39 protein-coding genes and 1 pseudogene are annotated in these 47,639 nt (G+C 70.3%); 20 read left to right on the top strand and 20 right to left on the bottom strand.

Going from position 1 to position 47,639, the window contains the following annotated elements:
• Positions 1–122: 122 nt before the first annotated feature.
• The 3 genes from OO57_RS23850 to OO57_RS39745 form a co-directional block, all read right to left on the bottom strand.
• Entirely contained in the window at positions 123–3,899 is a 3,777-nt protein-coding gene (locus OO57_RS23850; protein ID WP_033254674.1) for an AAA family ATPase, read from the bottom strand.
• A gap of 173 nt (positions 3,900–4,072) precedes the next feature.
• Positions 4,073–4,774 (bottom strand): hypothetical protein, encoded by a 702-nt coding sequence (locus OO57_RS44045; protein ID WP_158715198.1) that lies wholly within the window; start codon positions 4,772–4,774, stop codon positions 4,073–4,075.
• The gene (locus OO57_RS39745) at positions 4,767–6,623 is read right to left on the bottom strand and encodes a DEAD/DEAH box helicase (RefSeq protein ID WP_051778161.1); all 1,857 of its coding nucleotides are present in this window, start codon (positions 6,621–6,623) and stop codon (positions 4,767–4,769) included. Before OO57_RS39745 ends, OO57_RS44045 begins: the two co-directional genes overlap by 8 nt.
• Positions 6,624–7,470: 847 nt before the next feature.
• On the opposite strand from OO57_RS39745, the gene OO57_RS23865 reads away from it, so the two are divergent.
• A complete protein-coding gene (locus OO57_RS23865) occupies positions 7,471–8,439 on the top strand; it encodes a nucleotide kinase domain-containing protein (RefSeq protein ID WP_234337473.1) in 969 nt (322 codons plus the stop codon).
• Between the two features lie 58 nt (positions 8,440–8,497).
• Here the strand turns inward: OO57_RS23865 and OO57_RS23870 are convergent, their stop codons facing one another.
• Genes OO57_RS23870 through OO57_RS23885 form a run of 4 tightly spaced genes read right to left on the bottom strand, consistent with a single transcriptional unit; the run spans position 8,498 to position 10,918 of the window.
• The gene (locus OO57_RS23870) at positions 8,498–9,337 is read right to left on the bottom strand and encodes a hypothetical protein (protein WP_234337474.1); all 840 of its coding nucleotides are present in this window, start codon (positions 9,335–9,337) and stop codon (positions 8,498–8,500) included.
• 29 nt (positions 9,338–9,366) lie between these two features.
• Positions 9,367–10,281 carry an ImmA/IrrE family metallo-endopeptidase gene (locus tag OO57_RS23875; protein WP_051778163.1) on the bottom strand — a complete coding sequence of 305 codons (915 nt, stop codon included), beginning with the start codon at positions 10,279–10,281 and terminating at the stop codon, positions 9,367–9,369.
• Positions 10,278–10,685 carry a helix-turn-helix domain-containing protein gene (locus OO57_RS23880; protein WP_051778164.1) on the bottom strand — a complete coding sequence of 136 codons (408 nt, stop codon included), beginning with the start codon at positions 10,683–10,685 and terminating at the stop codon, positions 10,278–10,280. The genes OO57_RS23875 and OO57_RS23880 overlap by 4 nt, the downstream gene beginning before the upstream one ends.
• On the bottom strand, positions 10,682–10,918 hold the full coding sequence (locus OO57_RS23885; protein WP_234337475.1) for a phosphopantetheine-binding protein: 237 nt from the start codon (positions 10,916–10,918) through the stop codon (positions 10,682–10,684). The genes OO57_RS23880 and OO57_RS23885 overlap by 4 nt, the downstream gene beginning before the upstream one ends.
• A gap of 153 nt (positions 10,919–11,071) precedes the next feature.
• Here OO57_RS23885 and OO57_RS23890 point away from each other — a divergent pair, with 153 nt between their 5' ends.
• A complete protein-coding gene (locus tag OO57_RS23890) occupies positions 11,072–11,950 on the top strand; it encodes a nucleoside triphosphate pyrophosphohydrolase family protein (protein ID WP_033254676.1) in 879 nt (292 codons plus the stop codon).
• Positions 11,951–12,051: 101 nt separating this feature from the next.
• Here the strand turns inward: OO57_RS23890 and OO57_RS44860 are convergent, their stop codons facing one another.
• A complete protein-coding gene (locus tag OO57_RS44860) occupies positions 12,052–12,915 on the bottom strand; it encodes a hypothetical protein (RefSeq protein WP_051778165.1) in 864 nt (287 codons plus the stop codon).
• A 316-nt stretch (positions 12,916–13,231) separates the two neighbouring features.
• Between OO57_RS44860 and OO57_RS44865 the strand changes: the two genes are divergently transcribed.
• The 3 genes from OO57_RS44865 (at position 13,232) to OO57_RS23910 (ending at position 17,903) form a co-directional block, all read left to right on the top strand.
• Positions 13,232–13,486: a helix-turn-helix transcriptional regulator gene (locus tag OO57_RS44865; protein ID WP_033254677.1), complete on the top strand. Its 255-nt coding sequence runs from the start codon at positions 13,232–13,234 to the stop codon at positions 13,484–13,486.
• 164 nt (positions 13,487–13,650) lie between these two features.
• Complete coding sequence (locus tag OO57_RS23905; protein WP_063737630.1) at positions 13,651–14,667, top strand: DUF6083 domain-containing protein; 1,017 nt, start codon at positions 13,651–13,653, stop codon at positions 14,665–14,667.
• A gap of 5 nt (positions 14,668–14,672) precedes the next feature.
• Positions 14,673–17,903, top strand: a complete 3,231-nt coding sequence (locus OO57_RS23910) for a DEAD/DEAH box helicase (RefSeq protein ID WP_234337476.1) — start codon at positions 14,673–14,675, stop codon at positions 17,901–17,903.
• Positions 17,904–17,915: 12 nt separating this feature from the next.
• On the opposite strand, the gene OO57_RS23915 is transcribed toward OO57_RS23910, so the two are convergent.
• Positions 17,916–18,497 carry a DUF4328 domain-containing protein gene (locus OO57_RS23915; RefSeq protein WP_051778166.1) on the bottom strand — a complete coding sequence of 194 codons (582 nt, stop codon included), beginning with the start codon at positions 18,495–18,497 and terminating at the stop codon, positions 17,916–17,918.
• Between the two features lie 231 nt (positions 18,498–18,728).
• On the opposite strand from OO57_RS23915, the gene OO57_RS23920 reads away from it, so the two are divergent.
• From OO57_RS23920 to OO57_RS23925, 3 genes are all read left to right on the top strand, one after another.
• Entirely contained in the window at positions 18,729–19,757 is a 1,029-nt protein-coding gene (locus OO57_RS23920; protein ID WP_033254678.1) for an AAA family ATPase, read from the top strand.
• Positions 19,751–19,897 carry a hypothetical protein gene (locus OO57_RS44050; protein ID WP_158715199.1) on the top strand — a complete coding sequence of 49 codons (147 nt, stop codon included), beginning with the start codon at positions 19,751–19,753 and terminating at the stop codon, positions 19,895–19,897. Before OO57_RS23920 ends, OO57_RS44050 begins: the two co-directional genes overlap by 7 nt.
• Positions 19,898–20,197: 300 nt before the next feature.
• Positions 20,198–20,425: a hypothetical protein gene (locus tag OO57_RS23925; RefSeq protein ID WP_158715200.1), complete on the top strand. Its 228-nt coding sequence runs from the start codon at positions 20,198–20,200 to the stop codon at positions 20,423–20,425.
• Between the two features lie 45 nt (positions 20,426–20,470).
• On the opposite strand, the gene OO57_RS23930 is transcribed toward OO57_RS23925, so the two are convergent.
• The 9 genes from OO57_RS23930 to OO57_RS39755 all read right to left on the bottom strand — a co-directional run bounded on the left by OO57_RS23930 (position 20,471) and on the right by OO57_RS39755 (position 29,345).
• Entirely contained in the window at positions 20,471–21,043 is a 573-nt protein-coding gene (locus tag OO57_RS23930) for a transposase (protein WP_033254705.1), read from the bottom strand.
• Positions 21,044–21,093: 50 nt separating this feature from the next.
• Positions 21,094–21,447, bottom strand: a complete 354-nt coding sequence (locus OO57_RS38585; RefSeq protein WP_418909908.1) for a helix-turn-helix domain-containing protein — start codon at positions 21,445–21,447, stop codon at positions 21,094–21,096.
• A gap of 225 nt (positions 21,448–21,672) precedes the next feature.
• The gene (locus OO57_RS23940; protein WP_158715201.1) at positions 21,673–24,210 is read right to left on the bottom strand and encodes an FtsX-like permease family protein; all 2,538 of its coding nucleotides are present in this window, start codon (positions 24,208–24,210) and stop codon (positions 21,673–21,675) included.
• Complete coding sequence (locus OO57_RS23945) at positions 24,207–24,917, bottom strand: ABC transporter ATP-binding protein (RefSeq protein WP_033254681.1); 711 nt, start codon at positions 24,915–24,917, stop codon at positions 24,207–24,209. The genes OO57_RS23940 and OO57_RS23945 overlap by 4 nt, the downstream gene beginning before the upstream one ends.
• Before the next feature lie 77 nt (positions 24,918–24,994).
• Positions 24,995–25,378 carry a peptidase inhibitor family I36 protein gene (locus OO57_RS23950; protein WP_081973909.1) on the bottom strand — a complete coding sequence of 128 codons (384 nt, stop codon included), beginning with the start codon at positions 25,376–25,378 and terminating at the stop codon, positions 24,995–24,997.
• A gap of 417 nt (positions 25,379–25,795) precedes the next feature.
• Positions 25,796–26,698, bottom strand: a complete 903-nt coding sequence (locus tag OO57_RS23955) for an IS3 family transposase (protein WP_033254706.1) — start codon at positions 26,696–26,698, stop codon at positions 25,796–25,798.
• 5 nt (positions 26,699–26,703) lie between these two features.
• Complete coding sequence (locus OO57_RS23960) at positions 26,704–27,009, bottom strand: transposase (RefSeq protein ID WP_033254683.1); 306 nt, start codon at positions 27,007–27,009, stop codon at positions 26,704–26,706.
• Positions 27,010–27,048: 39 nt separating this feature from the next.
• The gene (locus tag OO57_RS23965; RefSeq protein WP_234337478.1) at positions 27,049–27,570 is read right to left on the bottom strand and encodes a transposase; all 522 of its coding nucleotides are present in this window, start codon (positions 27,568–27,570) and stop codon (positions 27,049–27,051) included.
• Positions 27,571–27,740: 170 nt separating this feature from the next.
• On the bottom strand, positions 27,741–29,345 hold the full coding sequence (locus tag OO57_RS39755) for a PIN domain-containing protein (protein WP_158715204.1): 1,605 nt from the start codon (positions 29,343–29,345) through the stop codon (positions 27,741–27,743).
• 541 nt (positions 29,346–29,886) lie between these two features.
• Here OO57_RS39755 and OO57_RS40440 point away from each other — a divergent pair.
• From OO57_RS40440 to OO57_RS24015, 9 genes are all read left to right on the top strand, one after another.
• The gene (locus OO57_RS40440) at positions 29,887–30,510 is read left to right on the top strand and encodes a DNA-binding protein (protein ID WP_234337479.1); all 624 of its coding nucleotides are present in this window, start codon (positions 29,887–29,889) and stop codon (positions 30,508–30,510) included.
• A 5-nt stretch (positions 30,511–30,515) separates the two neighbouring features.
• Entirely contained in the window at positions 30,516–32,849 is a 2,334-nt protein-coding gene (locus OO57_RS23980) for a hypothetical protein (RefSeq protein ID WP_033254685.1), read from the top strand.
• Complete coding sequence (locus tag OO57_RS23985) at positions 32,846–33,544, top strand: hypothetical protein (protein WP_033254686.1); 699 nt, start codon at positions 32,846–32,848, stop codon at positions 33,542–33,544. The genes OO57_RS23980 and OO57_RS23985 overlap by 4 nt, the downstream gene beginning before the upstream one ends.
• 118 nt (positions 33,545–33,662) lie before the next feature.
• Entirely contained in the window at positions 33,663–36,014 is a 2,352-nt protein-coding gene (locus OO57_RS23990; RefSeq protein ID WP_051778168.1) for a DEAD/DEAH box helicase, read from the top strand.
• 69 nt (positions 36,015–36,083) lie between these two features.
• Positions 36,084–36,338 carry a hypothetical protein gene (locus OO57_RS23995; protein WP_033254687.1) on the top strand — a complete coding sequence of 85 codons (255 nt, stop codon included), beginning with the start codon at positions 36,084–36,086 and terminating at the stop codon, positions 36,336–36,338.
• 73 nt (positions 36,339–36,411) lie between these two features.
• Positions 36,412–37,134, top strand: a complete 723-nt coding sequence (locus OO57_RS24000) for a hypothetical protein (protein WP_033254688.1) — start codon at positions 36,412–36,414, stop codon at positions 37,132–37,134.
• Between the two features lie 50 nt (positions 37,135–37,184).
• Entirely contained in the window at positions 37,185–37,703 is a 519-nt protein-coding gene (locus OO57_RS24005; protein ID WP_033254689.1) for a hypothetical protein, read from the top strand.
• A 74-nt stretch (positions 37,704–37,777) separates the two neighbouring features.
• Entirely contained in the window at positions 37,778–38,896 is a 1,119-nt protein-coding gene (locus tag OO57_RS24010; protein ID WP_033254690.1) for a hypothetical protein, read from the top strand.
• Positions 38,893–39,879, top strand: a complete 987-nt coding sequence (locus tag OO57_RS24015; RefSeq protein ID WP_033254691.1) for a hypothetical protein — start codon at positions 38,893–38,895, stop codon at positions 39,877–39,879. The genes OO57_RS24010 and OO57_RS24015 overlap by 4 nt, the downstream gene beginning before the upstream one ends.
• Positions 39,880–40,014: 135 nt before the next feature.
• On the opposite strand, the gene OO57_RS46900 is transcribed toward OO57_RS24015, so the two are convergent.
• Positions 40,015–41,097, bottom strand: coding sequence for a hypothetical protein (locus tag OO57_RS46900; protein WP_033254692.1), 1,083 nt, complete (start codon positions 41,095–41,097; stop codon positions 40,015–40,017).
• A 183-nt stretch (positions 41,098–41,280) separates the two neighbouring features.
• Between OO57_RS46900 and OO57_RS42840 the strand changes: the two genes are divergently transcribed.
• Positions 41,281–41,673, top strand: coding sequence for a hypothetical protein (locus OO57_RS42840; RefSeq protein ID WP_158715205.1), 393 nt, complete (start codon positions 41,281–41,283; stop codon positions 41,671–41,673).
• Between the two features lie 556 nt (positions 41,674–42,229).
• Here the strand turns inward: OO57_RS42840 and OO57_RS24030 are convergent.
• Positions 42,230–42,751 carry a hypothetical protein gene (locus tag OO57_RS24030; protein WP_033254694.1) on the bottom strand — a complete coding sequence of 174 codons (522 nt, stop codon included), beginning with the start codon at positions 42,749–42,751 and terminating at the stop codon, positions 42,230–42,232.
• A 1,856-nt stretch (positions 42,752–44,607) separates the two neighbouring features.
• Between OO57_RS24030 and OO57_RS47410 the strand changes: the two are divergent.
• Both OO57_RS47410 and OO57_RS47415 read left to right on the top strand, forming a co-directional pair.
• A pseudogene (locus OO57_RS47410) lies at positions 44,608–46,107 on the top strand (DNRLRE domain-containing protein); the annotation flags it as partial.
• A gap of 1,333 nt (positions 46,108–47,440) precedes the next feature.
• Positions 47,441–47,639 (top strand): LamG-like jellyroll fold domain-containing protein (locus OO57_RS47415; protein WP_418909909.1); only part of this gene is annotated, 199 nt, incomplete at its 3' end.

Raw genomic sequence — 47,639 nt, forward strand, 5'->3', positions numbered from 1 at the left:
TCACTGTGCCGCCCGCCGCGTTCAGAGCAGGAGCGGCCCCGCTGCGCGGCGACGGGCGCCACTCCATGTCCGCTGCCACGTGGCACGGTGGAAGGGAGGAGCCGTCGCCTTGCGGATTGGACTCAGCGTCCAGGGGCTGTCCTGCGGGTGACAGCGCGCGGCCTGATGGCAGCCTGGGGCCGGTAGACCGCCTTGAACCTTGCTTCCCACTCGGGCTCGTTGACACCGTTCAGGTCGTCGGTGACCAGCAGGATCCCCCCAGGACCGCCCGCAGGTGCGGGCAGGATGCCCAGGCGGGCGTACCACTGCTCCTTGCTGCGCCACTTCGCCGCGTAGGCAGGGTCGTTGAGCATGCCCAGGTGTTCCCAGTAGATGGGACGCGCGGAATCGTCGGTGAAGATCGTGAAGTCGGGCAGGCGCCAACTGCCGTCGGCGGCGAACAGCGGCTTCTCGTACTCCCAGCGGCCGCGCGCATGGCGGTCGAGGAGGTTGGCGATGATGACCTCGTTCTTGCTCTGCACCGCAAGCCCGAAATGGGTGAGGTGGATCAGGTTCGCATCGTAGAGGCCGAGCGCTGAGCCTTGGCGGTCCTTCACCACTGTCGGCCGGGGAGGGGTGATGAGGTCGGTGAGTCGGCGGGCGGTGTCGGACGCGGTGGGTGCGCCGAGTTCGAGGAGCGCGTCCAACGGCCCCTCGTGGCAGATGACCACACGCTCGCTCTGGCGGGTGAGGGCGGTGTACAGCAGCTCACGGGAGATGCCCTGTAGCCCGGCAGACAGCATGAGGATGACGGTCGCGAATTCGCTGCCCTGGCTCTTGTGGACGGTCATCGCCCACGCCAGCTCCAGCCCCGGGCCGTCCTCCGATCCTCGGTAGCTGAACCTCCAGCCGAGCTGGGAAGAGAACTCGACCTGGGTCTCCCACGGAGGTTTCTTCATCGATTTCGACTTCAACTGGCCTGTGACGATGCCGAGTTCTCCGTTGGCGACGTAACGGCTGCGGCTCTTCGGCGGCGGGGAAGCGCCGTTGTAGGCATCGAGCGTGCGGTTGGTGGTGTTGACGACCTTGTCGCCGTAGACGATCTGCTCGGGGCCGAGCGGCTTGGGCACCCACCGGTTGTACCGGGTGGTTGCCAGGACGAGGTCGTGCTGGCGGTAGAGGTCTTTGAGGTGCCGGTTGAGGCCTACGGTGCCGTGAGGGCGGCCGCGCACCGGGGACAGGACCTGCCAGATGTCGCAGCCGGTCGGCGCCGACGCGAATTCGGGCCACACGCGGCCGTCCTTGCCCGTTCGGGTGGACGCGCCGTAGGACTGCGCGAACGTGAGCGCATCGCTCACCCCGAACTCCTCACCCAGCACGTCCTCCAGAACTTGGGAGGCGGAGCGTCCGGCCCATGGCACCGCTCGCACCGAGGCCATCGGTCGGCCGGAGCGCAGGTGCTCCCAGATGGTGTGGTCGTCCTCGGTGCGTTGGTCGCCGCTGTACCAGTGGGCCAGCGCCAGGTCGTCGCGGTCGTTGCCGCGCTGGCGGTGCAGCACCGTCAGTTCGGCCCAGTGGGCGGCGGTGCGGGGCCAGGACGGCCGGTCGGGGCGCAGGAAGCGTTCGATGTCGACGAAGGGCCTGCCGGCGCCGATGGGAGGCAGTTGGCGGGGGTCGCCGACCAGGATGAGCCGGTCGGTGATGTCGACTGCGTCCAGGAGCGCGGCGAGCATGTCCTCGGTCAGCATGGACGCCTCGTCCACGACGACGGTGCCGTAGCGCTTACGGGGCCCGTCGGGAATCGTCAGGTAGCGGCCATGGGTGTCGAAACGGCGGCTGGGGGTGAGGAACTGCGCAAGCGTCTGGGCGTCCTCGCCGGTCTTGCTGTGCAGCTGGACACGGGCTTTGCCTGTCGGGGCGAGCAGCAGGAGCCCGCCTTCGCGAATCTCACGGCGGCTGGTAAGCGCCCGAATCAGCGTGGTCTTGCCGGTCCCGGCCCGACCGTTGAGCACCGTCAGCCTACTGGTGTACATCACGCGGAACACTGCGTGCTTCTCCTGGCGGCCCCGCTCCTCCAACGCAGCATCGGCTCCGGCAGAGGGGGCCGCGGCAGCCAGGACCTGGTCGAGGGACGACTCGAGGTCGGCAGGCGCGGCGTGCACCGGGCCGCTACGGATGGCGTTGAGGTGGGCGCGGATGAAATCCCGGCGGGCGGCGGCGCTGTCGAGCTTGTACGCCGCACTGCCGTCGGCCAGCTCGACGCGCCGCAACTGCAGCCACCGGGAGGTGTCACTGTCCGGCTGCTCCAGGTCCCGGGGGAGCATGCCCAGCGCCCCCAACGTGTCCGCGGCGGTGTCGAAGGCCACCGCCAGGCGGGGCATCAACGACTCCAGGCGCTCTTGCATCTGCTCGAGCGGCAAGACGGTGTGCCCCTCGTCCTGGGCACGGGCCAAGACGGTAGTCATCGCGGCGTCGATACGGCGCGGGTCGTTGGCGTCCTCGAAAGGCGAGGTCACCGGAAGCGGGTGCCGCTCCGTGACCTGCCGATCGGGGAAGCACCCGCGGTCCACGGTCTCAAAGGCGATCGGTTCGCCGTCGTCGACGGTGCACGTCACCAGGTCGTACGGGTTGGCCAGCAGCGCATCGACAGGGATGTCGATGGACGTCTGCCCGGTCATGACGCGCTCGGCCGCTTCGGGGCTCACATCAAAGCGGCTCAGCAGCCGAAGGGCCTGCCGCTCCTGGGACGACTTGGCAGCCCACATCGCCACCGGTGTCGACGTCACCAGCCCGGCGAGGCTTTTCTCGCCGCCGCGGCGCTCCAGCAACTGTTCGAGCGTCGGCCACGGATCGACGCCCTCACCCAGGGCCGAGGTGATCGCATGGGCGGCGAACGTGGGGTGGGAGACATTGAGCCGGTCCAAGACGGCCGGCAGGCCCGGGGCCACGCCGCGGCGCCTCCACGCCAGGCGCAGCTGCTCGTCCAGCCACTCCAGCGAGGCGCGGGGGAGGGAGACGGACGGGTCCTTGAGGTCGATGGCAGCCCGCGCCGCACGGCGCAGTTCCAGCAGGGCCGCGACCGCGGCGTCGGCAGAGACGTGCTCGGTGCTGTAAGAGAAGTTCCGGCCGACCTCGGGAGCCGCCGCCAGGGCCGTACTGACATCGGTGCCGCCGGCGGCGAGCCGGGCCAGCGCCTGGACGGGCAGCAGGATGCCCCCGATGCCTTCCGGGCGAAGGCTGTGCCGCAGGACGGTCTCCCACTGGTGGTTGGGAAAGACCTTCTCATCGGAGCCGGGCCAGCGCCCAGGCGCAGTCCGGCCGGTGACCACCGCGGCACCCACCAGCATGCGCCGCGGCTGCTGCTCGAACGGCGAATGCTTGAGATACAGGAACACCAGCGACCGATCGGGCTGCACCAGCCGGAAGAACTCCTCGATCACCGCCTGCTGGTTGTCACCGTGCAGGACCCACGGCAGCTTGGCACCGCCCAGCATGGCCAGGGCCCGTTCCTCGTCCTCCATCCGGAACCCGTCCAGCGGCCGCTCCTGCAGGACCGCCGCGACGTTGTCCCGGTGCAGCCAGAAGTACGGAATACCGTGGACGGAGTACGCCGGAACGTGCACCCGCGATGTGCCCAGGCCCCGCAGCACCGGGAACCCGCTGTAGGGATGGGTCCGCTCGAACCAGTAGTCCCGGCTGCTCATGAACGCGCCCCGCTCGGTGACGCACGGGGGAAGGGCGCCTTGCACGGTGTCCCAGTCGGCTCCCGCCTGGGCGGCCTCCTGCTGTCCCTTGCGCTTGGTGCCGATGTTCTCCAGCATCACGCAGGAGGTGTTGCCCAGCGGATCGTCGCAGACCCGGCCACTCCAGCCCGAATCGTGCCACGGCACACGAACCGACAGATGCTGGACAAACGCCATCGATGTTTCTCCCCAGGCCCCAGGACACTCTCGCGTGCAGCAGCGTAGAGGCTACGGTTCGTGAGCGCGTCGCCTCCCCTTGTGGACTGCCGCGGGTGCGGGAGCCCAGCCGCTGCGTCTCGGGCGCAGCCCGCCGGATGCTGTCTTCGATATGGCGGCCTGGGGATATGTGATCACCCTGCCGCGGTTTTCTGTGCGGCAGGGTCTGAACCGTTGGAGCCGGGCGACAGCAGTCGTTCGAGCGCGGCTTTGACCTCGGCTGCGTCCGCTGCGTCCAGTTTCTTCACCAGAGCCTGCGCGATCTCCTCTGGATTGGAGCGGGGGATGGTCAGCATCTCCTTGCGCCATCCAGCCAGGACACTCGCCCGGTGAGGGGTCAGTTCGCCAGCTTTGACCTGGGCCAGCAGATCGGGGCGCTCGCGTTCGAGCCGGCGGATCGCGCCTTCCCGGGAGTTGCCGTGCGCCGCAGGCCTGCGGGGAGCCGGAGCCGCTACGATCGCCTGATCGCCGCCGTCCGGCCCTGCATCAGGGAAGTCCCTGACAATGTCAGGGACTTTTCCCGGTCGGCCTGTTCGAAGACGGGGAGTGAGACGGTGAAACTCCACCAGGAGGTCCGTACGGTCTCCGATGATCAGTTCGACGAGGTCTAAGGTCGCACCTAACCCCTTCAAGGGGAGGGTTTGTACGAATGTCTCGAACTCGGTGTCGGTGTAGGTGACATGGTCCCCTAGCTGGGTGACGAAGTCCTTCCACCCGCCGGTCACCAGTAGGTCCTCGAGGAGTTTGGGAACCGTCCCCAGGGAGTTGCGGCCCGACCGCAGAGACGATCCGAGTGAAGCCACCGTCTGCCCGCGCTCCCTGCGCTCGTCAGCCACGGTATCCCTGCCCGGCCAGCTCGAAACGCTCGGACTCTGCCGCGATGGCTTCCTCCAGCTTGGCCTCCATGAGGGCCAGCACCGCCATGCTGCACTCCTCCCGCTTGACGCCGAACTGGCTGAGCAGCCGGGTATTGAGCGCCCGCTTGTTCTGCCCGATTCGCTCCTTGGTGAGGTCTCCCGCTGCACGCGCCTGCATCATCGCTAGCCTTCCCACCAGGGTGTCGACACGTTTTCCAAGGAGCCGCTTCTTTCTGAACCGGGGAGGCTGCTGCTCATGTACTGCCGGAGGCGGCGGGGGAGCGGTCGAGGCGTGCAGTTCGGCGACCTGGCGGGCATAGGTGATCGGGATGCCCTTGCCGCGGCACATCTGCTCGCCGTGCAGGAACAGCGGCGACGGCATCGGCACACCGCGCCGCTCGGACTGGTAGAACTCGGGGACATCGACCTCGACGGCAGGTTCGAACGACAGCGCCATCTGCCCGCTCTCCCGCGCATCCGCAGCCAGCTTTTCCGCGCACGCCAACGGATCCTCGCGCCCCTCGGTGCCCTCCCAGGGGAGGTCGTCGATCGGGGCGGGCTGCGGGGGAACCAGCGGCCCGGCCAGGCGCTCCTCGCCGCCATCGGCCGCATCCTCCGGATCCAGTCGGGTCAGATCCCGCAGCTCGAGTTCGACCCGCGCCGCATGGTCCATGAAAACGCGCACAGCCGGAATGATGATGTGCGCATCGAGCCCGTCAGCGGGGCACACCGCGCGGTCGCGCACGAAGCGGCCCATGAACTGCCGGAAGAACAGCGGGGTCTTCCAACGTGACAGGTAGCAGCCCACCATCAAGCGGGGGATGTCCACCCCCTCCGAAACCATGCGGATCGCAACGATCCACTCCCGGGACCCGTCCACGCGAAACGCATCGATCTTGCCGACAGCCTCATCATCCGTACTCACCACGACAGTTGGCATCTGCCCGCTCAGATCGGCCAGGATCCGCGCGATCTCCCGAGCCTTGTCCTCGGTGTCCGTCACCACCAGGCCGCCGGCGTCGGGCACATCGATACGCCGCTCCGTCAACAGCTCGTGTGCACGGGCCAAAAGACCCCGGGTCCACGGCTGCTCCGTATCGAAGACATGGTCGAACATCTTGCCGAGCTTGGCCCCCTTGCCATGGTCCTTCAGTGACTTGGTGGTCTCGCTCCCCACCTCCAGGTAGCGCAACTGCGCGTCGTAGGAGTGGAACTCCACCGCCCGGCAGACCCCGTCCGCGACCGCCTCGCCGTACTCGTAGGCGAAGTCCACCGCCACCCGCTGGGCGGAGGGGTCGCAGGGGTCCGGCTCGTAGGTGCACCAGGGGATGGAGCACTCGTCCGATCGCCACGGCGTGCCGGTCAGCATGAGGATGTGCCGGGCATCCGCCAGCGCTTTCTGTGTCCCTGAGCCCCAGGAACGGCTGTCGCCCAGGTGGTGCACTTCGTCCAGGACCGCGATGGTCGGAGTGCTGCTGACGGCCCGCCGCGCGTGCTCCGCCCCGGCGCCCTTCATCTGGGCGTAGGTGGCCACGAAGCCGTCGAAGTCGGAGTCGTTGTAGTCCGAGTCGTCGGCCACGGGCACCAAATGCAGTCCGAACACCGCGGCGACCTCGGCCCACTGCTGGCGCAGCGAGTCACTGGGGACGTAGACCGCGATGCGGTACACCACCCCCATCTCCTTGAGCTTCGCTGCGCAGTGCAGCGCGAAGATGGTTTTCCCTGCTCCCGGTGTCAGCATGGCCAGCCACTCGCGTTTGGACTTGCGGTCTGCCATGTACTGGTCGAATGCTTCCCGCTGACAGCTGCGCAGCTCGGGCCAGACCACAGACGGCACACCTTCCTATCGAAGCGAGTGAGACCCGGGGCGCCCCGCGAAGCCTCCGCGTTGTGAAGTCCGCTTCTGCAGGGATGCGGTGCGGCGGGGCCGGGGAGGCGGGTGGAGTTCGGGCCGTGTGCCTACAGCCTGCCGGGAGAAGAGCCCTGTCTCCACGGATGGCGGCAAACGCCACCCCATCGAGCGAGTGCCGGCCCCTAGTGCTGCCATGCGATGGTCCTAACCGCGCAGCGTCGCGCGCTGCATCGGGGCGGGACGGCGCCCTGGGGCAGGCGGTGGCTGGGAGGTCTCCTGGAGGTCGGGCCGACAGTTCCAGGGCAGGGCATCTGGAGGCGCCCGGACTCATCCCGGACGGATCACAGGGAAGTTCCTGGAGGCGGAAGGGGAGGGCCGCGCGTGGGGCGCGAGAAACTCGGAGCCCGGCAGCCTGTTCTCGGAGGTCGATGATATTTCCCGAATTGGATTCCTTTAGGTGTGAAGGATGGTGGCTGAGCGCCCGGGGCGGCCCAGGGGCGTGTGGGTAAATTTTTTACGAGTGGACATCCTTTATCGCCAGGGCGTGCCGTGATATCCTCCCAGGAGGAATTGGCGGTGCTTTCGGTGGGCTGCGAAAATCTGTCGCCGACTCGCACCGGGGGAGGAGGGTCCTTGCCGGGAATTCGTGGATTCGATGTGCGTGCGGGCCGCCTCCCGCTGATTCCTGGCTGTCCGGGATTTTGATTTATGATTGATTACGTGTCAAGGAGTGACCCCAGCTATGGCCAGTTCTCCGCGCTTGGTTCCGGAATCCGGAGGCGATGTGTTGGTCGTCGCGGGCAGGAAGCTCCGCCCTACCGAGGTGTTCGACACCTACTGGAGGTTCGCGGAGCGCCGCCAGGCGGTGTACGAGGCCAGGGTGGCGGGCGCGCCGCAGCCGTGGACCGAGGATGCAGTCCTCTCCCAGTACCGTTTCACCAACTGCTTCCGTGCTGCGGACCGGGTGAGCCAGTACCTGATCAGGGAGGTCAGCTACCGGGGTGAGCAGCGGTGGGACGAGGTGTTCTTCCGCTCCATGCTCTTCAAGCTGTTCAACAAGATTTCCACCTGGGAGTTGCTGGAGAGTTCCCTCGGAGAAGTGCCCTCCTGGAGCGGCTATGATTTCCAGGTATACGACCGGGTGCTGTCGAAGGAGTTTTCGACCGGGGGCCGCCTGTACTCGGCGGCCTACATCACCCCGCCTCCGGCACTCGGCGAGGAGCGCAAGCATGCCAATCATCTCCGACTTCTGGAGATGATGATGGAGACGGGGGCGCCCAAGGAGGTGGCGGAGGCTTCGACGCTGAGGGAGGCGTATGAGGTCCTGCTCGGGTACCCGGCAATCGGGCCGTTTCTGGCATACCAGTACGTCATCGACCTCAACTATGCGGAGAGCATGGGGTTCGATGAGATGGACTTCGTGGTGCCCGGGCCCGGCGCCCGGGACGGAATCCGCAAGTGCTTCGGTCCTGCTGCTCACGGGATCGAGGAAGAGGTCATCCGGTACATGGCGGATTCGCAGGAGCACCATTTCGAGCGGCTCGAGCTGCAGCCGGTCAGGCTGGGCGGTTCGCGCCGGCTCCAGCTGATCGACTGTCAGAACCTCTTCTGCGAGGTGGACAAGTACGCGCGTGTCGTGCATCCGGACGTTGCGGGTATCAGCGGGCGCAGCCGGATCAAGCAGTCGTACCGGGTGGACCCGGCGCCGTTGAAGACGTGGTTCCCCCCGAAGTGGGGGCTGAACGGTGAAGAAGGAGCGCGCTCGAGTGCTGCGGAGCTCGTCTACGCCTGAATGCAGGCAGAGCCGGGCGGGGCCGCCGGACCGGATCGGTTCGGCGGCCCCCGTGTGTTCAGTTCGCGAGGTCGAACATGGCGTCTTTCTGGGCTGCGTGTTGGAGGAGGGAGACCTGGTCGGCGGGGCAGTCCAGACGGGCGACGCCTGCGACGACCGTCAGCGATCCGGGAGTCAGCCCGGCCTGCTGGGCCACCCACGCGTTCAGGCGGCCCAGCGCGAGGTAGTTGCCGTATGCGCGGTCGAACATGTAGTGGCTGCGGTAGTAGGCCAGGGTGTGGACGGTGCGGGTGCGGCTTTCGAGCTGGAACGACACGTGGCTCAGGCAGGGGAAGTCCAGGGTCTGCGTATCGCTGCCGGCAACTCTGATGGGGAGGTCGGCGAGGTGGGCGTCGTCGGCTGCCGGGCTGTGGGAGGCGTCGTCGATGTGCGCGGTGCCGGCCTCGTACAGGCCGTTCCACTGAGCGGATCCGCTGTAGCGGCGCAGCCGGTCGATGAGGAGGCCGAGTTGGTCCACGGGGGTGCCGGTGGAGTCCTTGCCGGGGTAGCACACGAGCCGTCCGAAGTAGGTGCCGTGGATGTTGCGGCGGGCGGCTTTGCGCAGGCGGCTGTACAGCGCGCGGTAGCGCCGTACCAGGTCGTCGTGGTCTTTGCTGACGGCTGCGAGTGCGGTCGGGAAGAGGGTGTTGACCACCGTCTCCAGCGGGTAGAGGGGGCTGCCCTTGCGTGCGGCGCGCAGTCGTTCGAGTTCGCTGCGTACCCGCGGGTCCTCGCTTCGCGGGTCGGTGATGCGTACGACGGTGTGGTAGGCCCGCTTGTCGGGGAGGTCGGCCAGCCGTGAGGCTGCGCGCAGCCAGGCGGTGGAGATGTCGGGTGCGTCGACCATGAAGTGCTGCACGGCAAAACTCCTGTCGTCCGGCGGGTCGGTCAGCCTTGGTCCCAGTAGTAGTCGCACCCCGACCGCGGAGGGGTGGGGTGCACGGTGATGCTCAGTTCTTCGCAGGTGGGGTGCGCGGTGGCGGTCAAAGTGGTGGTGGGTGGGAGGTTGGGGGACAGCCACAGGGCCCGTCCGGCCAGGGGGCCTCCCTCCCAGGGCAGGGCTGCGTCGTTGTGGGGGTCCTCTGTGGTGAACCCGGGCGGGATGCGGTTCCAGGTCGCGGGGAATCCGAGAAGGAGCATGTCGCCTGCGGCTGCGTGGAGATGGGCTTGGTGTGCGTGCGGGGCCAGGAGGTGGATGTGGGTGCCAGGGCCGGGGGGAAGGCCGTGGGACAGGTGGTGCTTGATGGCGGCTGGTGTCGTCTTGAGCCACTGGCCGGCTGTTTTGCGGGTGATGAACTTTAGCCGGATGAGGTGGCGGACGGTTGTTGCGTAGGGCGTGCCCAGCCATCGGGCGATCCGGTAGGCGTGTTCGGGGGCGGTGGGGGTGCGGATGCCGCTGAGGTCCAGTGCCGCGCGGACGGCGGGCAGCGGCATCAAGAACCAGGAGGCGAAGACCTCTGCGGCTTTCTCGTGCTCCGGCCAGCCCTCTCCCCATGCTTGTGGAGAGGGGACTTCGTGGTCGAGGGTGGTCCCGTGCCCGAGGACGTGGTGGCCCAGTTCGTGGGCCAGTGTGTGCCGGGCCTCGACTTCGTCGAGCCCGGCGTTGAGCATGCAGGCGGGTCCGCCGTCGTCGGCCGCTACGTAGAGGCCGAGAAGAGGCCCTGTGGGCCGCACAAGGACTTCGACGCCGAAGTCCTTGGACGAGGAGAAGACATCGACGTAGCGGTTGCGTTGGACCTTGAGGTCTTCGTGGGCGTGTTTGGCGGCGATCATCGCGATGCCGTGGGCCTGGTCCCAGCTCACGCGTTGCCTGCTTCTCCTTCTGGCCTTCCTGTGCTGTCGGTTTCGGCGGCACGTCGGGCCTTGAGATAGTGGATGAACCGGGCAACCTCGATGCGGTCGTCCTCGGTGAGAGGCTCGTGGGTGTGGGGCAGTCCCGCGAGGGCGTGTTCGCCGGCATCGGCGTTGTTGTCCTCGTCGAGGAGGTAGGACACCGACAGACGGAACAGCTTGGCCAGCTTCTTCAGCTCCAGGCCGTCGACCCGGCGGGTGCCGCGCTCGATGTCGCTGATCGCGGACCGGAGGATGCCGGTGCGTTCGGCCACCTGCTGCTGCGAGAGGCCGAGGTACTCCCGGACGTCCTTCAACCGCTGCCCGATCCGGGCGCGCTCGGCGTCGTCCTCGGTGGGTGAGGGCCTCGCGGTCATGACTGCTCCTCCTGTATGGCGTTGTACACGGTCTCTGCGAACGCGAGCACCGATCGCAGGGACCGGCCGGCTTCCGCATCGGCGGGGATCGACACACCGTAGCGTTCCTCGACCCGCGTCAGGATCTCCACCACCAGGACGGAGTCCACCGGGAGATCGGCCCCTCTCGCGGTCAACTCCTGGTAGATCTCTTCATGTTGGCGGTCCTGGTACTCCGCCAGAAAATCGATCACGACTTCGACGATGTCGCTGACACTCCCGTGCGGCACGATCGGCGCCTGCCTTTGCTCGCAACTCTCGGACAACCGGGATGACCCGGGCTTAGCATACGACTGTGTCGGCAAATCCAACAAGGTTGTCGGCCAGTCGCCTATGGGAGGTCCCCCTTGCACCTCGCCCGGTACCAGCAGGCCGCGATCAAAACCCTCAGGCCCCCGGCGGACGGCCACGACCCCGTACTGGTCCCGCTCCTCGGCCTGATCGGCGAAGTCGGCTCGGTCGCCACGGCGTACAAGAAGCGTATCCGCGACGGGGCTGGCATCGGCCACGGTAAGCAGCAGTTGCGCGAGGAGCTCGGCGATGTCCTCTGGTACATCGCGGCTCTCGCCCACTGCCTCGACCTCGACCTCGAGGACATCGCTGCCGCGAGCCTGGAGAAGATCAAGGACCGTTGGCGCGTGACCCCTGTAGCCGACCGCACAGCCTTCGACGCCGAATACCCGGACCATGAGCAACTGCCGCTTCGTACCACGGTCACCTTCACCCCCACCGAGGACGACAAGGGCCGTACCGTCGTGGTCCTCACCCGGGAGGACGGCAGCAGGGCGGGGGACCCGCTCACCAGCGCCTCCCACATCGAGGACGACTACCGCTTCCACGACGCCTTCCATCTCGCCCATGCCGCGGTCCTCGGATGGTCGCCGGTCTCGCGCTTCCTTCTCGGGTGCAAGCGGCGCAGCCGCCCCGGCGTCGACGAGGCGGAGGACGGCGGCCGCGCCATCGCCATCGAGGAAGGCATCTCCGCCCTCGTCTTCTCCTATGCCGCCAGGCACGGCTACTTCGAGGAGGTACGCAGCGTCGACCACGAACTCCTCACCACGATCGAACACATGACGGCGCACCTGGAAGTCAGTGTGATGCGGGCGGCGGACTGGGAGGAAGCCATCATGGTCGGCTACCACGTGTGGCACCAGCTGCGCGAGAACAACGGTGGGGCGGTCGAACTCGACCTGGAGAAAAGGACCTTGACGTATCGGAAGGAGTGAGGTCCTTGGAGGGCCCGCAGCGGTGCCCTCCGCGCAGGAGCGGTGAGTGAGGGATCCCTGCATGCTGCCGGGTATGACCAGTACTGGCTGTCGGCCGGCTTCTACCGGCGGGCTGGCCAGCAGGTGAGCAGCCCGCTCGGCAGCGCCTCGCAAGTGCTGAGGGCCCCGGCGGAGCGGGCACGGGCGACGGCCGCGCCGAATCCACGCAGGGACAGTCCTGCGGCGCGCGCGGCGGCTTCGGCCTCGACGAGGAAAGGCTCGCCGGGCTGCTCGGCCCAGGCGAGAACCGCGAGGGCCGCCAGTCGGTCGGTCGGAGCCAGGCAAGCCATGCGGGGATCGGACAGAAGCTGCAGCGCCCAGCGGCCGGCGCGGCCGCAGCGGTGGGCGGCGAGGTCGGGGATGAAGACGGCCGGCCCACCGCGGGGTCGGCTCAGGTAGTGCAGCCACCCGGCATCCTGTAGTTCGGCCAGTGCGAGGGCAGGCCGGGCCAGGCGCAAGGAGCGGACCAGGCCGTGGGGGAGGGGGGAGAGTCCGCTGCGGCGGGCGCGCAGCGCGCACACCACCGCCAGCAGGCGGGCTTCCGCGCCCACCGGCGGCAGGACGGTGACGCGAGCCAGTGCGGCCCGGACGGCCAGGCGCTGCCCGGCCACGGTAAAGGCTTCACCGCCGCGGCGCCGTCTTCGCACCGGTCCGGCAGCCAATGCGGGGGAGGCGCCCAGATCGGGGGCCTGCGGGATGCGGGCGGCCTGCGGGATGGCGTCCGCGCACGTCTCGCACGCATCGGCCAGGTACCAGGAGCGCCGGCTCAGGCCGCAGAAGAGGACCAGGGCGATCTGCCCGCCGCAGCCGCGGCGCCCCGGATGCCATGCGCAGCCGGCCGTCCGGCAGCCGCAGGTCCGCAGGTGCGCGGGAAGGCGTTCACGCAGTACGTGCTCGGCGAGGTGCGCGACGGCCGCCTCGCGCACGGCTGCCGGCGTCGCCAGTCGATCCCTCGTGTATCCGCAGCCCGGACGGCGGCACGCCACGCCCCGACGCTGCGCATCGACGGCCGCCGACCACACACCGTCCGCCTCCGCGCCACCCTCCCACATCCTGCCGCCCCGCCCCTTTTTCGCCCGCCCCGCTGCCACCCGCGAGCGTCCTGGGCGGCGGGGGAGCCCGGGACGGAGCGGCGGACACCCTAGTGCAGAGCCCCGCCCTGCCGGGGCGGTGGCGAAAGGGGGAGAAATAGGGCAGAGGTCTGCACTGACAGGGCAGGGGTCTGCACCGTGCGATAGCACAGTGATCACCCCGCCGCCCGACCCCAACCTCGCCGCGCTGCGCCTCGAACTCGCGCGCCTGCGAGCCGGACGCGGCTGGACTTACGACCAACTCGCCGAGCACAGCGGCCTGTCCCGCCGCACCCTCATCGAAATCGAGCAGGGCCGCACCATCGGCACCCTCGCCACCTGGCACGCCATCGCCCACGCCTTCGACCTCCCGCTGGGCGACCTCACCGCCCGCCTCTGCGACGACCACACCCCCTCGGGTGCCTGACACCCGTCCCGCCTTCGCCCGCCGCGACAACCACCCGAACGGGCAACCGGACTCGAACACGCGCACCCCGTGCGCGCTGGACGGCGACCTGTCCCCTCCTCGCGGGTGACACGGCCGCGCCGCCACCCCGCCACTCACCTCCGCACGGTGCGACGGTCCCCGCCATGGCCCCCACCTCCTGCGCCCCCGGCTTCAACTGGGACGGCACCCGCAAAGGCCCCGCCACCACCCGGACCCTGCGCATCGATCCCGCCAGCCCCACCCGTCTGCTGCGCGCCGCCGCCGCCTCCGCCTGCCGGTGGTGCGGCAACCATGTCGAATGGTGCTACCGCGCCGACGGCAGCCCCGTCCCCCTCCACCCCGCCGAACTCCCCGCCAGCGACATCCCCCCACCCCAGCGCTGGCACCTCGCCTCCGGCCTCGCCCACCCCGGAGGCGGAGGCTCCTCCTGGTGCCGCATCGCCCACACTGCCCTGTGCCCCGCCACCGCACCCCACACCGGCCCCACCACCCCCGCCCTGAACACGCTGCGCCGCGCCCTAGCCGTACGCACCCGCCGCCTCACCGACCTCGGCTTCGCCCCCGAACCCCCACACCCCGCCACCCCGACCGCCACCGGCCCCACCGAGGCCGAACCCGCAGCGCCGCAGCGCCCGATCGTCCACATGCTCCACACCCACTACCTCGCCCCCAGGCCGCTGCCCGCCATCCGCTGCGTCGCCCAGACCCGCACCCGCGACCGCTGCCGCCACCCCGCCACCGACCCGGACGAAGGCCGCTGGACCCTCATGCCCGTCGACCCCGCCACCACCTCGCCCAAGCACCTTGCCGCGCACCTGCTGCCCGCCGACATGGCCGTCTACTACCTCAGCGACCTGCCCTACGCCGTCCAACTGCGCTGGCGCCGACAACGCTGCCCGATCCACGACCACAGCATCGCCGCCGACACCGCCATCACCGAGTGGGAACCCTTCGACCCCTTCCTCCACCACGCCCACATCCGCACCCGCCTGCCCACCGACCCACCACCCGGGCCCCACCCGACGACGACCGACCCCGCCAGCCGCCCACCCAGCCCCGCAGCACACCTGGTGGACGCAGACCCCGCATGCCCGCCCACGGCCCCCGCCGCCCCGTCCCGGCAAAGCCCTCCACAGTCCCCATCACCGGTGGCACAGTGAGCACCGTGCACGAAACAGACACCGAGGCAAGCGATTTGACGGTCCAACAGCTCATTTATGACAGGTGGGGGAGCGACCTGCCCGCCGCGGGGCTGCAGCAGCGCTTCACCGAACCGGGCTGGACCTGGCAGGAACAACTGCCCCGTCCGTGCCCCACGTGCGCCGGTGTACTGCACTCGCTGCGCCGCCCCTACGAGTCCGGCGGACGCCAGTACCGCTATGTCGCCGTGGTCTGCCCCGCCTGCCCGGCGGCGTTCACCCTCGCCGACCTCGGCGTGAAGACCTACGACAAACTCCTGCGCCCCACCACCCCAGCCACGCCCGCGGCGGCGCCCTCCAGCCTTGGCTCCCGGCGGGCGAAGGCAGCTCCCACAATGACGGTCCGCGCCGCGGCACGGCTGGTGACTGGCCTCGACACCGGCCCCTGCCCGGACGGGCCCGGAGTGACCGTCACCGAGATCCGCCTGCCCCACCCCTCCCGCGAACCCCAACCCGCGCAGACAGCCTCGGCGAGCCCGGCATGGCCCGAGGACCTGCCCCTGCCCGTCCAGAAGGAGACGCGGGCCCTGTGGTGGGGCAAAGTCACCGACCCCGCCTGGAGCGTGCCCGAGGCGGCACTGCGCGCCGCCGACGACGTGCGGGCCATCGTCCCGGCGGGGGAGCGGTTCGACACCCTGCGCGAGACCCTCACCGGCCTCGGCGCCCAGGTGCGCACCGCCGCGCACTGGGTGGAGGACGAGGTGGTCACCACCCTGTCCGACCTGGGCGCCCGGGTGGAACTGGCGGCCTGGACCGGCGGCGCAGCGACACCGGCCGCGGGCCCCGCCGCGTACGCGGCCCGGGACGCGTACGCCGCCCAGTGGGACGCCCTGGACGAACTCCCCGCCGGCGACCTCGAGGCGTTCACACCCGTCGAGGACCTCGTCCCCGAGGAATGGAAGGCGCTGCTGCCGCACCCGTCCTTCAACCCGGTCCAGGCCGCCACCGTCCCCGCCGTCACCGAAGGCGACGAACACGTCATGGTCGTCGCCCCCACCGGCGCGGGCAAGACCGCGATCGGCATGGTCGCCGCCCTCACCGCCCACCACCGCGGCCGCAAAGCCGCCTGGCTCGTGCCGCAGCGCTCGCTGACCGACGAACTCGACCGCGACCTCGCCACCTGGCGCAGCGCCGGGCTGCGCGTGGTGCGCCTGACGGGCGAGGCCGCCGTCGATGCCGACCTGATCCGCGAGGCGGACCTGTGGGTCGCCACCACCGAGAAGTTCGAGGCGATCTGCCGCGCCGGATCCCTGCGCACCGCTCTCGCCGAGGTCGGCTGCCTGGTCGTGGATGAGATCCACCTGCTCGGCGACCCCACCCGCGGCCCCGTCCTCGAAGCGCTCCTCGCCCGGGTCCGCGAGGACGCCGCCCGGGTGCGGATCGTCGGCCTGTCCGCCACCGTCGCCAACGCCGACCAACTCGCCCACTGGCTCGGCGCCCGCCTCATCCGCTCGCCCTGGCGCCCGACCCGCCTGACCTGGCAACTGCCGACCATGCCCCCGGAGGCGGACGCCGCCGACTGGGCGAGCCGCAACAACGCCCGCACCCGCCGCACCGTCGACCTCACCCGCCACCACACCCAAGACGGCGGCAGCGTCCTGGTGTTCTGCGGCAGCAAACGCTCCGTGCGCACCACCGCCCTCGCCCTCGCCCACGACCGCGGCATCGACACCACCGGCGCCGACGCGGACGACAGCGACCTCGTCGAGCGGCTGTGCACCAAGGCCGGAGTGCGCCTGCACTACCGCGACTGGCCCCACAAACGCGACGCCGAACAGGCCTTCCGCACCCGCCAGGCCGACGTCCTCGTCGCCACCTCCACCGTCGCCGCCGGCGTCAACCTGCCCGCCCGCGCCGTCATCGTCCGCGACACCCAGATCGGCATGAGCCGCATCGAAGTGTCCATGGTCCAGCAGATGTTCGGCCGCGCCGGCCGCATCGGCGCGGGCGAACGCGAAGGCCACGCCTACCTGCTCACCGCCCCGAGCGAGCGCCACCACTGGCAGGCCCGCCTCGCCGCCGGATACACCGTCACCTCCCGCATTCGCGACCGCCTCCCCGACCACCTGCTCGCCGAAGCCGTCCAACTACGCATCCACACCCTCGCCGACGCCGAGAACTGGTGGGAGGGCACCTTCGCCTTCCACCAGGGCCACCACCCCTTCGACCCGCTCCACGACGCCGCCGACTTCCTCACCGAAAGCGCCTACCTCACCCGCACCCCCGACCCCGACGGCGGCGACGACCGCATCGAAGCCACCGAACTCGGCCGTCTCACCAGCCGATTCATGGTCGACGCCGACCTCGCCTCCACCCTCGCCGACGCCACCGCCCACCTCCCCGTCCCCGACGACCCCGACACCGCGGAAGACCTGCTCATCACCACCCTCGCCACCCACCTGCCCACCCTCGAACAGGCCCCCTTCACCGACCGCGCCAAAGCCGAGCTCTACAACGTCCTGCGCACCCTCAGCCAACCCGACGCGGACCAAGACGACGAGGAGGACGAGTGGCAGCCCGCCGCAGGCGACCTCGCCCGCGCCGTCCTGCTCCTCGTCGCCCACGCACCGCGCGCCTTCCGCGGCCGCCCCGCCTACATCCGCGGCATCCCCGCCGACTCCATGGCCCCCGTCCTCGACGACGCCCAGCGCTACCTCGCCTGGCTCGGCGCCCAAGGACCCCTCGCTACCGTCCACCCCTGGATCGCCACCGTCGCCGCCGACCTTGCCCAGCGCATCCGCTGGCGCGCCCTCGCCCCCACCCGCGGCGCCGGCCGCCTGCTGTGGATGTGCGAGCAGATGGCCACTCCCGCCCACACCCACGCCCTCGTCCCCGCCATGTGGAAAGCCGCCCGCGCCCGCGGCATCGACGCCCCCGACTGGCCCGGGACCACCCCGCCCACCCACTGCCGCCTCGCACCCGCCGACTACCGCACCCTCCTCACCACCCGCGCCACCGGAACCGTCCTCACCCTCCACCTCAATCACGCCACCGTCTACACACCGCGCGGCGCCACCGCCATCACCTGGAACGGCACCACCCGCACCTGCCACACCACCACCGGCGGCCCCGCCGACCTGCCCTACCCGCCGCCCTCCCCCGACGACCCGTCAGCAGGCCACACCGGCGTGGCTGTCTTCACCCGTGGCGACCGTTCAGGAGAAGGGTGGATGAAGGTGTACAGCAGCGTCGGTTGAGAGCATGCCCTCTCAGATGGAGAGCTTCTCCTGCTGGCGGGCAGTCAGCCGGCGGATCACCAGGACGGCTAGGACGCCGGCCACCACGCCGCTGGCCTGGTCGAAGGCGGAGTAGCCGTTCGGATGGGCCTGCGTCCGCATCAGGGCGGCCGTGCCGAGCGTCTTCGCCAGCCACGCCACCCACCAGGCGTTGACCACCCACTCGCCGCCGCGCGGTCCGCTGGCCCGCCAGATGTCGAGCGTGACGCGGTACGGGATCCAGAAGTTCGCCAGCGGAATGAACCAGCCGCCGACCGCGAGCCCGGGCCCGAACCGGTGCCCGACCGGGTCGAAGAGCTGCGCATTGCGGCGGCACCGGCGCAACCAGCGCAGGAAGAACACGACGCTGCCCACCAGCAGCACCATGCTGACCAGCACGTACGCCGCGAAGAACTCTGCCCGTGTCCCTCCGGCCAGCCCTACTGCGAGCTGGGCGACTGTGTACACGGCGATCACCGCCTGCGCGGCGGTCGCCGCGGAGCGCAGGGCCGCGGCCCGCTCGTCCCCGACCGCGCCGTTCCGGCGCGGCGCGTCTTTCGCTGCCTGCGTACTCACCTGGGCTCCTGAATGTCCGTCCACGTTGTCGATCTTGCGCGGGACCGGATGGAGCGTAGTCCTGCCCGGCGCCGCCACCGGGCCCGGGGCCCGTGCGTTCGGTCATGGGGTTCGATGCCCTCCCTCCGCGTCCGCCCGCGCCGTGCTGCTCTCGCGCCGCAGCCCACACCTGCCCCTGGTGGCGGTCGGCCCGCGGCCATGTCCAGCTCCTCCGTCGGCTGTTGCTGCCGTGTGGGTGTCCCACCATGCTCGGGCGGCAGCGGGGCGGAGACTCCGGCCGGACCGTCCGGCCCGCAGCTGCCCTCGCCCGAGCAGATCGTCGCCTGGATCTGGCGCGAGGACGGCGGCCTGGTCGTACACGCCAAGGTCGTCACCCGCGCCGCGGTGCTGACTGCCGTGATCGACGCCTGCCCGCACGGCGTCGCCACCGCCGAGCAGGCCGAGCGCCTGGTCGAGGACATCCTCGCCGCCCCGGGGCACGCCGTGCGCCTGCCGGACCAGGGCGCCGTCCACATGTCCCACAGCCAGCGGTACACCCACACCACGATCCTGGCCGCCGAGCAGGCGATCACGGAGACCGCCACCGCCCGCCTCGGCGAGGGCGCTGCCCAGCTCACCCCGGCCGCCGCCGACCTGGCCATGGCTACGTTCGAGGCCGGCCGCGGCTTCTCCCTCTCCGAGGAGCAGCGCGCCGTCGTCACCAGGCTGCTGACCGCCGGTCACGGCCTGGACGTCGTCGTCGGCGTCGCCGGGGCGGGCAAGACCACGCTGATGGACGCCGCCCGGACCGGCTGGGAGGCAGCGGGCCTCACCGTGCGCGGCGCGGCCACCGCGGCGGTCGCGGCCGCGAACTTGTCCTCGGAGGCCGGGATCGACTCGTCCACGGGCGCCGGGTGGCTGCGCCCGGGCGGGCCGGGCCTGGCCGGAGTCGACGTCCTGGTCGTGGACGAGGGCGCGATGGTCGACGACCGCCAGGTCGCCGAGCTGCTGCGACTTGCGGAGGCCGGAGGGACGAAGGTGGTGCTGATCGGCGATCCGCTGCAGCTGCGCGCGATCGGCGTCGGCGGCTTCGCGGCCGCGCACGCCCTGGTCGACGGTCCCGTCCTCGCGGAGAACCGGCGCCAGTGGGACGCGGCCGAGCGGGCCGCGCTGGAGGTCTGGTGCCAGGGAGGGCGCACCAGCGCGCTGGCGGCGTGGGTCGAGGCCGGGCACGTGCACGCCGCCGCCGACGCCGAGCAGGCCCCCACACCGAGATGCTGACCGCCTGGCTGGAGCTGTGCGGCCGCTGGTCCGCCGATCCGCACGAGGTCACCGAGCACCTGGTCGTGCTCGCCGCGACCAACGCGGACGCCGAACTGCTGAACGCTGTTGCCCGCGGACTCCTGCAGGAGCAGGGCTAGTTGACGCAGGGCCGCACCTACCACCAGCCCGCGGGTCGCACCCTTCACCTCACGGTCGGTGACCAGGTCCGGGTGCGCCGCAACGACTACTCAGATTGAACTCGCGATGTCGGTGGTCAGGGCAGGTGTTGAAATCGTCCCTGGTCACCAACGTCCGCCCGAGATCAGCGCACTAGCCGAAGGTGCCACACTGACCTGCGGAAGCCAGCACCCAGCAGCGAAGTTACCGCCCGGTCAGGAGATCACGTGCCGCCTGAACCTCCCGTCCAGCCCTCGGCTGGCCAGCCGTTCGATCCGGCGTTGCCGAGGGAGATTCGGCAGCAGTACCAGTTCGTGAGCAACCTGCTGCGCGAGGAGCTCACGGCCGCCGAGGACCCGGATTGGCGCCAGCAGGTGCTCGACCACCTCGAACTCGCCTCGTTCTCAGCTGGCTACCTGCTCGCTGCGGCTGACCGCGATACGGTTCAGGTGGCGACGGCGGCACACAACCTCGCCGCCCTCGCTCTCACCCCGCTGCGGCGGCCGTAGCTGTACGGTGATCACCTTGCATTCGCTCGCGTAAGTGATCGCAGCTCAGATGGGGTGCTGGCCGAGATCTCGTGTGGTCGTCGACAGCGGGGCAAGGGCAAGTCCGGTCCCGCCCAGGCAGCTGTCGATGAGGTGGGAGCGGTACTGGATCTTCCGTAAGCCGCGTCTGATCGTCCGCACGAGGTGGTCGGGGTCGGCGAAGGCGACGTTGGCCAGGAACCCTTGCCGCAGCAGTGACCAGATCCCCTCGACCGGGTTGAGATCGGGGGCGTATGCGGGCAACTGGTAGACGGTCAGCCAGTCCTGGGCGGCGATGAACTCCTTCATGCCTGCGGCCAGGTGGGTGTTGAGGTTGTCCCAGATCAGGACGATCGGGCCGTCGAGCTGGTTGTGCGCGGCGACGATCAGGTCGCGATAGTCGGTCCAGGCGAAGCTCTTGCGGCCTTTGGCCCGGCCCTGGCTGTCGTCCGGTCTGGGCCGGTAGATCAGCCTGGAGCGTTCGCCGGGCTTGTAGCAGGTCGGGGCGGCGATCGAGACCCGCTGGCGGGAGCGGCCGCGCACCCGAACGACAGGGGTGCGGCCGCGGCGTCCCCAGGTGCGAGCGCGCGCCGGTGTCATCGACACTCCGGCCTCGTCCTTGAACACCAGCCAGGCCCCGAGCGTCGCCACTAGGCTTTTACCTGCGGCCACACCTGCTTCTTCCACACCTCGACCGCATCCTCGTCGCGCCCGATCGCCCGACGAACCGGTTGCTGGCACGACCATCCGTTGCGTCGCAGGAGCTTCCAGACGCCCTGGACTGTGTACGAGACGTGGAACCTGCGGCCGATCACCGTCTTGATCCGCGCCAGTGTCCACCGCTGGTCCTCCCAGCCGTGGGCGAGCGGACCTTTCTCCAACTCCCGCTCCAACTGGGCGAACTGTCCCTCGCCCAGCTTCGGTGGCGACTGAGGCCTCTTCGACTCCAACGTTGCCGAGCCACCGTCCTGCCAGGCCCGGCGCCACCGCTCGACCGACCGCACCGTGACCCTCAAGTCACGGTGCGGTCATTCCGTTGCCGTCACCACGTTCGAACCGCTCGGCGGCATCAAGCTGCCCCCGCTCCCGGCGCTGCTGTTCCTGGGCAGTGAACCCGCCCCCTGCACGTATTGCACGGATGGGGCATACCCACCGATCGACAGCCCTCAGCACCCACGACAAGGCGAGTTCAACCTGAATAGCAACGAAGATTCCCGACAGAGTCAAGCTCAGTTGTTCAGCCGAAGCCGTTGGCCGGAGGGGGCGAGAAAGGGACTCAGAATGACGCTCAGCATGATGGGCCCGAGGATAAATACGCTGAGTGACCCCCATGGCACCTCCATCGCGATCTCATAGGGCCACAAACGTGAAGCGGCGATGACCAGCCCGGCCACTGCGCCGCAGAACGCGGAGATCAGAGCAATGGTGACTGACTGCCAGGTGATGATGCGTCGACGTACTGCTGGCGGGAAACCCATCTCGAAGAGCCTGCGCAGATCGGGCCGAAGTTCCTGGGCTGACGCGGAGAGCGCAAGCATGATAGACACCGCGGCGGCGACAGATCCGAGCGACAGCGCGAGGTACCACTTAGTGGGCACGTTGTTGCTGGGGCCACGTTCGATCCGAACGTCGGTGACCGGAATCTGGAGGGGTTCCAGTACCTTGGCCAGCCGCATCGTCGCGTCCGTGGGCGGGGTGGTGTCGCTTGTGACCATGATGCTGGTGGTGGTAACGGTGGCGCCGAGTTCCTGTGCGGTGTGACTGGACATCAGCGCACCAACACGTCCAAGAGTGGTGGCGTCGACCTGGGCTGCGGGACCGATCCGGTTGACCCGGATTGTCGGCTCCTGTTGTGTTGCATCGTTGCCTGGGGCCGGGGCAAAGACCGTGGCGACGCTGCCCTGCTGGTAAGCGGGGTGCATGACCAGCAGGCCGCCTTTAGTGATAATGCGCCATTCAGTCTCGGTCGGGGTGCGCCCAGTCACCGCCTGGAACTCCTCCGGAGTGTCGACCGCACCGATGGGTCGGTCTCCGTACTCAATGCCCGAACCCCCTACTGCCACTTGCCCACTGGGGGGGCCTGCGATGCGCCACGAGGGAGCATTGAGGCGGGTACCCGCATCGCTGCCGGAGAGGCGCGCAGCAGTGACGTCCTTGACCTGGGCCACGTGTGCGCCTGGGCCGAACTCGGCTGAGAGGGCGTCCGCGACGTCGGTGATCGCTTCGGTGTGCCGTAGAACGACTTCGATCTGTCCGAGGTGGCGGGGGCCGACATAGTTGGTGCGTTCGTCCTGAGCGCCGCTGGTGAGGATCACGATCGTGGCGGTGGTGGAGGCGACCGCGAAGATTCCGATGGACACGGCGGCAACGGGGCGCCGTGGTTCGCGAGCAAGGTTCCGCAGGGAGATACGAAGGGTGGCGGAGGCGGGTCGCGCTGCGCGCGCAAGCAGGCGCAGGCACGCGGGGACGGCGCCGAGGAGAACCAGGAAGAGCCCGACGGAGCCGGCCATCGCGAGGAAGGTGGAGTTGGAGCGCGAGGAGAGGAGCACAGATGTCGCAAGGGCTGCAGTGGAAAGGCCACCAGCGATCGCAGCCAGGCGCAGTCGCCATGAGACTGTGTCGCGGTTTGGGGTCTGGGCCTGCTGTGCGACCGGTTTGCGCTGGGCGAGCCTAGTGGGCCACCAAACAGCAATCATTGCGCACAGTGCGCTGAGGAGCAGGAGGGCAAGTCCCCGTTCCCAGGGCAGCATGAGGGGGGCGAGGTCCTTGTGGACCACGGTGCGCAGCAGCGGCCTGGCGAGCATGCTGAGGGCTGTTCCGGTGATGTATCCGACGGTGGCACCCCATGCGGCTGCGGTGATGCCGGCGAGGCGGCAGGTGGTGAGGACCCAGTTGCTGTCCAAGCCGATGGCGGCGAGCAGGGTGAACTCGTGTTGTAGGCGGCGCATGCGGATGCTGAAGGCAGCAGCGGCACCGACGCTGACGAGGAGGACCCCGGGGATCATGATGATGCCGGGTTCTCGTTCGACCATGGAGGTGCCAGCCTTGATGTCTGCCCGGGTGCGGATGAGCAATCCGGCGTCGCCGGCGGCGCCGATGAGTGTGGCGAGCTGGCTGGGGGTCGAGGTCTCGACGAGTTGGCTGGCTTGCGTGCCGTACTCGGCAGCGTGGGTGGGATCCTTCCAGAGGGCAGCCTGGCCGGGGGCGGCCAAAATCATCTGGGCGATGTGACCCTGAGGGATCTGAACGATGCCGGTGACCCGGGCTGTAGTGGGAGACCAACGGCTGGTCACCTTGTCGCCGATAGTGAGGTGTTCACGTTCGGCAAGCCGTTCGGTGACTGCGACTTCGCCGACCTGTGTAGGTAGGGCGCCTGTCTGAAGTCGCACGATGCTTCGGCCGGGACCGTGTTCCCAGTCGGTTTCTTTGTAGCTGACCAGAGTGGTGACGTTCTCGAAGAGCATGGGGTATTCGAGGGAGTCCACGACCTCGGTCAGGACGGAGCCCGGACCGGCACGCCGGATGAGCTCTGCGGCCCGTTCAGTGGTGGGTTCGGTGCTGCCAGGAAGGATTAAGGCGGCAGCAGATCCCATTTGGCTGGTCGCCCGTTGTTCTGCGGTCGCCGTGATCCATTGCAGGGAGCCAGCAGACAGTGCGGCCAGCAGCACGGGGACGGCGAACAGGCTGAGAAGCATCGCGCGTCGCCGGCCACGACCGATCACAACGCGCCAGGCGAGAGAGAGTTGAAGGAAACGAGAGCGGTTCACGCGCGAGCCGCCTCAGTGTCGAGCGGTGCGTCACTGTCGGTTTCCACCCGGCGCCCGTCGCGCAGGGTGACGACCTGGGAGGCGAAAGGTAGGTTGGCCGGGTTGTGGGTACTGAGGACAACGGTGGTGCCCTCCTTGCTCAAGCCGCTCAGGAGCTTCATGATCTCGTGCCCCGTGGTGGAGTCGAGAGCACCAGTGGGCTCGTCCGCCAGGATGATCTCCCGGTCGCCGACCACGGCCCGAGCAATGGCCACCCGCTGCTGCTGTCCACCTGACACTTCGCTGGGAAAGCGGTCGTCGAGGTCGCTGAGTCCGACTCGCGCCAGAGCCTTCGCGGCCGCGTCCCGGGCTGTCCGGCGCGCGACGCCTGCACCCTCCAGAGGAAGCGCAACGTTTTCCAGCAGCGTCAGGTCACGAAGGAGATTGAAGTCCTGGAACACGAAGCCGATGCGGGTCAGCCGCATACGCGCCAGTTCTTTCTCCGAAGACGCAGACATGTCCGTACCGAGAACAGTCAGTTTCCCGCTGTCCGGCCGATCGAGCCCGCCGATCAGGTTCAGCAGTGTGCTCTTGCCCGAACCACTGGCGCCGACCAAGATCGCCAACTCTCCCGCTGCCACGCTCAGGGATACCTGGTCAACCGCTCGGACCGGCTCACCCCCGCCCGGATAGACCCTGCTGACACGCACCGCTTTCACTGCTGACATTCGGCTCCCTACCTGAGCGGAGCGCCCGGCGTTCCAGCCGGGCGCTCCCTGTCGTTACCTGGCCGTCAACGTTACTGCTAGCAGGCGGCGTTGTCGGTGTAGATGGCCAACGAGCTCGCCTCGTCGTAGTCGTACAGGCTCAGGCTGTGGTTGCCGGACCGGGGCTGCATGCAGCGGCTCGCCCCGGTCTGGTTGATGTCGAAGAACCACTTCGCGTCGACGTCGGAGTTGTTGTACCAGGAGTTGGTCTCGTCGTTGAAGCCCTCGTTGCCGAGGTTGTAGCGGCCGCCCGGGGTGTTCTTGAAGAAGCCGCCGCCCGAGTAGTCGTCGTCCGCGTAGAGACACACGACAGTGTTGTTGCAGCCGGCCGGCGCAGAAGCCATCGCGACCCCCGTGCCCAGGCCGATGCCGACCAGCGCCGTCAGCGCTGCCAGGGTCCCAACCACTGCATGCTTGCGCATGTGCCCTCCCCAATCGTTGCCGCAGGGCCGAGCGCCCTGCGGCAACCATCACATCAGCGTCATCTGAGCTTCGGAAGATCAGTTCCGGTCCGGCTCACGAAAGAGGTGCACCGCCTGAAGCCATGCTTACAAGTAGTAATGTCTACATTGAGTGCGATTTATCCCCGGCCCCGGGAGCAGTGGGGCGCGTACAAAAGATTGCTCTTCCGGCATATGCCATCGCCCTAAAAGGCTCTCTACCCGCAGACGAAGTATCGTGATAGAGGAATCTGTGCGCACAGAAGCAGCACGCCGCCCCCAAGGACATTGCAAGGGGTCTGTACGGCGACCGGCTCGGGTCTGTACGGTCTTCGGCTCTGTCCCGTAATCGGTGGTGACGCCGTGTGAAGTTCCCCCTTGATTTTGGACAGCGGGTTTCTACGCTGCGGGGGTGAAGTCGAGCTGCAGTCTGGCTCGGGTTTCGAGTGGGGTGAGGTACCCGAACTCGGGATGTCGGCGGAGCCTGGTGCGGTTGTATTCGACTTCGATGAAGCGGAAGACGTCGGCCCGGGCCTGGGCGCGGGTGGCCCACACGGTCGTGCCGATCTCGGCCTTGAGCAGGGCGAACCAGCTCTCCGCTGCGGCGTTATCGTAACAGGACCCGACCCGGCCCATCGACTGCCGCATGCCCAACTCCCTTATCAGCGAGCGGAATTCGGCGGACGTGTATTCGCTGCCGCGATCGGTGTGCATGATGCAGCCCGCCTCCAGCTGTCCGCGTCCGGCAGCCAGCCGCAGCGCGGCAATCGCCAGCTCGGCCCGGTGGTGGTCCGCCAGTGCCCAGCCGACCACCTCCCGGGTGGCCAGGTCGATGCAGGTCGCCAGATACAACTTCCCTTCCTCGGTGACCAGTTCGGTCATGTCGCCGACCAACCGCATCCCCGGCCTGGGAGCGGAGAAGTCTCGGCAGATCAGGTCGGCGGCGAACACAGCCCGCTTCGCCTGCCGGGTCAGCCCCCGCCGGCGGCGGCGGGTGACCCCGGCGATCCGGTGCTCGCGCATCAGCCGCTCCACCCGCTTGCGGTTCACCACGCGCCCGGCCCGGACCAGCGCGGCATGGACCCTCGGGGCGCCGTAGGCACCGCGCGAGCCAGCGTGCAGCACCCGAATCTCAGCCACCAGCTTCTCCTCGGCCCGCTGCCGCACCCGCCGTGCCGGGGCCGCGGCCACGTGCGCGTAATAGGTGGAACGGGCCAGTCCCAGCGCGCGGCACAGCAGGGCCACGCTGAAGCCGCCGGGGCTCGTCTCGGTGGCCTTCTCCGCATCGACGTAGGCGCACAGGGCGCCTACGTCAACGTGTCCTGCGCGAAGAAGGCCGCGGCTTTTTTCAGGATCTCGATGGTCTGCTGCTGTTCCCGGTTCTGCCTGCGCAGCCGCACCAACTCCTCGCGCTCTGCGCTGTTCAGCGCCTTTGCCGGGCCATCGCCCCGGTCGACCTGCGCCTGCTTGACCCAGCCCCGAAGTCCCTCGGGACTGATCCCCAGGTCCCTGGCAACCTCGGTCACCGTCTTGTCCGAGGCCAGCGCCAACGCGACCGCGTCCCGCTTGAACTCGGCCGTATACCGCTTGCTCCTGTTGCTCTGCTTGCCCACTACCTCGAACTGCCTTCTCCGGGACTATCCATCCCAGTATCAAGCTGTCCAAGCCACAGGGGGAACCTCAGTGACCAGTTCGAGCCGGGTCAGTTCACGCACCGCGGCCAGGACGTGGGTGGAGTCGGTGCGCTGCGTGGTGCGCTCGCGCACGAGTCCGGCTTCCTTCAGGCGTGCGAGGGCCAGATCGAGGAGGCGGTCGGCGCGGTCCTCCAGGACCAAGCGCTCACGGAAGTCGGCCAGCACACTGTGGTGAAAGCCGGGATCGTCCAGTTCCATGGCCATCGCGTACTTGAAGTCGATACGGCAGCGCACCGCCTCGGCCGCTTGACGGTCCGACAGACCGAGCAGGAACTGCAGCACACTGACGGTGGCCAGCTGGGCGGGCGAGATACCGGGGCGTCCGTCGCGCGGGTACCAGCCCGCGAAGTCCTCGTCGCGCCACAGCCCGTCCAGCCGGTCCCGCACCCACATCGCCGTCGTCCCACCCGGATTGCTCGCCCGCGCGATCTGCGCGGTCAGAGAAGGGACTTGCTCACCGAAGCGGGGACGGAGCGACAACTGACACCTCGACAACTACACGGTCTTCGATCAGCCCGAGCATGCCCACTGACCAGGCCGGCACACCGGGAAAGCTCCAAGATCCCCGACAGAGTCAAGCTAGGGCCAGCACCAGAACCGGAAGGCCGCCACCGCGCAGAGTGACGGCCTTTGAGGGTAGCAGCTCCCTGTCAGCCGTCGGCTGCAGAGCCCTGGACCTGTTCGGGATCCTGGCCGCCCTCCTCCGCAGTACCAGCACCAGCTTCGGAGCCGAGGAGGTTGGCGGCGGCCTGTTCCATGGCGCTGCGGCCCAGGCCCATGGCGGCGTACTGAGCCGCGATGCCCATAGGCAGGCTCAGGCCCAGGGCGGCGGCCTGTTCCATGGCGCTGCGGCTCAGGCCCATGGCGGCGGCCTGTTCCATGGCGCTGCGGCTCAGGCCCATGGCGGCGTACTGCTCCATGGCGCTGCGGCTCAGGCCCATGGCGGCGTACTGCTCCATGGCGCTGCGGCCCAGGCCCATGGCGGCGTACTGCTCCATGACGCTGCGGCCCAGGCTTAGGTTGGCGAACTGCGCTGTGACGTTCTTGGTCAGGCCCAAGTCGGCGAACTGCGCTGACAACCTGGCAGTTGGGCTGAAGCTGGTGTACGGGGTCGTGATGCCGGCACCGCTTCCTACGACGTCCAGGCCGGAAGCAGCGACGGTCTTTTCGGGCATCGGGCGCTTCGATGCCTCGGTCAGATCGGTCTTGAACTTCTGGACGGCGGCAGCACAGCGCTCGTCCGTCAGGTCGGGCACCGACGGCTCCGCCGAGTTGAGGATGGTCGGAGGCTGGGCTTCGCCGCGAGTGGAGAAGAGCAACCTGGTCTCCCACACAGCCGAGACATTGTCGATGAGGCTGTCGGGTTCGCCGGGTGCCGCAACGCCGAACAACAACCACTGCGCCTTCGCCGTGTACCAGATATCGCCCTCGATTTCGTGTCCGGTGACGTCCGTGAGGTCGAGCAGCTCGGCCTTCGGCGGGAGAATCCAGGAGCTCCATCGTGCCGTGTTGCCAGCACTGCTCAGCCCGGTAAATCCGAGGGGTGCACTGAGGAGCTCCTCCGCGCTCTGGGCCACCCGGGAGCGGACGGGCGGCGATTCCAGCAGCGCGCGGGCGGCCACGACCGCGTCGTCTCCGGCCACCGGCGTGGTGAACGTGGAGACCACCTCCGTGAAGCCCTTGAGCCGGCTGAGCCGATCCTCCAGACCCCGCACGTCCTCGTTCATCGGGTAGGGGTAGGAGGTCCCGTCCCCGAAGTCCGTGTGGTTGTTCGTGACCAGGCAGACGCGGGCCTGCGGGTTCGTCCGCAGGAACTCGAGGACCGAGAACCAGATGGCGACGTCCCGGGCTCCCTCGGAGTGGTCATCCGCACGCTTCGCCGGCGGCAGCGCCATGGCCTCCCGGGCCAGCGCCTTGCGGGCAACGTCCCCGCTGGTCTCGATCACCTCGAAGATTTTCCCGTAGGCATCCCGCCAGTGATCGAGCAGGCGCTCCAGGTCGAGCGGCTCCAGACTGCTCTGCACCGCCCACGGGACTGCCGCGTCCAGCTTTTCGAGTGCCTTTACGGCCGCCTGGTACTGGGCCGGGTAGTGCTTGGCCTTGTGTGCGGAGAGCTCCTCCAACACCATCCACGGCACGGCCACCCGGTGATGGCCGGACCCCTTCAGCTTGCGGATGATGTCTGCGGTGATGCCGTCAGGGTTCAGCATGTTCACCGCGTTCGTATCGAAGATGATCCACTGTTCGTCGGTCACCTCCACCTCCTCCTGCTCATCGGCGACAGATCAGCTTCCCACCGAGAGCCGACAGCTCAGTGCGAATCGCAAGGAGATCGAGGCGCAGGCGGTAACTGCGGCCTACCTGGCGACCACGCTGGTGCAGTGGTTCGCCTCCGGCGCGATCCGCCGGGCGTAGGCTTCGGGCCGGCCGCCCGGCCGACCCGGGCACCGCGCCGATCTTCCCGCGCTGCGCCTGCCCGGGAGGCCACTCCTGGCGCGAGCCCGACACCACCGCCAGGGCCCGCAGCCGCCGCCCTCGTCGCCACCGTCGACCCATGGCGCTGGAAGGGCCAGCCGGTCTGCTTCGTCGACCTCGCCCCCGTAGCCACCCGAACCGTAGCCCTGAACCGGCTTCGACTTCTTTGCTTCCTCGGGCGCCGGCAAGCTGGCCCGGACCGCTTCTCGGTACATGCTTGTGTGACTTACTAAAAAGGCATGGACAGTGTCGGAGGGGAGGCGTAGGGTCGCCCTAGCGTTTCAAGTTAGATGAATAGGCGTGGAGGTTGTGGGTGTGTTCGTGACGACCGGTCAGGCCGGGACGGTGTTGGGGTGTTCGATCCCGACGGTGAAGAAGCTGATGGCCACCGGTGTGGTCCCCGGTGTGCGCGAGAGCGGTCGGCAGGTGTTCCCGCTGGCCGTACTCCAGGCGCTCCAGGCCCGCCCGGCCGCGGACCTGAGCGTGCTCGGCACGTCCGAGGTGGCGGTGCTGCGTTCGGATGCCCCGGTGAAGGTGGACGAGCCGGACCGCGACTGGATCGGCTTCGGCACCGCGCTGGACGAGGCGCAGCTGCTGGCGGCGCTGTCCGGCTGGTGGCGGTGCGACCCGGCCCGGGTCGCGGCCGGCGCCGTGCTGCCGGTGACGGTCGCCGGGTTCGTCGTCGCGGTGCTGACTGGCCTGACCGAGTGGGAGTCCGACGGCACCGTCGGCACCGCGGCCCGGTTCCGCTTCCCGAAGGCCAGGTTGGCCGGCTACCTGACCGACCTCACCGCCCCCGCCAACGCCGCCGACCCGGCCGATGCCGAGGACGCCAGCCTGGCGGGCCTGCTGCTCGGCACCCGCCTGGCCTCCGTGTCCGGCGGCCCGATCGCCTACGTCACCACCCACCCGACCACCAACACGACTGCCGACGAGGGGGAGTAAGCCTGATGGACCGCCAGACGTACACCGCCGAGCTCGCCGGTCTGCGCGAGCTGCGCACCGCGATCACGGCAGCCGAGAAGATGGTCGCGGCCGCGCGGAAGGAGCTGGACAAGCTCAACGGGCAGCGAGCGCGCCGGGTTGCTGGGCTGGCGGGGTACGAGGGCGCCCAGGCGTCGGCCGTCGCGAAGGCCTCCGGGCTGTCGGTCGGCGACGTGGTGCGGATCGCGCCACTGCTGGATCCGACCCCGGCCGCCGTCCGCGCCGCCAAGTCTGACGACCGTGCCGCCGCACCCGTCCAGGCGCCGGTGTCGCAGGGCGAGAGCGCCGTCGGGCCCGTGGGCGCGGTTGCTCCGGCACTGACCCGCCCCGCTGCTGTCGTCGAGCTCCCGGCCTCGGCTGCTCCGGTGACCCCTGCCGCGCTGATCGAGTCCGATGCTGACGTCGGGGACCCGGCCTGGGCCGGACAGCCCGTCGCCGAGCCCGCCGGTACCGTCGGCAGGGAGACAGAACCCGGCGTACAGGCCGCCTCGGCCTCCGCGACCACGCTGGCCCCCGCGGCCGCTGCGTCGGTTCCCGCTCACGCTGCTCCCGCTGCGCCGGTCGCTTCGGTCGCAGCCGGGGCGCGGCCGGTGGGGGAGTCCGGTCTGCGTGAGCTGCCCACCCTCCCGGAGGGCCCGGCCGGTACCCGGTTCGAGGCCGTCACCACAGGCCTGGTGTCCAAGCGCCCCAACTTCATGCAGCAGGCCCGCGCCACGGTGTTCCTGGACGCGGCGACCGGCGACCTGGCGGTGCGTGACCGCGTGGTGCGCGTCGACCTCGGCGCCCGTACCCCGGGGGAGATCCTGGACGCCGTCCTCGCGGCCGCGCCCGGCACCGAGCGGATCTACATCACCGCGGGTGCTCCGTGGCACGACGGTGCCGAGCGCTACTCCACGCTCAAGGACGCCGTCACCGCCTGGCTGAACACCCCTTCCGAGCGGTGGACCACCGCCGTAGGTTCGGGCCGGGACAAGCTCGCCGGGCACTTCGTCCACCAGCGCCAGCCCGTCGGCCGCTACGCCCCCGCCGCTTCCCCGGAGGGACCGATGACGGAGATCCGGTCGATGGGGGAGTGGTTCGATCCGGACGGCGCCGATGTCGTGACGTGCCGTCAGGCGTTCGCGCTGTTGTGGCAGGCGCTGCGCCGTCATTGGGACGACGCGGTGCTGATGGGCTCGCCGTCGCAGACTGGCCGGGACCTGTGGTCGCGCACCATCCCGACCACCGGGAAATGGGCGGGCGGCTACCCGGTTCTCTCGGAGGAGCTGCGGGGCCTGTTGCACGCGACCGGCGGTCAGGGCCGTACCGAGCTGATCCTGCCGCCGCGGGTGCCGGAGCAGCTGCCCGCGCTGGTGGAGTACGACAGGACCTTCGCCTACGCCAAGCACCTGTGGAAGTCGCCGGTCGGCGCGCCGCGCCGGATCACCGCGGCCGCGTTCGCCGCGATGACCGAGGCGGAGCAGGTCAAGGCGTTGATGTCCTGTTCGCACTGGAACGTGCGGGTGAGCGTCCCGGCCGGGTGGAACCACGTCGGCCTGCTGCCCGCGCCGGTGACCGGTGACCGCGCCTGGATCTACCCCTCCCAGCCCGGTACCACGTTCACCACGTGGGCGGGCGGCGCGGAGATCCACCTCGCCCTGTCGAACCACATCGCTCCCTGGCGGATCGAGGTCCTGGGCGGCCTGCTGTTCGAGGACGGCAAGCCCCTGGATGAGTGGGGCAAGCGGCTCAAGGCGGCCTGGGCGGACCTGACCAACCTCTCGAAGCTGCACGGCGACGAGCGCCAGCGGCAGGCGGCCTACCTCGCCTCCCGCGCGGTGCGCTCGGTGCTGCTGTTCGGCCTGGGCGGGTTCGCGCAGCGCCCGCGCCTGGTCTCCGGCACCACCCCGCTCGGCGAGGCGCTCCCGGCCGGGGTGGAGATCCTCGGCCAGGACGACGCGGTGGTGACCTGGCAGCGGCAGGCCGGCTTCTCCCGCGACCCGTACGCCCACCCGGAGTGGGCGGCGTACGTGTGGTCGGGGGCCCGGGCGGCGCTGCTGGACATGAAGTACCGCCAGGGCAAAGAGGTCATCGGCCACGCCGGCGCGCTCCACGCCCGGCCGGGCACGGTCGTGTACTTCGGCACCGACGGCATCGCCCTGACCGAGCGCCAGCCCTGGCCCTACCGGGGCGAGCCGGGCGACTACCTCCTCAAGGGCCACCTCACCGGCCCCGTCGAGCACCCGGTGAGCCAGGAGCAGTACCTCAAGCTGCGCGGCCTGGGCCGCGCCCACCTCGCGCAGATGGGAGCTGACCGGTGAGCCCGGCCGACCCGAACCAGCCGAACGAGGCCGCCCGCCTGACCCAGGAGCTCATCGACCAGGGCTACACCAAGCGCCAGGTCGCCAAGATGCTCGGCCGCGACGCCAGCCTGGTCAGCCAGTTCTTCACCAAGGGCAAAGGCAAGGCGTTCGTCGGCGCGCTGCGCCAGGTCGTCCGCGCGGTGCGCGGCGGCGAGCGCGACACCGAGGCGCTGTCCGCCGTCGCCGAGGCGAACACCACCCGCCGCCGCACCAAGACCGGGCAGAAGGCGCGGGTGCGGGGCAAGGACGTCGTCGGCAAGCCCGGCGAGTCGATGGCCGGCCGCGCGGGCAAGCAGGCCATCAAGTCCGGCGCGAGCCACCTCGCCCCGGTCGTCCACGCCACCGGCCAGGCCGGCGGCCGCCTGGCCTTCACCGTGCGGATGAAAGCCGACCAGTACGTCTACAGCGCGGGCTCGGAGAAGGACTCCGGCGGGGTGCGGCGCGGCTTCATCCCGCGCGCGGACGGCACCGAGGAGCGCACCTACGGCAGCTCCTCCACCGGCGGGTTCGACGCCGCCGAGTGGTCCCAGCGCGTCGCCGAGCACCACGGCGACGTCACCGAGGCGATGAAGGCATGGCTGGTGGAGACCGGCCGAGCGGTCGAGGACGCCGACATCGCCTACCTCGAAGTCCGCGGCTGGATCCCCGAGTAGCAACTCCCGGTCGGCCTCTCCCCGACCAAGACCTGGCCCCGGGGGGAGGCCACCCGCCCCGACCCTGCCACACCACCCCGCACCGCACCCGCCCCGGCAGAACAGGAGACGCACCGCCGTGGAGACCACGACCACCACCGCCACCGAGGCCGCCGTACCGGCCGGGCTGCGCGCCCCCGCCGTACCGCCGCTCCCGGCACAGCCGTCCGGCACTACCGCGGTGGTGAATCCGCTGCCGCTGCACTGGTTTCAGAAGGAGGCGGTGGCGGCCGCGGTGCGCGAGATCAAGGACGGCGGCCGGGTCACGATCGTGGCCGCGACCGGCTCCGGCAAGACCCTCATCGCCGCGGGCTGCGCCCGCCGCGTCGCCGCGCGCGGCCGGGTGTTGGTGCTGGTGCCGACGATCGAGCTGCTGGAGCAGACCGCCGAGGCGTGGTCGCTGCGGGGCGGTCGCCGCGGGCTGGCGGTGGCGGCGTGTTCGCGGGAGGAGGCGCTGGAGAGCGCGGAGGCGGGCGGCCGCATCGACGCGGCCGTGACCACCCAGGCCGCGCGGATCGCCGACCTGGTCGCCTCCGCGAAGGCGGGCGAGCCGGTCACCGTGTACGCCACCTACGCCTCCATGGAGCGGATCACGGCCGCGCACCAGCAGTTCGGCCTGCCGGCCTGGGACCTGGTGGTCATCGACGAGGCTCACCGCACCGCCGGCGCCGAGGGCAAGGCGTGGGGCGCCGTCCACGACGACGCGAAGATCCCGGCCAAGCGCCGCGGCTACTTCACCGCCACCCCCAGGGTCGCCGACGACTCCAAGGCCAAGACCGGCCTGGACGACCTCACCGGCGAAGCCCTGCCCGCGCTGGTCTCCATGACGGACACCACCGTCTACGGCAAGATCGCGTACGAGTGGACCCTCGGCCAGGGCATCGAACACGGCTACCTCGCCGACTACCGCGTCCTCGTGCCCGTGGTCACGGACGAGGACCTGCGCGAGCTGCTCAACCTCCCCGCCGTCGCCGACCTGCGATCCCAGCGCTCCAACGAGGAACTGCTGCGCCTGGCCCTGCAGATCGCGGTGCTGCGCGCGGTCGCCGACCTGGACTTGCGCCGGGTCATCACCTTCCACTCGCGGGTGACGGCGGCGCGGGAGTTCGCCGGCACCCTGCTGGAGACCGCGCAGCTGCTGGAGGACAAGGACCGGCCGGAGCGGATCTGGGCGAAGGCGGTGGCCGGCACCGACCGCCTGCGCGACCGCCGGGCCGCGTTCGCCGAGTTCAAGGCCCACACCGGCGAGGACGGCGAGGAGTGCGGCATCCTCTGCAACGCCCGCCTCCTGTCGGAGGGCATCGACGTCCGGGCGGTGGACGCGGTGTGCTTCGCCGACCCCAAGAGCTCGGTCATCGACATCGTCCAGGCCGTCGGCCGCGCGCTGCGCCAGTCCTACCGCCAGGGCAAGGTCTCCTGGGTCATCATCCCGGTCTACCTGCCGACCCCGGAGGTCGGCGACGACACGGCGGCCGCGGATCCGTCCGAGGTCCACGACGCCGGCGAGGCCGTCAAGGCGGAGGCCGACGCCGAGATCGAAGCCTCCTCCTTCCGCACGATCTGGCGCGTCCTGCGGGCGCTGGCGGCGCACGACGCCCGCGTGGTCGGCCGGATCACCGAGCTGCGCGGCAGCCGCTCGCAGGCCACCGCACACACCACCACGACGCAGGCGTCCGAGGAGGCGGAGGCCGGCACCGGCGAAGGCCCGGAGCCGCCGGCCCCGGCCGAGTCGCCGGTGGAGTGGCTGCGGATCAACGCCCGTCACCACGCGGGCGCGATCCTCCAGGCGGTGAAGCTGCGGGCGTTCAACCCGCGCGCCGTCGAGTGGCAGCGCATGCACGCCGTCGCCACCGCGTTCCACATCGAGCACGGCCACCTCGACCCCACCGACAAGACCCGCCACGGCGAGCTGACCTCCTGGCTCACCCGCCAGCGCCACCTGCACGGCCAAGGCCTCCTCGACCCGGCCCGGGTCAGCGAGCTGGACGCGCTCGGCATGATCTGGTCGAAGAACGCCAACGCCTGGGAACGCGGCTACGCGTACGCCGCCGCCTTCCACCGCCGGCACGGCCATCTCGCGATCCCGGCGACCGCGAAGCTGGACGACTACGCGGTGGGCGCGTGGATGCGCCGCCAGCGCAAGGCCGACAACCTCACCACCGACCAGGTGGCCAAGCTGACCGCGCTGGACGAGCTGTGGCGCCTGGAGCCGGACTGGAACCGCTCGTATCGCCGCCTGCTCGCCTACCTCGCCGCCGGCGGAACCCTCACCGGCCCCGCCAACCGCACCGGCCTCGGCGACGACCCGGCCTTCCGGCCCGGCACCTGGCTGCGCAAGCAGGACAAGGCCCGCGCCGAAGGCAAGCTGACCGACCAGCAGACCGCGCTCCTGGACGCGCTCCACCGCCACGCCGAAACCGTCATCGGCTGATCCGCCCCCCGCACGCCCCGCCGTCCCGGCCAGCCAGGCCGGGACGGCCCGCCTTTTCCAAGGAGACGAGTGACCACGCACACCACCCAGCCGCCGAAGATCTCCTGGTACGCCCAGTGGGAATGCGGCGCCTGCGGCGACGGCGGCGACGCGCTGTTCGAGGACGGCACCCCGGTCGACGCCGACCACGACTGCGACAGCGACGACGGACCCGAGATCGGCTGGGACGGCCGCGCCGAATGCACCTGCGGCTGGACCCTGGAGACCCAGTTCGCCGACGGCGACTACGTCGAGGCCGGCCACCACTGCGCCACCGACCAGTAGACGACCCGCCCCGGGGCGGCCCGCGGCAGGGCCGCCCCGACACCGACCTACGACGAGAAGGAGAGGGACCCGGATGCGCGGCCCCGGCTACTACCTGGTGACCGACATGCTGGTGGCCGCCGGCCACACCCGCGAGCAGGCGTCCGCCGCCGTCGCCCGGATCGAGTGGGACGTCTTGGACGCGGTGCAGGGCACCGTCTCCAGCACCGGAAGGCGCTTCCCCGCCGACCGCGACGGGGACGGCTACACCGACGGCTGGCACGACAGCAGCATCGCGGTCAACGCCCGCCTGGCCGAGTTCGCCGAGCGCTCCCGCGTCGAGGCCGAGCGCGGCGGCATCTCCGTCCCGTCCGCGCCGAACCCGCCGATCCCTTTCTCGCCGCCCCCGCCCAGCCCCGAACTGCGCGACGTGCGAACGGTGGTAGAGGACCTGTTCCACGGCCTGGTCGGCGAGCGGCCCTACGACGTGGCCGGGGATGAACTCACCGACCACGTCCTGTACGCGGTGCGGTGGCTGGTCACCGAGCCCGGCTACACCGACCACCTCACCGCGTTCACCCGCGACCGGGAGCGCGAACTGCGCCAGATGTTCGCCGACTTCGGCCCCGGCTCCCCGCACGACACCGACCCGGATGTCTGGCCGGTCCCCCGATACGTCCTGGCCCGCCAGCCCGAGAGCCTGCTCCTCGCGCACCTGCTCACGCACAAGCACCTCTCCCTGGCCGGGGCGTGGGAGGACGTCCTGCCCGACGTCCTCCTGGACGACATGGCCGAGGCGTGGCCGTACCGCAGCTGACCACCCACTACCCCGCACCCAGGCCCCCAACCTGCCGGAGAGCACCCGCGATGACCGACACCACCCCGATCACCTCGGCAACCACATGGCACACCCCCGCACCGACAGCGGCCCGGCCGGGCGCCCAGCGTTCCCCGGCCTCCACCAGCACCCCCAGTTCCCCGCGGGCGCTGGTGCTGGACCCCGCTACCATCGCCGATCCGATGGAGCGTGAGCAGGCGCTGGCGCAGCTGCTCCGCTACCAGTCCCAGGTCCTCACCGGCCGCCTCGGCCTGGCGGAGGGTGACCGGGTGGAGCTGCTGGAGCCGGTGCGCGCGACGTGGATCGACGAGGACCTGGCCGCCGAGGAGTACTGGGAAGAGGACGCCCGCGCCCGCGTGGACATCCCGGCCGGCACGCTCGGCGTCATCACCCACGTCCGCCACTACCCGAGCCCGTTCCCGTACGTCGTCGCGCTCGACCGCGGCCCCAAGTGCGCAGTACGCAACCTCCAGATCACCCGCTGCGCCGACCAGTCGCTCACCCCCGCCGCGCCGCCCGACCCCGCCCCGGAGCCGTGGATGCGCTGACCGCCCACCGGCCGCCACCACCCGGTGGCGGCCGCCGTTGAACCGCACAGCCGAGAAAAAGGGGAGGCAGCAACATGCCGGAATCCGTGAAGCCCATCCCGTCCTACACCCGGTGGGCCGAGGTACCCGACCACCTGCGAACCACCACCCAGCTCGCCGCGCTGGACCTGCCGCGCCAGGCAGCCGGCCCGGTCCGCGCCACCATCAAGACCCGCAACCCCGGCACCGGACGCAAGGACGAATTCCACCTGTACGACGTGCGCGAGTCCGCCCCGACCGCGGCCACCGCCGCGCAGCTCCTCGCCGCCGGCACGCGCCGCACCACCAACACCCGCACCTGCGAGGACTGCGGCGCCCACCCCGAGACCCCGTGCACCCCGGCGGCCGACGGCCGGGCCCTGTGCGGCACCTGCGCCCACATCACCCGCCTGCGCACCCGCCAGGCCGAGATCCGCGCCGCGGCCCAGGACGTCGCCGAGACCGCCGCCCGCCTCCTGGCCGACGAGCACCTGGCCGTCCTCCAGATCGACTACACCCCCGGCGAACCCACCGCCGCCAAAACGCCCCGGCCACCGGCCGCCGCCCGCCTCACCGTCCTCGACCGCACCCGCCACGTCCTCTACGACCGCACCGTGCGCCTGACCGGCCCCCGCACCCCCGGCGCCCCCGACCACGCCGTCGACCCCGCCCCCGCCCTGGCCGACCTCACCAACCTCCTCGCCGAGCGCACCGTCCTCCTGTGGTCCCCCTTCGACCCCGACCCCCTCTACGACGCCCTGCGCCGCCTCAAGCTCAACACCGCCCTGCTGCCCGAAGGCCGCGTCAACAGCCTGTACTCGGCCGCCACCCAATGGCGCGCCGACCTCGACCCGCGCACCGGCGACCTGCGCCGACCCACCCCGCCCGGCACCGCCGACCGCCTCCTTCTCCTGCTCCGGAAGATGTCCGCCGACGCCCTGCGCCTCGATGAGGACGAGTTGGACGAGTACGACGTCCCCGACCGAACGCGGTGGAACTACCAGCTCACGGCCAGGCGCGTGGACCCGGCGCACCCCGGGGTCTCCGTGATCGTCACGCACGCCGTCGCCGCCTCGGTGGAGGACGCGGTGCGCCTGACCAGGAAGAAGCACGACGGTCACCTCTACGGCGACGGCCTGTACCGGATCGTGCGCGTCGAGGAGGAACGGCCGTGACCACCGACATCACCGGCACCGACCCCGCTGGCCCTGGACGGCTGGAGCTGGCCCCGTACAGCAGCCGGCCCGCGCCCGCCGACCGGGACCTGGGCCGCCCGGTCCTGGACTCCCCGCTGGTGCGCGGCGCGATGTGGCTGCGCTGGAGTGGCCACGACGGCATCCGCACCCTCCACCAGGGTGCCGACCTGGCCCGCGGCTGGGTGGAGAAGGACGTCGACGGCCACGAGGGCTGGGCGGCCCTGGTGGAAGGCCGGATCGTCCTCGGCGCCCGCCCCGGCCTCGCCGTACCGGAGCCCGTCGTGCACGCCGAGTCCTGGGAGGCCGGCGCGACGCTGCACGCCACCCTCGCCCAGAACCCCGCCCGCACCCCCCTCACCCAGGACGAGGACGACGACCAGAAGGACGGGCTGCTCGGCGGCGTCCGCAGCCGGGTCCGCCGCCAGGCGGCCGGGATGACCCCGGAGAACATCCAGCAGGCCCTGCACCGGGCCCGGGACGACGAGCGCGCCGCCGACCGACACGCCGACGCCGGGGACGAGACCGCCTTCGCCACCGCGGCCGACATCTGCGCCGAGTGGCAGCGCGTCCTCGACCACACCGCCGACACCCGGGCCGAGCGCTACGACCCCGACCACGACACCGCCCTCCAGCACGCACTGCGCACCGAGCGCCACCGCCAGGACATCGCCGAATGCGCCCGCGAGGCCGCCCACCAGGCCCGCCAGATCACCGACACCGCCCACCGCCGACTCGGCGGCACCGCAGCCCAACCCCTCTACACCGCCCTCGACCGCGCCGGCCTCTACAACCTGACCGACGACGACCACCAAGCCGTCCGCGACCTCACACGGCACCTCGACCCCGCCACACTGCGCCAGGTCATGAGCTGGCTGGAGCGCACCCGCACCGCGACCCTCGCGCTACGCGGCACCGAGCAGCCCCCGCTGACCCGGCCTGTCGTACGGCGCAGCCGGTTCTGAGCACCGGGACCCGCGGGCCGCCGACCGATCGAGCGCACCGCAGTGAGACCGTCGCCGAGCAAAGCATTCTGATGCTGAACAGCGAGGTGGCGGCCCACCACACGGTGAGCCGCCACCTCGCTGTTCAGCAGCGTGTCACTGGACCGGCTGTGCCGCCGGAGGCTTGACCAGGACAGCGGCGCGCGGGTCGGCGTCGGGCGCATGGAACAGCGTGGGCAGATCGTGGTCATCAAGGCCGGCCATCTCGACCGCAACCTGCCCGGAGGCGCTGGCACTCGTGATGGACTGCCCGTTGGCGATGGCCGCGTAGAGCTGCGCCGCGTAGCTGATCGCGTCGAGATCGCCGATGCTGTCGGACATCCCGATCGCGAACGGAACCACCCCCTGGTCCACCAGCCGCTGCGCCTGGGGTGCCGAGTCGCAGGAGTTCAGGACGACCAGCAGCGGCGGGTTGTCGGTGGCCGCCAGTGCCCGGCCGAACGCCCCGGCCGAGACCACAAGCCCGTCGTTGGGCGCGTCGACGTCCTGCTCGAAGACCAGCAGATGCTCCGCGCTGTGCCCGGTGAAGTGGACCACATGGGGCCGGAACCCGGTGAGCCCGTCCAGCAGATCGGCAGTCGTCGCCGACCCGCGCACGTCGAACTCGACCAGGTCGCGATGCAGCGAGCTGCGCACCGCGTTCCGGATCCGGCTTTGCTCGCGCCCGACCCGTAGGGGATCACTCTCGATCGACGCCCCCAGCATCAGGATCCGCAGCGGCTCCGCCTTCGGCACCCGGAACTCCCGCATGATCTCCTCCACCTGTGCCTCCGCTGCATCCAACCGGGCATCCACCCTGGCCTGCCGTACGACCGTCGCCCGCTGCGCCACCCGTTCCACCTGCGCGCGACGCCTGTCCGCGGCTGCCCGCTCGCCCGCCTCGGCCTTCGCGAGTTTGACCAGAAGGCCTGCCGCTTCCTTGGCGAACCCGGCTGCCTTCTTCTCCACCTCCGCGGCGCTCTTGCCCGCCGCGTTGGCCTTCTCCTCGGACCTGGCCGCCTGGCTCAGCTTGGTCTTCGAGGTGCCGGGCGAACTGGTCCGGCTTGCTGCCTGGCGTTCCTTGGCGGCGTCGGCTCGGTGGCCGGCTTCCTTCTTGCGCAAGTCCGCGGCCTTGGCCACGGCATCCGCCTGCTGCCGCTGTTTGCGCTCCAGCTGGCTGCGGTACTGGCTCGAACTCACTGGATCTCCAATCGGCCGACGCGGTTGAACACATGCAGCGCCAACCGTTTGACGCTACCGGCCGGGTCGGACAGATCCGTACTCCGAGGACACGCATCCGCTCGACCGTGTCATCCAGTGCCTGGAGCGGGAGGCCGAGGAGCAGTTGGAGGCGGCCCGGGCGGTGAACGCCGTGCTGCGTCCGTGTTGGACGTGCCGGGGCGCCGTGGTTCCTCGGGAGGTCCCCTGCCGGCCCCGCAGGCTTGCCCAAGAGCGGGCCGGTGTGGGGAGCGGGCCCGTACGAGAACCGAGCCACCGGAGTTCACCCGGCCCCGCTCCCGGGGGAAGGCTCAGCCCCACCGCACCCCCGTCCAAGCCCTCGAACGCGGCGGCCAACTGCTCGGCTGGACCGAGCCCTACCAGGGCACCAACGACTGGGTCACCCTCCTCGGCGGCCGCCAGGTCGTCGACGCCACCGACGGCGAACCACTGCTGTCCGCCAACCCCGCCGACGCCCTCACCCTGCTGCGCCTGGCCTTCGACCAGGGCCTCGCCGCCCCCACCGCACCCCGCTCGCTCCCTCCCGCGCGGGGGTGATCCGCGGGCGGCCCGGACGGCACATCGTGGAGCGGATCTGTGCCGTTCGGCCCGTCCGGCCCGGGCACGACCCCTACGCCCCGCAGTCCAGCTCTTGGCCGATGGCCAGGGCGTGGTCGATGAGCCGGCAGATCCGGGGAGGTCGGCGGCGAGGTCGCCCAGGACGATGCCGGGCGCGGAGGCGGTGGCGGCGCCGATCGCGGCTGGCGCGACCCGCTCGGCCGGGGCCAGGGCCATCGGTCCGGTGCCGGGGCGCTCCGGGGTGAAGTGGGCCGGGTCGAGCGCGTAGAGGAGTTCGCCCTTCAGCGGGCCGTCGCGGTCGAGCACGATCTCCCGGGACAGGCTCCGTGGCGGCCTGCGGCCCTTGCCGCGCTGTCGGGTGTCGGTGATGGAGGTGCAGGGGATGTTGGCTCATACGCTGGCTCCGGCTTCGCCGGCACATCGCGCTCTTCCCGGGCGCGGGCGGCTCCTTGCCGCTTCTCCTGTCGGTGGCCCGGTGTCCTGGCCGATGGAGATCGTCCTTCGCAGGCGGGCCAGCCTCCCGGGGTGCGTCTGGTCAGTGCTGGGGGAGGAGGCTATGGAGGCTCTGGTCGAGCTGGTCGAGCTGGTCGGGGGTGAGGGAGGTGGCGCCCTTGAGATCGGTTCCGGTCGGTGGGTCGATGGCGACGAAGCGGACGTGCGGTGCGTTTTCGGCGATGGCGGGCAGAGCGGTGTTGAAGGGTGCCCCGACGGTGACGACCATGGTGCAGCGCTGGGCGATCAGGCCGGACAGGTAGGGCGCGGCGTCGGTGGAGTCCTTGGCGGGGATCACGAGCTGTTGGACGTTGACCTGGTTGTCCTGGCCCGCCTGCTGGAGCGCGGTCCACGTGTGCTGGACGAGTGGGGCGGAGGTGGTCGAGTCGTCGGCGGCCAGACAGGCCGAGGGTCGGAGCGAGTAGTCGTTCGCCGTGGTCTTCGCCGGAGCACCCCCGTCATCGTGCGGCCACGGCCAGAGTGCCGCGGCGATAACCAGCAGTGCGGCTGCTGCCGCGGCCAGGGTGAGGGTGCGGGAGGGCCGCGGACGGAAGGAGAGTTTCACGGGTCAAGGGTTCCTGTGGTCGTGGCGTTGCAGGGGGTGGAGTGTGGGGCGGCGGGCTTGGGTCGGGGTAGGAGGCGTCCGGGGCGGTGGCGCAGGAGTGAGGTTCCTCCGGAAGGGCTCAGCCGTTTACGGGTTTCTCTGGCCAGGTGCGGGTATTGCGGCGTCCTGGTGCGGGTTTCAGGCGCGCGGCCGATTATCCGGTATTCCTCTGGGATGGGGGAAGTGGCTTGCTGTCGGCCGTCGAGCGGTATCGGGGTGCCCGGGTGATGCGGATGCCTCGGCCGAGGAGGTCGGTGCCGTCGGAGATGCGGACGGTGGAGTGCGCTTTTGTCGGTTATTTCCATGCTGGACCCGCCTTCGGCTCCTCGCCTCCTGGTGGCGGGCTTCAAGCAGCGGCAGGGCCGCTTCGGCTGGGGGCGAACGCCGGAAATTCGAAGATTCGATGCCTGTTTTGGCGCTTTGGTGCGGATGGGTCTCTTAATTTGTAGTTCGAGGGCATTTGAAGCACTAATAGCGAATAGGCGCGGTTTTATGCCAAGCAAAGAATTGGCAAAAAAGAGAGTGAATTTTTCCGGGTGTCTCCGGTGATACGTGGACAAATCGGTGGATCGGCGTTGGTGTGCCCCAGGGGTTCGTCCGCTATCAAGTAGGTCGCTGTCGCCGTCCGGGCGATGGACGAGTGGCTTGTCTGGTGGGGGATTTCCGTGCGTCTTCCGTGGCTTCGTGCTGTTCTGCTGCGGTCTGTCTTTGCCGGTCCGCCCCGGCACCGGGCTCTTGGCGACCGACGGGCGGTGAGGGCGGCCGTACGGAGGATCTCGCTGCTGCTCGGCCTGGTCATGGTGCTGACGCTGGGCACCGAGAGCGCGCTCGCGTTCGCCGCCGACCACGCCCCGACCCGGCAGAACCGTCAGGACCTGCGCACACCCGAGCAGTTGGGCGGATCGGCGGACAAGGAGGGCTCGTCCAAGACCTCCCGGAACACCGCAGTGGGCGACCCGGGCAAGCACACCCCGGGGATGGGCGAGCTGGCCCCGGACGACGACGGCCGCGAGGCGGTCGCCCCGCAGGCCTCGCTCGGACAGAAGCCCGTCCCCGTCGGCAAGGAGGCCGCGCGGCCCGAGCGCCTCAAGCCCGAGGACCGCTCCGCCACCGCCGGCCGCGGCGGCAAGGACGCCCGGGACGAGGGCGGCAAGCCCGGCTCGACGATCCCCGGACCCGCCGCCACCGACGCGGTGGAGGACACCGGAAAGCGCACCGAGAGCACCTCCGTCTTCACCAACCCCGACGGCACCAGGACCGTCCGGGTCTACTCCCGCCCGGTGCACTACAAGGCCGCCGACGGCACCTGGGCCGACATCGACACCACCCTCGCCAAGGACCGCGACGGCCGCTGGAAGGAGGCCGCCAACGACCAGGACGTGACCTTCGCCGCCGGCGCCGCCGACGGCGCGCTGCTGCGCTGGCAGCTGGACGCCGCCCACCGGGTCTCCTACCGCCTCAAGGACGCCGCCGCCACCACCGGCAAGGCCACCGGCGAACAGCTCACCTACCCCGGCGCCCGCCCCGGCGCGGACGTCGTCTACAACGGCATGGCCCAGGGCATCAAGGAGTCCCTGCTCCTGCACGACGCCACCGCCCCCGCCGTCTGGGACTTCCCGCTCGCCCTCACCGGCATGAGCGCCGCCGTCGGCGACGGCGGCCAGGTCGAGTTCCGCGACGAGAAGGGCGACGTCCGCCTCACCATCCCCACCGGCTTCATGGAGGACTCCCGGATCGACCCGGCCTCCGGCGACGGCGCCCGCACCGGCGGCGTCACGTACTCGCTGCTCACCGAGGGCACCACCCAGACCCTGCGGATGACCCTCGACACCGCCTGGCTCAAGGCTCCCGAGCGCGTCTACCCCGTCAAGGTCGACCCGACCACCACCAGCGGCATCAACGCCGGTAAGTCGACGTTCGTCCAGAACACCGCCAAGGCCAACAACTCCGCCGACTCCGTGCTGCGCGCGGGCACCTACGACGGCGGCGCGAACCGGTTCAACACCTACCTGTACTTCCCGGCCGTCGCCAACATCGGCTGGAACTACCTCGAGGCCGTCACCCTCAACCTCAACAACACGCACTCCTACGAGTGCTCGGCGCACCCGGTGAACGTCAGCCAGATCACCACCCCCTGGGACCCGAACACCATCAACACCTACCCGGGCCTGTCGATCGGCCAGCAGCTCGGCTCGCGCTCCTGGTCGCACGGCGACACCTGCGGCGGCGCGGCCTGGGACTGGGTGAGCCTGGGCGGCAGCCACGGCGACGCGGGCGTGCAACTGGTGGAGAGCTGGGCGCACGGCGGCGCGAACTACGGCCTGGCCGTCACCACCAGCAACACCGACACCAACAGCTGGAAGAAGTTCGCCAGCGTCAACACCGGCTACCCGCCCTACCTGTCCATCGTGTACTCCGACTGGGCGGCCTCCTACAACGTCGACGCGAACTACGTCCCGCCGACCGCCACCACCGCCGGATCGCAGCAGGTCACCCTGACCAACCTCGCCGCGAACTGGTGGAACTCCACCAGCATGCAGCTCAGGGCCCGCGTCTTCGACGGCAACGGCAACGAGCAGAACGTCAACACCCCCCTGGTCGGCGTCCCCGGCCTGGTGCGCACCGGCGAATCGGTCACCGTCACCGGCGCCATCCCCCCGCTGCCCGCCAACCAGTCCTACATCCTGTGCTGGGACGGCTACGTCGGCGGCACCTCCTCACTGAAGGACTCCTACGGCGTGCCGCCCTCGACCTGCCGGTGGATCACCAGCTACAACGTCCCCCCGCAGGTCGACAAGGTCGAACCGCTCAGCGGCACCTCCGTCGGCAGCCTGTCGCCGCAGCTGTACGCCACCGGCCACGACCCCGACAACAGCCCCGGCACCGGCGTCGACTACGACTTCAAGCTCTACACCGACCCCGCGCTCGGCGACCCGCAGCTGCTCGCCGAGTCCGGCTGGCAGCCGTCCACCTCGTGGAAGGTGCCCAGCGGGCTGCTGGCCTGGAACTCGTCCTACCTGTGGACGGTGAAGGCCGGCGACCACCAAGGTGAGAGCCTCGACTCCCAGCCCATCCGCTTCACCACCTCGGTGCAGCAGCCGCTGATCACCTCCCGCATCGGCGGCGCGGTCGGCAACGGCACCACCCGCAGCTTCGACCCGCAGGCCGGCAACTACACCACCAGCGCCACCGACGCCGCCGTCACCGCGATCGGCCCGGACCTGGCGGTGGCCCGCACCTACAACTCGCTGGACCCGCGCACCGGTTCGCTGTTCGGCGCGGGCTGGTCCTCCTCCTACGACCTGGGCATCGTCGCGGACGGCGACGGCGACGGCGGCGTGGTCCTGACCACCGGCAACGGCCGCACCGAACGCTTCGGCCGCAACGACTTCCAGCTCACCCAACTCGCCGGAGCCGGCGACCAGACCGGCGACGGCATCGACGACGCGATGGCCGTCGACTCCGACACCGGCAAGCTCTGGCTCTACCCCGGACCGGACTTCTCCCAGGCCAAGCGCCGCCTGCTCGGCGACGGCTGGACCAGCCTGTCGCAGGTCACCGGCGGCGACGTCACCGGAGACGGAGTCGGCGACATCCTGGCGGTCGACAAGAGCGGCGCCCTCAAGCTGTACCCCGGCCGGACCGGCAACAGCCCCGACACGCCCATCACCCTGGCCGCCGGCGGCTGGAACGCCCTGACCGGCCTCACCCTCACCCCGCCGCTGGCCGCCGACGGCAAGAAGGACCTCGTCGCGTTCGAAGCCTCCACCGGCCTGCTCTACGCCTACCCGATCTCCTCGGGCAACACGATCGGTTCCCCGGTCCGCCTCACCGGGGCGATGTCCACGGCGGGCCTGCGCGAGCTGACCGGCGGCGACTTCAACCACGACGGCCGCGGCGACGTCGCCGGCATCGACAGCTCCGGCAACCTGCTGCTCTACCCCGGCACCGGCAACGCCACCCTCGGCGGCTCCACCTTCGGCACCGCCCTCCCACTCGGCACCGGCTGGCAGAACCTGCGCGACCTCGCCCCCGTCAACGGCCAGGCCGGCGACGCGGGAACCGACCTGCTCGCCGTCGACAAGACCACCGGCATGCAGTACCTGTACCACTCCGGCGGCACCACGCCGTGGTCGAGCACCACCCGCACCACCACCGGCATGCCCGTCTACACCTCGCCCGCCGGCGAGTTCGAGACCCTCGCCGCGCAGGCCGGCGGCGGCTTCACCCTCGCCGACAAGACCGGCACCGTCTACACCTTCGCCCAGCCCTCCGGCGCCGGCTACCTGCTCTCGCAGATCACCGACCGCCAGCAGCACACCCAGCAACTGCACTACACCGGCGGCAAGCTCGACACCGCCACCGACCAGGCCTCCGGCCGCGCCCTGCACTTCACCTGGACCAGCGACGGCAAGCACATCGCGCAGGTGGCCACCGACCCCGCCACCGCCGGCGACCAGAGCACCGCGCTCAGCTGGACCTACAGCTACGAAAGCGCGAACCCCGACCGGCTGTCCCAGGTCTGCACCCCGCCCGCCGGCACCAACACCGCCCGCCCCTGCACCACCTACACCTACACCCCCGGCTCCCACCTGCGCTCGGCCGTCCTGGACGCCCGCCGCTTCCACGACCAGCCCCTACACACCCGCCCTGTACGTCGGCACCTCCGGCAAGCTCCACGGCCAGCTGTGGAACGGCTGGGTCAACCCGATCGCCTCCGCCAACCCGGTCAACGACGGCCAGTGGCACCACGCCCTGCTCACCGGAGCAGGCGACACCCAGACCCTCTACCTCGACGGCGCCGCCCAGGGCACCCGCAGCGGCCAGATCGTCGCCCCCGGCCAGCGCG

This window comes from Kitasatospora phosalacinea, from assembly GCF_000717185.1.
Classification (GTDB): Bacteria; Actinomycetota; Actinomycetes; order Streptomycetales; family Streptomycetaceae; genus Kitasatospora; species Kitasatospora phosalacinea_A.

What these genes read in the sequence shown, in the direction of transcription:
- OO57_RS23850 (WP_033254674.1), bottom strand. Translation starts at nt 3,899, where the DNA reads ATGGCGTTTGTCCAGCATCTGTCGGTTCGTGTGCCGTGGCACGATTCG.
- OO57_RS23880 (WP_051778164.1), bottom strand. Translation starts at nt 10,685, where the DNA reads ATGACCGCGAGGCCCTCACCCACCGAGGACGACGCCGAGCGCGCCCGG.
- OO57_RS23905 (WP_063737630.1), top strand. Translation starts at nt 13,651, where the DNA reads ATGGCCCCCACCTCCTGCGCCCCCGGCTTCAACTGGGACGGCACCCGC.
- OO57_RS44050 (WP_158715199.1), top strand. Translation starts at nt 19,751, where the DNA reads ATGCTGACCGCCTGGCTGGAGCTGTGCGGCCGCTGGTCCGCCGATCCG.
- OO57_RS23930 (WP_033254705.1), bottom strand. Translation starts at nt 21,043, where the DNA reads ATGACACCGGCGCGCGCTCGCACCTGGGGACGCCGCGGCCGCACCCCT.
- OO57_RS23945 (WP_033254681.1), bottom strand. Translation starts at nt 24,917, where the DNA reads ATGTCAGCAGTGAAAGCGGTGCGTGTCAGCAGGGTCTATCCGGGCGGG.
- OO57_RS23950 (WP_081973909.1), bottom strand. Translation starts at nt 25,378, where the DNA reads ATGCGCAAGCATGCAGTGGTTGGGACCCTGGCAGCGCTGACGGCGCTG.
- OO57_RS23980 (WP_033254685.1), top strand. Translation starts at nt 30,516, where the DNA reads ATGGACCGCCAGACGTACACCGCCGAGCTCGCCGGTCTGCGCGAGCTG.
- OO57_RS24000 (WP_033254688.1), top strand. Translation starts at nt 36,412, where the DNA reads ATGCGCGGCCCCGGCTACTACCTGGTGACCGACATGCTGGTGGCCGCC.
- OO57_RS24005 (WP_033254689.1), top strand. Translation starts at nt 37,185, where the DNA reads ATGACCGACACCACCCCGATCACCTCGGCAACCACATGGCACACCCCC.
- OO57_RS24010 (WP_033254690.1), top strand. Translation starts at nt 37,778, where the DNA reads ATGCCGGAATCCGTGAAGCCCATCCCGTCCTACACCCGGTGGGCCGAG.